Annotated in this window: 46 protein-coding genes (1 of these 46 running past the window's edge); 7 read left to right on the top strand and 39 right to left on the bottom strand. The window is 32.9% G+C overall.

The genetic code is table 11. The features are described from left to right. Positions 1-146: 146 nt before the first annotated feature. From C8E03_RS07495 to C8E03_RS07585, 19 genes are all read right to left on the bottom strand, one after another. Complete coding sequence (locus C8E03_RS07495) at positions 147-467, bottom strand: hypothetical protein (protein ID WP_110290686.1); 321 nt, start codon at positions 465-467, stop codon at positions 147-149. Between the two features lie 13 nt (positions 468-480). Continuing rightward, positions 481-1,440 (bottom strand): DUF6625 family protein, encoded by a 960-nt coding sequence (locus C8E03_RS07500; protein ID WP_110290687.1) that lies wholly within the window; start codon positions 1,438-1,440, stop codon positions 481-483. After that, positions 1,437-2,468, bottom strand: a complete 1,032-nt coding sequence (locus C8E03_RS07505) for a glycosyltransferase family 2 protein (protein ID WP_110290688.1) — start codon at positions 2,466-2,468, stop codon at positions 1,437-1,439. Before C8E03_RS07505 ends, C8E03_RS07500 begins: the two co-directional genes overlap by 4 nt. Before the next feature lie 28 nt (positions 2,469-2,496). Further along, positions 2,497-3,378 carry a glycosyltransferase gene (locus C8E03_RS07510; RefSeq protein WP_110290689.1) on the bottom strand — a complete coding sequence of 294 codons (882 nt, stop codon included), beginning with the start codon at positions 3,376-3,378 and terminating at the stop codon, positions 2,497-2,499. Between the two features lie 21 nt (positions 3,379-3,399). Further along, on the bottom strand, positions 3,400-4,482 hold the full coding sequence (locus C8E03_RS07515) for a glycosyltransferase family 4 protein (protein WP_110290690.1): 1,083 nt from the start codon (positions 4,480-4,482) through the stop codon (positions 3,400-3,402). 2 nt (positions 4,483-4,484) lie between these two features. Further along, complete coding sequence (locus tag C8E03_RS07520) at positions 4,485-5,369, bottom strand: NAD-dependent epimerase/dehydratase family protein (RefSeq protein WP_110290691.1); 885 nt, start codon at positions 5,367-5,369, stop codon at positions 4,485-4,487. Between the two features lies 1 nt (position 5,370). Then, positions 5,371-5,997, bottom strand: coding sequence for a sugar transferase (locus C8E03_RS07525; protein ID WP_110290692.1), 627 nt, complete (start codon positions 5,995-5,997; stop codon positions 5,371-5,373). A gap of 82 nt (positions 5,998-6,079) precedes the next feature. Beyond that, positions 6,080-7,939 carry a polysaccharide biosynthesis protein gene (locus C8E03_RS07530; protein WP_110290693.1) on the bottom strand — a complete coding sequence of 620 codons (1,860 nt, stop codon included), beginning with the start codon at positions 7,937-7,939 and terminating at the stop codon, positions 6,080-6,082. A gap of 267 nt (positions 7,940-8,206) precedes the next feature. Then, positions 8,207-8,848, bottom strand: a complete 642-nt coding sequence (locus C8E03_RS07535) for a D-sedoheptulose-7-phosphate isomerase (RefSeq protein WP_110290694.1) — start codon at positions 8,846-8,848, stop codon at positions 8,207-8,209. Then, entirely contained in the window at positions 8,845-10,119 is a 1,275-nt protein-coding gene (locus C8E03_RS07540) for an HAD-IIIA family hydrolase (RefSeq protein WP_110290695.1), read from the bottom strand. Before C8E03_RS07540 ends, C8E03_RS07535 begins: the two co-directional genes overlap by 4 nt. A gap of 11 nt (positions 10,120-10,130) precedes the next feature. Further along, on the bottom strand, positions 10,131-11,222 hold the full coding sequence (locus C8E03_RS07545; protein WP_110290696.1) for a GHMP family kinase ATP-binding protein: 1,092 nt from the start codon (positions 11,220-11,222) through the stop codon (positions 10,131-10,133). Then, positions 11,222-14,416 carry a glycosyltransferase gene (locus tag C8E03_RS07550; RefSeq protein WP_170122931.1) on the bottom strand — a complete coding sequence of 1,065 codons (3,195 nt, stop codon included), beginning with the start codon at positions 14,414-14,416 and terminating at the stop codon, positions 11,222-11,224. The genes C8E03_RS07545 and C8E03_RS07550 overlap by 1 nt, the downstream gene beginning before the upstream one ends. A gap of 61 nt (positions 14,417-14,477) precedes the next feature. After that, a complete protein-coding gene (locus tag C8E03_RS07555) occupies positions 14,478-15,791 on the bottom strand; it encodes an ABC transporter ATP-binding protein (protein ID WP_110290698.1) in 1,314 nt (437 codons plus the stop codon). 163 nt (positions 15,792-15,954) lie between these two features. Continuing rightward, positions 15,955-16,746, bottom strand: a complete 792-nt coding sequence (locus tag C8E03_RS07560) for an ABC transporter permease (protein WP_110290699.1) — start codon at positions 16,744-16,746, stop codon at positions 15,955-15,957. A gap of 102 nt (positions 16,747-16,848) precedes the next feature. After that, the gene (locus tag C8E03_RS07565) at positions 16,849-17,964 is read right to left on the bottom strand and encodes a glycosyltransferase family 2 protein (protein WP_110290700.1); all 1,116 of its coding nucleotides are present in this window, start codon (positions 17,962-17,964) and stop codon (positions 16,849-16,851) included. A 24-nt stretch (positions 17,965-17,988) separates the two neighbouring features. Further along, the gene (locus C8E03_RS07570) at positions 17,989-18,960 is read right to left on the bottom strand and encodes a glycosyltransferase family 2 protein (RefSeq protein WP_110290701.1); all 972 of its coding nucleotides are present in this window, start codon (positions 18,958-18,960) and stop codon (positions 17,989-17,991) included. A 16-nt stretch (positions 18,961-18,976) separates the two neighbouring features. Beyond that, complete coding sequence (locus tag C8E03_RS07575; RefSeq protein ID WP_110290702.1) at positions 18,977-20,125, bottom strand: glycosyltransferase; 1,149 nt, start codon at positions 20,123-20,125, stop codon at positions 18,977-18,979. A 16-nt stretch (positions 20,126-20,141) separates the two neighbouring features. Then, positions 20,142-21,146: a glycosyltransferase family 2 protein gene (locus C8E03_RS07580; protein WP_094377435.1), complete on the bottom strand. Its 1,005-nt coding sequence runs from the start codon at positions 21,144-21,146 to the stop codon at positions 20,142-20,144. Between the two features lie 217 nt (positions 21,147-21,363). After that, positions 21,364-22,293 carry a nucleotidyltransferase family protein gene (locus tag C8E03_RS07585; RefSeq protein ID WP_110290703.1) on the bottom strand — a complete coding sequence of 310 codons (930 nt, stop codon included), beginning with the start codon at positions 22,291-22,293 and terminating at the stop codon, positions 21,364-21,366. Positions 22,294-22,502: 209 nt separating this feature from the next. Here C8E03_RS07585 and C8E03_RS07590 point away from each other — a divergent pair, with 209 nt between their 5' ends. Both C8E03_RS07590 and C8E03_RS07595 read left to right on the top strand, forming a co-directional pair. Next, positions 22,503-24,053 carry a glycosyltransferase family protein gene (locus C8E03_RS07590; RefSeq protein ID WP_110290704.1) on the top strand — a complete coding sequence of 517 codons (1,551 nt, stop codon included), beginning with the start codon at positions 22,503-22,505 and terminating at the stop codon, positions 24,051-24,053. Then, complete coding sequence (locus tag C8E03_RS07595) at positions 24,043-25,854, top strand: hypothetical protein (protein ID WP_110290705.1); 1,812 nt, start codon at positions 24,043-24,045, stop codon at positions 25,852-25,854. Before C8E03_RS07590 ends, C8E03_RS07595 begins: the two co-directional genes overlap by 11 nt. A 96-nt stretch (positions 25,855-25,950) precedes the next feature. Here the strand turns inward: C8E03_RS07595 and C8E03_RS07600 are convergent, their stop codons facing one another. The 15 genes from C8E03_RS07600 to rfbD all read right to left on the bottom strand — a co-directional run bounded on the left by C8E03_RS07600 (position 25,951) and on the right by rfbD (position 46,760). Then, positions 25,951-28,641, bottom strand: coding sequence for a YfhO family protein (locus tag C8E03_RS07600; RefSeq protein WP_170122932.1), 2,691 nt, complete (start codon positions 28,639-28,641; stop codon positions 25,951-25,953). Positions 28,642-28,761: 120 nt separating this feature from the next. Beyond that, a complete protein-coding gene (locus C8E03_RS07605) occupies positions 28,762-30,810 on the bottom strand; it encodes a sulfatase-like hydrolase/transferase (protein WP_110290707.1) in 2,049 nt (682 codons plus the stop codon). Positions 30,811-30,888: 78 nt separating this feature from the next. Further along, positions 30,889-33,006 (bottom strand): glycosyltransferase family A protein, encoded by a 2,118-nt coding sequence (locus C8E03_RS07610; RefSeq protein ID WP_110290708.1) that lies wholly within the window; start codon positions 33,004-33,006, stop codon positions 30,889-30,891. Between the two features lie 27 nt (positions 33,007-33,033). Next, positions 33,034-34,035 carry a stealth family protein gene (locus tag C8E03_RS07615; protein WP_094377043.1) on the bottom strand — a complete coding sequence of 334 codons (1,002 nt, stop codon included), beginning with the start codon at positions 34,033-34,035 and terminating at the stop codon, positions 33,034-33,036. A 14-nt stretch (positions 34,036-34,049) separates the two neighbouring features. Continuing rightward, positions 34,050-35,312 (bottom strand): CDP-glycerol glycerophosphotransferase family protein, encoded by a 1,263-nt coding sequence (locus C8E03_RS07620; protein WP_242993443.1) that lies wholly within the window; start codon positions 35,310-35,312, stop codon positions 34,050-34,052. After that, positions 35,293-36,027 (bottom strand): ABC transporter ATP-binding protein, encoded by a 735-nt coding sequence (locus C8E03_RS07625; RefSeq protein WP_094377044.1) that lies wholly within the window; start codon positions 36,025-36,027, stop codon positions 35,293-35,295. The genes C8E03_RS07620 and C8E03_RS07625 overlap by 20 nt, the downstream gene beginning before the upstream one ends. Beyond that, entirely contained in the window at positions 36,027-36,809 is a 783-nt protein-coding gene (locus C8E03_RS07630) for an ABC transporter permease (RefSeq protein ID WP_094377045.1), read from the bottom strand. The genes C8E03_RS07625 and C8E03_RS07630 overlap by 1 nt, the downstream gene beginning before the upstream one ends. Before the next feature lie 215 nt (positions 36,810-37,024). Beyond that, positions 37,025-39,220: a hypothetical protein gene (locus C8E03_RS07635; RefSeq protein WP_110290709.1), complete on the bottom strand. Its 2,196-nt coding sequence runs from the start codon at positions 39,218-39,220 to the stop codon at positions 37,025-37,027. Between the two features lie 138 nt (positions 39,221-39,358). Then, positions 39,359-40,711, bottom strand: coding sequence for a right-handed parallel beta-helix repeat-containing protein (locus tag C8E03_RS07640; RefSeq protein ID WP_110290710.1), 1,353 nt, complete (start codon positions 40,709-40,711; stop codon positions 39,359-39,361). A gap of 149 nt (positions 40,712-40,860) precedes the next feature. Continuing rightward, on the bottom strand, positions 40,861-41,625 hold the full coding sequence (locus C8E03_RS07645; protein ID WP_110290711.1) for a hypothetical protein: 765 nt from the start codon (positions 41,623-41,625) through the stop codon (positions 40,861-40,863). Between the two features lie 17 nt (positions 41,626-41,642). Continuing rightward, the gene (locus tag C8E03_RS07650; protein ID WP_110290712.1) at positions 41,643-42,683 is read right to left on the bottom strand and encodes a DUF6077 domain-containing protein; all 1,041 of its coding nucleotides are present in this window, start codon (positions 42,681-42,683) and stop codon (positions 41,643-41,645) included. After that, positions 42,683-43,456 (bottom strand): hypothetical protein, encoded by a 774-nt coding sequence (locus tag C8E03_RS07655; RefSeq protein WP_110290713.1) that lies wholly within the window; start codon positions 43,454-43,456, stop codon positions 42,683-42,685. Before C8E03_RS07655 ends, C8E03_RS07650 begins: the two co-directional genes overlap by 1 nt. Further along, positions 43,437-44,435, bottom strand: coding sequence for a DUF6077 domain-containing protein (locus C8E03_RS07660; RefSeq protein WP_094377051.1), 999 nt, complete (start codon positions 44,433-44,435; stop codon positions 43,437-43,439). Before C8E03_RS07660 ends, C8E03_RS07655 begins: the two co-directional genes overlap by 20 nt. A gap of 66 nt (positions 44,436-44,501) precedes the next feature. Beyond that, on the bottom strand, positions 44,502-45,914 hold the full coding sequence (locus C8E03_RS07665) for a glycosyltransferase family 39 protein (protein WP_110290714.1): 1,413 nt from the start codon (positions 45,912-45,914) through the stop codon (positions 44,502-44,504). A gap of 6 nt (positions 45,915-45,920) precedes the next feature. Then, entirely contained in the window at positions 45,921-46,760 is an 840-nt protein-coding gene (rfbD, locus tag C8E03_RS07670) for a dTDP-4-dehydrorhamnose reductase (RefSeq protein ID WP_110290715.1), read from the bottom strand. A gap of 198 nt (positions 46,761-46,958) precedes the next feature. On the opposite strand from rfbD, the gene C8E03_RS07675 reads away from it, so the two are divergent. The 3 genes from C8E03_RS07675 (at position 46,959) to C8E03_RS07685 (ending at position 51,675) form a co-directional block, all read left to right on the top strand. After that, positions 46,959-47,870 carry a beta-1,6-N-acetylglucosaminyltransferase gene (locus C8E03_RS07675; RefSeq protein ID WP_170122933.1) on the top strand — a complete coding sequence of 304 codons (912 nt, stop codon included), beginning with the start codon at positions 46,959-46,961 and terminating at the stop codon, positions 47,868-47,870. 27 nt (positions 47,871-47,897) lie between these two features. Next, a complete protein-coding gene (locus C8E03_RS07680; RefSeq protein WP_110290717.1) occupies positions 47,898-49,409 on the top strand; it encodes an ArnT family glycosyltransferase in 1,512 nt (503 codons plus the stop codon). 61 nt (positions 49,410-49,470) lie between these two features. Next, entirely contained in the window at positions 49,471-51,675 is a 2,205-nt protein-coding gene (locus tag C8E03_RS07685; protein WP_110290718.1) for a glycosyltransferase family protein, read from the top strand. A gap of 22 nt (positions 51,676-51,697) precedes the next feature. Here the strand turns inward: C8E03_RS07685 and C8E03_RS07690 are convergent, their stop codons facing one another. The 5 genes from C8E03_RS07690 to C8E03_RS07710 form a co-directional block, all read right to left on the bottom strand. Next, entirely contained in the window at positions 51,698-52,180 is a 483-nt protein-coding gene (locus C8E03_RS07690; protein WP_110290719.1) for a GtrA family protein, read from the bottom strand. A gap of 184 nt (positions 52,181-52,364) precedes the next feature. Continuing rightward, positions 52,365-53,312 carry a glycosyltransferase family 2 protein gene (locus C8E03_RS07695; protein ID WP_094377058.1) on the bottom strand — a complete coding sequence of 316 codons (948 nt, stop codon included), beginning with the start codon at positions 53,310-53,312 and terminating at the stop codon, positions 52,365-52,367. After that, on the bottom strand, positions 53,305-53,724 hold the full coding sequence (locus C8E03_RS07700; RefSeq protein WP_094377059.1) for a sugar 3,4-ketoisomerase: 420 nt from the start codon (positions 53,722-53,724) through the stop codon (positions 53,305-53,307). Before C8E03_RS07700 ends, C8E03_RS07695 begins: the two co-directional genes overlap by 8 nt. 19 nt (positions 53,725-53,743) lie before the next feature. Next, the gene (locus C8E03_RS07705; protein ID WP_110290720.1) at positions 53,744-54,835 is read right to left on the bottom strand and encodes a DegT/DnrJ/EryC1/StrS family aminotransferase; all 1,092 of its coding nucleotides are present in this window, start codon (positions 54,833-54,835) and stop codon (positions 53,744-53,746) included. A 157-nt stretch (positions 54,836-54,992) separates the two neighbouring features. Next, on the bottom strand, positions 54,993-55,994 hold the full coding sequence (locus tag C8E03_RS07710) for an acyltransferase family protein (RefSeq protein ID WP_110290721.1): 1,002 nt from the start codon (positions 55,992-55,994) through the stop codon (positions 54,993-54,995). Between the two features lie 180 nt (positions 55,995-56,174). On the opposite strand from C8E03_RS07710, the gene C8E03_RS07715 reads away from it, so the two are divergent. Both C8E03_RS07715 and C8E03_RS07720 read left to right on the top strand, forming a co-directional pair. Then, the gene (locus tag C8E03_RS07715; protein WP_094377062.1) at positions 56,175-57,344 is read left to right on the top strand and encodes a CDP-glycerol glycerophosphotransferase family protein; all 1,170 of its coding nucleotides are present in this window, start codon (positions 56,175-56,177) and stop codon (positions 57,342-57,344) included. Positions 57,345-57,402: 58 nt separating this feature from the next. Further along, positions 57,403-57,671: the beginning of a GNAT family N-acetyltransferase gene (locus C8E03_RS07720; RefSeq protein ID WP_170122934.1), read on the top strand. 523 nt of this gene lie beyond the right edge of the window; the window shows 269 of its 792 coding nt (coding positions 1-269); its start codon is at positions 57,403-57,405; its stop codon lies off the right edge, out of view.

Genomic DNA, 57,671 nt, shown 5'->3' on the forward strand with positions numbered 1-57,671 from the left:
TCACGAAATCTTTAAATCTAGTTAGATTCTGAAAGGTTTCATTGACATGCAAAAAAATCCTTGTATAATGCAAGTAAGGGCAGAACCATTGTAATCGACTCTGCCCTTAAATAACTATCAACATATCTTATGTCAGTTTTTTGTGTTTACACAAAACTTGAAACAGTCTCTTTTACAATTCCTTTATCTAAAATAAATAAAAATAGTAAACCCCAAAACATCACCATCTGTTGATATGATAAGCCTAAATTATTAAAAATCATACATGTAAAATTATAAAAGCATTCTAAAGTTATATTCATGCTTTTAACATTATAAAATACAGATTGGTATCCTGGTGTATCTATATTGAAATAACAGCCACCAATTAATACCCATAACCATAACAATTGAATATATTTAATTCCTTTTTTTTCTTCCAATATTATCGGAAACACAATCAAAATAATAGTAATTATATACTGCATTATATCCTCTCCGCTAATCCATCATACCTAATCTAAACTTTATTTTATATTTTAGATTTTTGCTCCTTAATACAAAATAATGTAAATTAAAATATTTCTTTTTTATTTTATTAAAATTTTTCAATGAAACATCATCCGTCTGGGCTTCAAAAACATTTGGTACAATTTTAATGGATTCAGTTTTTAAAGCAATTTCTTTTACTTTCATCTTCCTTTTTTGTAAATGTATATAAGTATATTCTTCTTCTATCAGTTTACCTTTTTCAATATACATATATAACAATATACCTTTATTCCACCAAAATAAACCTTTTTTATTTTTATCAACAACTTTTTCTGTGTTATTGTACCATGTTACTAATTTGAAATTAGATGACTTTGTATAGATATCTGCACATTTAGAATCTTTGTATATCGGAACATTATAAGTTTCAAATAAATTATTTATACTTCCTTTATATCCTTCATCAAAAACCCATTCATTATGTTTTAAAAAAGCCTTTTTATATAATTTTTCTCCATGATAATCATTCATAAATCTTCTATTATTTTCAATTGTATTTTTAAATAAAGTTAAATGGCCTAATGTATAAATTTTCTCATAATTATTCAAAATATCATCTGTAATAAACTTACTTAAATCTCCCCAAATTACATCTAAATCACAAAATCCCCAAAAATCATATTCCTGAATGTCTTCTTCAAAAATATAACCATATGCTGGTTTAAAATCACATAACTTGTGAACGTTTCTAATTTCAATAGGAAAATCAAATTTTTTATTTATCTTATCTGTCATGTTACGGAATGATAATTTTTTTAATAATACATTTTCTGGATATAAATATTCTTCTTCATTGTCAGTATAGATAAGCCATGTATACTGCTTGTTATATTTACATGATTTTAAGAATAAACTAAAATAAGATGGGAATTTTCCAAAATAAGAAATGATTAGTACAATCTTTTTCAACGCATTTTACCTCCTATTGAAGCTAACAACAATATTGCGGAATAAATCTTACATTGTATACAACATTTCATTAGTCGATAATATAAAACGGCAAACTTATTTGTAAAATAAACATATTGAAAATTACCTTTCATTTTTGTTTGAACTGCTTTATCCTCAATTACAGTTTTAGCCATATTTTTTCTATTTTTCCAACTACACTCTAACTTATTTGAGTAAATATCAGATATATACGAAATAACTTCTCGAATTACCAATGCGTCTTTATATTGTTTTAAATCATGCTTGATGTTCATTTCTTTAGCAAATATGTCAACTGCATTGTCTAATTTCCATATATTTTCTAAATAGTCCTTATGAAAAACAGCTGTAATACTATTTCTTCGTTTTCTATAGTATACCGTACTTGTGTTAATAAAGGCAATTTTATTAATAACTTTCATACACTCTAGATTAAACAAGAAGTCCTCTCCCCCAACCACATCTTCACCAAATATAATATTATTTTCAACAACAGCAACTCTTTTAATTAATAAGGAATGTGTTCTCCACCCCCTACCTGCTCCTATCATGACTTTCATTGCAAAATCTATTGGTTCTTCAATACACAATTCTTTATTAAAATGAAATTTTATTCCCACTAAATTATCATCTTCGTCTATACAAAAATACCTGTCTGGCATAACCATGTGTGCTTGTGACTCTATCGCCCTCAGTACCAAACTTTCTACCGCATTTTCTACTAAAACATCATCACTGTCTAAAAACACTATATATTCTCCTGTTGCCATCAATATTCCTTGATTTCGTGCTTTTCCTGCACCAGAATTATTAATATGTTTTATTAAAATATTGGAATATTTTTGTGAATACATATCGCACACATTTTCCGAACCATCCGTTGACCCATCATCAATTAAAATTATTTCTATATTGGCATATGTTTGGCTTAATGCGGAACATATGGACTTTTCCAAGTATTGTATTGTATTGTAAACTGGAATAATAATTGATACTTTTCTTTCCATATTATCATACCTTTCCACTTATATTTTTTTACTTTTCTATTGAACTATTTATTGGTAAATCCCCCATAACGCCTTGTTTATAGTGTAAATATCCCAAATAACTAGCTTTAATTTTCTTTATTTTATTCTTTTCGCCTAATAATATATTAACATATATTCTAATAAGCCTCTTAAATGCATATAACTTATACTTTTTATATTTACTTTTAAAGTAAAAATTATTTCTTGTCATAAAATAATATCTCTTCTCATTATGATGTAAAACATGAAAAATCATATTTAATTTATTGGCGTTAACCATATTACCTACTTGCTGCTGAAATACTGAATTTCCCACACGTTTTAGTTTATAGCCATTTTCTAAAAACCACATACTCAAATCTACATCAACATAAGATACAAAATAATTGTCTAATGGCAACGCTCTTTGTACAGCATTTATATTTACAAAACTTCCAGATGTCATACAAAACTTAACATCTTTAACCTCGTCCCATTTCAATGATAAATTACTACACATCATCATATCTTTCTTGACATTATAATAAATTTTTTTATAATTAGCCGAATATATCCCAACATTTTCCTCATAGTATGTTTCAATATAATGTAACAATTTTTCTATTTCTTCATTTGGATATTCACTATCTTGATCCATTGTTAACAAAAAATCTATTTCTTCCTTATATGCCCATTTAAATGCATAATTCAATGCTTTTGAAATACCTTTATTTTCATTCATTGTATGATATTTAATACTTGGCAATTCCTTATTTAAATTTTCACTATAATCCTCTTGTGAATTATCGACAACTAAAAAACTTCCGAAAATTTGGCTATATTTTTTTAACCTCATTATTACTTCATTTATTTCCGGATTATATAGTAGTACAAATATACCAAATTTCATTTTTCTTTCCTTTCATGCTATTTAAATTTCTCTTATATATGCATCAACTACTATCTGTCTGTCAAATTCACTTTCCATTTTCTTTCTCGCCCTCAAGCCCATTTGTTTCTTTTCTTCGTAACTTAATGTTATAAATTTTTCAACCTTATCTATTAAATCTTTAGTATCTCTTTGTTTAGCTATATACCCTGTCACTCCATCTTCAACCGTTTCCCTACATCCGCTTCTATCTGTTGTTATAACAGGTCTTCCACATGCAGCACTCTCTAAACACACATTTGACATTCCCTCAGGATAATATGATGGATGAATTGTACAATGAGAATTTGCAATAAAATCTTTTATATTTCGTACCATACCATGGTATACAATAATCTCTTTTTTTTGTAGTTTTTTTAACTTTTCTTCATAGCTTTCTTCGCAGAAACCACAAATATGAAATCGCGTATTTGTATATTTATTATGAATGTATTCAGCCATATCTAAATATTGCTCTATGCCTTTTTCTTTCATTATTCGTGAGATAAATATAAAATTCATTATTTCATCACTAGGATATTCAACTACAAAAAACTTTTTTAAGTTAACTCCCGACCCTGGTAATAATTCGGTTCTATATTTTGCCGATATTTTACTCTCAAAAAAATTCTTATTTTCAATATTTTGAAAATAGATACATTGTATTTTTCTAAATGCAATTTTATACAAAGTAGTAGTAATATATTGCAGTATTCCATCATGCTCAAGTGCTGTACCTAATCCGGTAATATTTCCTACATATCTAATATTGCAAATACTTGACGCTATTCCTCCATATATATTAGGTTTGATAGTATACATAAAAACTACATCTGGTTTTTCAGCTTTCATTATTTTACAATAATTTAATAGTAATTTTATATCTTTAACAGGGTTTGTCCCATGTCTATCAATTTTAGTCTCAATAAATCTAGCACCTATATAACACAAATCATCAATTCTTTCACCATAAGGTGAAGATACAATAACTTCATGTCCTTCTTGTATAAGTTTTTCTACTAATTCCAATCTAAAATTATAAATTACAACATCATGATTTACTAAAAATAATATTTTTTTTCTCATCTCTATTTTTCCGTTTTGTAAATAGACTTTTCAAAATCATTTACAATATAACTTTCTTTTTCATATTTACTCATTTTCATATCATATGTTAAATTTCCAAATGCTTTATTGGTTAATTTTCCTATCTTCCCAGGTAATTTACTAGCTATAACTATGGCAATACTCATAGATTTTGTAAAATATATTTTTTTACCATCCACTTTTGCAATTTGTTTAACCATTTCTGTCGTAGATACAAATTCACGATTTTGTGGAAAAAATATTCCCTCATCCTGATTAATTATAATTAACCTGATAAATTCACACAGGTTATCTATATGCAACATACTTCTTTTATTAAATACTACTGGAAAAACAGGCATTATATGTGCCAGTTTAGAGAGCATCTGATAATTTCCTTTACTACCTTTACCATATATCATTGGTGGTCTGATAACCGCTATTTTAAAGGTAGAATCCTGCAACTCCATCAACCCTTTTTCAGCTTGAAGTTTACTATCTCCATAGAAGTTTGCCGGTAATGGCTTCGTTGTTGAATCTATTATTTTGTCCTTACCATATGGAGCACTGTCACCATAGATAATAATACTACTCATAAAAATAAATTGCTTTACCTCTTCTGCTTTTGCTTTTTTTGCAACATCAATTGCAAGATCACAATTTATCTCATAATATTTCTTTTTTATCTCTTCTGAAACATTACCAACATCTGCATGAGCTATTCCTGCAACATGAAATATGGTATCATATCCTTGAAAACATTGCTCTTTCCATTTTCCATTTATGGTATCTATCGTATCAACATGAATATCCTTATAATTAGAAAGCCAATTATCTACCGACATTCCTATATAGCTATTAGCACCTGTAATTAATACTTTTTTCATCTTATTCCTTATCCTCGTTTATTTCTCCTGTTCCACCTTCTGTAACTCCATCCGATTTCAGAACAGAAAATATTGTTCCAATAAAGCATCTTATATCAAATGCCAAACTAATCTTTTCTAAATATTCACCGTCTAATTTTGCTTTAACGGATATGTCAAGTTCATCTCTTCCATTAATTTGTGCCCATCCAGTCAGTCCAGGTCTTATATCATTTGCACCATATTTATCACGTTCTTCTATCAAATCATATTGATTCCATAAAGCAGGTCTTGGTCCAATTATGCTCATATTGCCTCTTAATATATTAAATATCTGTGGCAATTCATCCAAACTTGTTTTCCTTAAAAATTTTCCGACTTTTGTTATATATTGTTTTGGGTCTGACAATAAGTGTGTTGGCATATCTTTTGGTGTATCTATATACATAGTTCTAAACTTAAGTATTTGAAAATATGTTTTATTAATCCCTACCCTCTTTTGTTTGAATAATATGGGCCCCGAACTATCAATTTTTATTATAATTGCAATAATCAATAAAATAGGCAATAGCACTATACAGCCTATAAAACTTAACAAAATATCTCCGATTCGCTTAATCATATAATAAACTTTTTTTCTATTTTTCATTTTTATACACTCTCATATCTCTTTCTACTTCAATATATACACATAGCCTTGAAAATAGTCCCCCTATCTCCAAGGCCTTAATTTACTTATTTTGGATTGAATAGGTAGGTACAATTCTCTGCACCCACTCCCTGATATCATCAGGTTCCTCAGCTACGTAATTGTTCAATTCTTCTAATTGTTTCAAAAAATTTTCTTCATTCATATCAATAGGTTTTCCTATATGAATTAACTGATTATCTGTTTCTTGTAAACCTTCTTCTTTCATTAAAAGCTCTTCATACATTTTTTCACCCATACGTAATCCAGTAAATTCTATCTTGATATCTTCATCTGGTTTATGTCCTGATAATAGAATCAAATTTTTAGCCAAATCAAGAATTTTTACAGGTTCACCCATATCCAGAACAAATATTTCACCGCCTTTGGCATATGCTCCTGCCTGTAATACTAACGATACCGCTTCTGGTATTGTCATAAAATATCTTACTATATCAGGATGTGTAACAGTCACTGGCCCACCCCTCGTAATTTGCTTTTTAAACAATGGGATTACACTTCCATTGCTACCCAACACATTTCCAAATCTTACTGCAACAAATTCTGTTTGTGAACGGCTATTGTATGTCTGTATAATCATTTCGCAGATACGTTTTGTAGCTCCCATTATATTGGTAGGATTAACCGCTTTATCCGTACTTATCATTACAAAGCGTTTTATTTTATATTTATCGGCGGCCTGCACTACTTTCCATGTTCCAAATACATTGTTTTTAACCGCTTCATTTGGACTATCTTCCATAAGCGGAACATGCTTATGTGCTGCTGCATGGTATACCATATCAGGTCTAAATTCATCAAAAATTTTGTCAATTCTTTTAGTATTTCTAACAGAAGCTATAAACACATACAATTCTAACCCTGGAAATAATTGTTTTAATTCATTTTGAATATCATATGTTGTATTCTCGTAAATATCTACAATTATTAATTTCTTAGGCTTATATGCTGCAATTTGTCTGCACAATTCACTTCCTATAGAACCACCACCGCCTGTAACCATAATTACTTTATCTGACACATATTCAAGGATTGTTGACAAATCTACCTTTATAGCCTCTCTCCCCAGTAAATCATTAACATCTACTTCTTTTAACTTTGCAACTGATACTTCTCCATTAGCTAGCTGATAAATTCCTGGAAGTCTTTGAAGTTCACAGCCTGTTTTCTTACATATATTCAATATTTCTTTCAGATTTCCTTCTGACAATGTAGGGATTGCTATCAATATTTTATCAACTTCAAGTTTTTCTGTGAGTTTTGAAATATCATTTCTGTTTCCCATGACTTTTATTCCATGAAGAAATGAACCTCTTTTAGACGGATCATCATCCACTAGCCCCACCACAACCATCTCTACATGTGAGCTTGTGTTGATCTCCTTAATCAGTGCATTGGCAGCTGCACCTGCTCCGACAATAAGAACTCTTTTTTGAGCTTTCTCATTTACTCTCATTCTAATTAACGCTCTAACCAATCGATAAATGTATCTAATGCCACATACCAATATAAATAAAAATATTGGATACAAGATATATGTTGAACGAGGCATTGGCACTTTTTCACGTATTACTACCATTACAGTTATAGGATATAAGATACCGGCTATTCCGCAAGCACATGCAATATAAAACATTTCCCTTGCACCTGCATATTTCCAAATACTGCTGTACATTTTAAATATATAAAATATTAATATTGTTAATATTGTAAGCGTAGGTAATACTTTCCATGTTCTTTCAAAATAAACACTATTACTATTATCTATCTCGAATTCAAATCTAATCAATAAACATAACATACATGCCATTATAATCGCGCACATATCATACAATATAAAAAAAACTTTTTTTATGTATAATTCCAAATTGTAATTTCTCATTTTGTAGATACTCCTATATAATATTTCTTTTTTGTAAATATTATTGCAATTTCTATTATACCTTTTTTTTCCCCTTCTTACAACATTATTCGGCATATAGGTTAACCAATCAAAGAATATTGCAGCTTTTCAAGCGACTAATTTTATACAGCCATTAAACAAATAACAATAAGCCTTTCTATTATAGCCAAACAATTCGGCATATTGGTATAAAATTCAATTTAAAAATCATTCAATCAGTTTCTGGAATAAAAGAATTGATGATAACTAAAAGAATGTTTCTTCCAACATTAGACACAGGCAATGATACACTGGCAAATGCAATTCTTGTATTTTAAACGTCTCATTTTCATCAACGATTATGGAGACATCTGCATAATCTTTTAACTTTCCGCCATCTTTCCCTGATAATGCAACAATTTTCATACCTTTAGCTTTTGCAACCACCGCTGCATATAAAATATTTTTTGAGCTTCCGGAAGTAGAAATAGCCAAAAATACATCATCTGTTACTCCAAAACCATTTACCTGCTGTGCAAAACCCATAAGAGGTTCTACATCATTTAAATATGCTGTTGAAAGAGCAACATGATCAACTAAAGCAATTGCTGGTAAAGCTCCTTGTAAATTATTTGCAAGTTCCTTTCCCATCTGCTCATCAGCGCTCATAAGAGATTTGCAAAAGTCTTGTTTTAATTTCCTAGGTTTTACAAATCCTTTCATTAATTCACCGACAATATGCTCTGCATCTGCGGCACTGCCACCATTACCTGCAATCAGTAACTTTCCTCCCCGTCGAAAGCTTTCTGTAATCATTTCATATGCTTTAGAAATATTTTCTTTTTCTGGTTCTAACACTTTATATCTTTGTATTAATTCATTTAAATAATTTTGAATGGTATCTTTCATAATATTTCTTTATCCTCCAAAATATGAATAACTACTTCTTTTAAATTTTGGTATCCTTTATTTTTATTATTCTCACTTTTTACAAGATAACTTTTACATCCGGCAGCTTCTCCGGCCATTAAATCATTTATGCCATCTCCGATCATATATGATTCTTTCACATCAATATTGTATTTTGTGGCAGCCTCAAAAAGCATTCCTGGTTTTGGTTTTCTGCAATCACATATAATCTTTAATTCTGGACGCTCCCCTTGAAATCCTTTATCTGGATGATGGGGACAATAAAAAATATCATCTAAGTATGCTCCTTGCTCTCCTAGCAGAGTTTCGATTTTTTGATGCATTCGTTCCACTTCTTCAAAGGTAGCTTCACCTCTTGCAACTACTGGTTGATTTGTAACAACTATAGCAAGATATCCACTGGCATTTATTTTAGCGATTGCTTCTGCAACACCATCAATCAATTCAATCTCTTCAACACTACGAATAAATCCTTTATATGCATTTATTGTCCCATCTCTATCCAAAAAAAACGCTTTCTGTCTGTTCTTCAAATTCTTTGCTTCTACCAATCCGCTTTGCAAATCTTTAATTACCATTTCATATCTATCTGGCGTTCCCATATCTTTTACATATTCTGGCGAATCATATGCCACCAATAGACAATTTTGTATCAATTTCTTTAAAATATCCCGGTCTAAATCCATTTTCTTCAAATCACTAAAATATTGAAATACCTTAGGAGATAAAATATGAATTCCTGCATTTACTCTGTTTTTATAATAGGTTCTATTGTCTTCTTTATTCAGCCAACGACTTACTTTTCCTTCTTTGTCTGTTATAATAAGACCACTGTCATAAGGGTGACTATTTGGATGCGTCAAGATTGTTGCATATCCATTATGTTTTTTATGATAATCTAAAAATCGCCTAAAATCTACATCAAAGATAATATCTCCATTCAAAAGTAAAAAATCATCTTTTATACTTTCTTTCAAATAGAATAAAGCTCCTGCAGTTCCTAATGGAGTTTCTTCTACTATATAATCTATATTTACTTCAAGCTGATGTCCATCTTTAAAATAGTCTACAATAACTTTTCCTAAATATCCAACAATCAATGTAATATTACATAAATTTTGCTTTTTTAAGCATTCTATTTGATGCTCTAAAATCGGTTTCCCGCAAACTTGCATCATAGGTTTTGGTACGTCATTTGATAAAGAGGCAATTCTGGTTCCTTTTCCACCTGCCATGATAACAACATGCATATTTTTATCTCCTAAAAATTAAATTTGTAGTTTCCATCTGGAATATCAACTTGAATTTGATTATATGGCCAGCGATCGTTATTATGGCTCCAGGTCTGTACGCCGCGTAATTCAAAATTCCAATCTGATAATTGTCCACCTACCTGCTCCATTCGTTCAGCAACTTTATGCTTGACATTATATGGACAATACATTAGTAAATAACCACCTCCTCCGGCACCAAGCAACTTTCCTCCTAAAGCACCCGCTTTTAAAGCTTCATCATACAATTCATCAATCTGAGGATTTGATATTTTATTACTCATTCTTTTCTTGCTCTGCCATCCATAGTCTAGCAACTTACCAAAGCTATGAAGATTGCCCTTTAATAATTCATCTTTCATTCCATAAGCAAGTGCTTTCACCTCACTCATAGCAGTAATCGCATCTACATTATTATTGGTGTAATTGCTTACTTGATCTTTGATGACATTTGCAGATACATGAATTTTCCCTGTATAACAAAGAAGCAGATTATATTGCAATTCATTAATTACGTCTTTTTTGATTCTAAGTGGATTAACCACTACATTATTTCTTCCGTGAAACTCTATAAAATTAAATCCGCCAAATGTCGCTGCGTATTGATCCTGATAACCACCCGATATTCCAAGTTCTTCCCTTTCCACCTGATAAGCAAGATCAGCAAGTTCATAGAAGTCTAATGAAACTCCTTTCCATTTAGCCATTGCACTTAAAAGAGCTACCATAACAGTAGAGGAGGTTCCTAGTCCAGAGCCAGCAGGTGCATCACATTGTAAATAAACATCGCATCCTTTATTAATGCTAAATGCGTTTAAGGCCGCTTTTACAAGATCTAAATTACCATCATATTGGTGAGTATCCTTTGCATTGTATTTAACAGTCATATCAAAATCCAAAGAATGAACCGTAATCTCATCTGTATTTTTGGGAATAATAGAACAATATGCATATTTATTTATCGTACTACCAATAATTGCCCCACCTCGATCATCACAAAAAGGAGCCACATCCGTTCCACCCCCTCCAAAGCTAATTCGCAAAGGCGCTTTTCCACGAATAACTTGATTCTTATCATCCATTATATAAAATCCTCCTCGATAATTTTCCATACCGCATCAATACTAAAATATTCTTTTATAAACTCTTGCATATGATGTGCTATGTTTGTAAGTTCTTTATTATCTTGATATAATTTAATAACACATTTTGCAAAATCTTCTTCTGAATTTCGAATCTCCAGGACATCTTGTGAATTTTTAATACCTTCCGCTCCAACAGATGTTGTTACGACTGGAATTCCATGATAAATGGCTTCAATAACTTTTCCTTTTACGCCTGCTCCATATCGTAAAGGAACTATAGAAATCTTACATTTTTGATATAGTTGTGTTAACTCTTCTTCTGTAACATAACCTTTTACTATAATACCATTTATACCATTTAAGTTTGTAATGGCTAATGGAGCATTTGAACCAACGATATAAAATGGTATCTGTAAAACTTCATAAATTTTCGGCCATATTTTTTCTACAAACCAATTAACTGCATCCTGATTTGGGTCATGTGTAAAGCCTCCAATAAATACAATACCGTCTCGTTTGGAAAAATCATCTTGAATAATTCTCTTAAATTCATCAAATACATATGCTGTTATTGCTTTTACTTTTATATCACTGTCAATTTCATGAATTTTCTCTTCCTCTATACAAGATGGGTAGTAAGACATCTGCGCATGATTCATTAAATACAATTCTTTTTTCTTCCACTCTTCTGCTTCTTTTTTCTTTTTCAAATCACCAGTCAATTCGTATTCACGCATATTTCTAAGAAAATGCAAATCATGTCCATAATATATAACTTTCAAGTGTGTTTCATTATGCAGGAAGTCTATATACTTCATTGCTATATGAGGTCTATTCAGAAATACAAAATCAATCTGTTGTTGATTTTCTTTTATCCATTTAAACACATTCTTAGCATAATAATTACCATATAAGACTTCTATGCCCATTTGTTGTAAAATTGTGGTATATGGTTCAGCCTGATAGAAATTATCTCCAATAAACTTAACAGAATATCCCTTTTTTAAAAACATTTTCAAATACTGATATATCGTTTTAGAACCAGCATCTTTGTCAAATGTAGGTACATAATGGTCTATGAAAAGTATAACTTTTTTATCAAAGTTTCTTTCGCGTGCGCAAAAGACATTCTCAGCATTCTCGTACTGATTTTTTATTTCATTTTCCCATTTTAAAAATAATTTATTCGTATTTTTAATTTGATATTTTTTTATTCCAGAAGAAACATCTACTCCATTTGATATGCCTTCAAAGTGTACCACAACAGATCTAGGTTGGTAAACTACACGAAAACCTTTTTTTCTCACAGTAAAAGCCAAATCTGAATCTTCGCAATAAGCAGGTGCAAAAAGCTCATCAAATCCTTCAATTTCATTCCACAATTTAGTTCGAATCATGATTGATGCTCCCGAAATATAATCAACATCTTTTACATAATTATACTCTGATGCATCCGGATTTTGGTAATTTCCATAATTCCAGGCTGATCCATCTTTCCATACAATACCCCCAGCCTCCTGAAGTCTTCCATCAGCATATATTAACTTGGAGCCTGTCAAACCAATGTTTTCATCTCGCTCCATTAGTTCAATAAGTGGTCGCAGCCAATCGCTCTGAACTTGTGTATCATTATTCAGAAATAAAATATATTTACCTTTTGCATATTTTGCTGCATGATTACAATTCATAAGAAATCTTAAATTTTCTTTGTTTGTAATAACATTGATACCTGATACTACTTCCTCAATCTGCGTAGTAAAATCTGTCGAGCAATCATTTCCGATAATAATTTCATAAGCAACATCTCCACTATTCTCCTTGATTGACTTTAAGCAATTATGTGTATATTCAAATTGATTATAAACAGGAATAATAATTGATACTTCTGGAGAATCAAAATGATAAAAATCAATTTTTTCATATTCTTGAATCGAATTTTTAGGTTTAATCTTATTTGTATCAATATTTATATTTTTCTCAGGACTAGCATAACTTTTTTCTATCTCAAATGCTTCTTCATATCTTTTTGATACTCCATCTAATCCTTCCTTTTTTATATATTTAAAGTAATTTTTAATTCGCTTAAATGATAACATTTTAATAATCATTTTGGGATCTTTTACTAAATTAAATGACACTCTGGCAAAAAATCTTCTTTTACTCTGAGGTGGTAATAAAAAGTCTCCTATTCTTTGGATTTTATACATCAATTTCCAAGATATAGTTGTTTTTTTATGCTCATATTCCAATCTGATTTGCTCTAATTCCTCTACCTGTTTTTTTGATTTCTCTAACTGCCTGTCTAAATTAAGTATATGATTTCCACGTTTTTCTATCTCTTCTTGCAATTCATAAATAGTAGTACTTTGACTGTCAATCAATTCATCTAACTTCATCAAATGCGAATTACGTTTCTCTACATCTTCCTGCAGTTCAATAATTCGATGAATGGATTCTTCGTGCTCTTTCTTTGCATTCATAAATACCGATGAAATAGATTGTTGAGGAAGCTGTGCGTTACTGGCAATAGCTATAAAATATTTTCCTTCATGATCATATTGTTTTCTATCCTTATAATATTGAACTTCTCCCTCTTCACTTAAATTGGAATCAATAATCGACGTTACTTCAAAATATTGATTATAAAGTTTAACATTTGAAAATTTATCTTGAAGAAAATCAATAAATTCCTGCTTATAGAATTCTTTGATATGAAATTCATTATGGTAATCATATAAATCAGAATATATTTCTTTATTAGGCGTAGACATAATAAGAATACCGTCTTTTGTCAAAACACGGGCTATTTCTTCTCGAAACTGCATCTGCACTTCTTCCGGAACATGCTCTATTGTCTCAAAAGACACTACTACTTCTATACTTTGATCCTCAATTCCCTCTAAATCAGCAATACTTCTTTCCATGTACTTAAGATTAGCTTGATTCTTGTATTTAACAGAGGCTCTCTTCACTGCACCACTATCGATGTCCACACCAACCACGCTCTGAGCAGCCAAAGCAAGGATATTACTTCCATATCCTTCTCCACACGCAGCATCTAATACCTTTTTACCTCTGACTAACTCCTTTATACTTTGGTATCTCTGAAAATGCTCTATCTCCAATTTTTTATCTTCAACGCCAGGTACAAATCTTTCCCCTGTAAATAATTCATCTGCATTATCTAACATAATCTCCTCCAAAATGTACATCAAACTACATATGCATTAATTGCAAAACTAATATCATCTTCTAATACAAAACTATATCATCCTTTTTATATTTTACAAAGGCCGCTTTTGTATCCAAGTCAATAATTGACAGGTTATACCCGTCATTGTCAATCGTTATTTTCAAATAATTATGAATCCTTTCAAGCACAACATGACTGTCCTGACTTCCTGCTGCAAGAGATGGGCTGACTAAATACTCTCCGGTACATATTCTTGGCAGTCTTAGTTCAAAGCTGACCTCATACAATTCTCCAACTTTTACATTTTGTAATACTTCATTTGTCAAAAAATTGTTAACAGAAAAAAGTTTTACTCCTCTGACATTTTCCATTTCAAACCCGAATAACACATTATCGATATTTTCATTAAATTTTACTAACATGCCAAAGGTATAACTTTGCTCAGTAGGCAAGACCATAACCTCTTGCCCTTTTTCATTTTTAATATAAAACGACAATATCTCTCCTTGTTTTGTTCCACTTACTTCAATGGACTGATGTAATTGTATTCTTTTAAATGATTTTTGATTACCATTAATAATTTTCTCAACTGTATTGTCCAATGACATACCATCAACCAACTTAGCCATTTCTCGGTTCTGTTCTTCAATCTGCATACTGAGATATTTTTCACATACCTCTTTTGCCTCTCCGATTTCCCTCATATTACCTCTATCAAGCCATATTGCTCTTTTACATAGCTTTTTAACCGACACAATATCGTGGGAAACAAAAAGAATGGTGGTTCCGGCATTTTTAATTTCTTCTAATTTATGAAAACACTTTGCTTGAAAAAAAGCATCTCCTACTGCCAATGCCTCATCTATAATTAATATTTCCGGTTCTACATTAATTGCAAGTGCAAATGCAAGACGTACCATCATTCCGCTTGAATATGTTTTAACCGGTTGATTGACAAAATCTCCTATATCCGCGAATTCCAAAATTTCTTCTTTTTTTCGATCCATCTCTTCCGGTGAAAAACCAAGAATTGCACCATTCATATATATGTTTTCAATTCCAGTATAATCAAGGTCAAAACCCGCTCCAAGCTCTAATAATGCTGAAACCGTACCATCTATACTGACTTCTCCCTTTGTTTGCTGAAGTACCCCCGTTATTATCTTTAGAATTGTAGATTTCCCTGAACCATTTGTCCCAATGATGCCAACGGTTTCTCCTTTTTCTATCTCAAAAGAAATATCATTCAAGGCATAAAACGGCTCATTGTATTGTTTATGAAAAGGATGAACAACTTCTTTTAATCGATCAATTGATTTATTATATAATTTATAGATTTTTGTTACATTTTTTATACTGATTACACTACTCATAATTCGATACCAAGTCTCAAACGAACATACTTACTGGTTCATCTGAAACATAAACACAGAAGATGAAAGTTATGTGTTTGCATTTATCCTTTCATTAAAATTCTTTCATCTTTTAACCATATGCGCTTTATTACACATATCGTTAAGCCTATTTATTTTTATTTTATAATACATCTGCAAAATGCGGTTTCAAACGTTTAAACATAATCGTACCGATACAAAAAATAGTAATCGAAACAATCCAAAAATATATCGTTAGTAGCGGTTTTTCCCAAAAACCTACCTTAAACACAAATGAGTCACGAAAACCTTGAACAATATAGTAGAAAGGATTTAATTTAAAAAATTTATGCAGCCTAGAAGGAAGCATGGAAAAATCCCACATAATTGGCGCTAACCAGAATCCAAACTGAAGAAATATATTTACAAGCTGTCCCATATCTTTAAATACAACATTAACAGATGCAGTAAAATATACCAATCCCAGCAGTAAAAAAGTTGTACAACCAGAATAATAAAGCATCTGCAGCCACCATAAAGATGGAGTTTGCCCAGACATTAAAAATACAATCAGCATAATCCATATAAATATACAATGCACAAACATAGAAGATAAAATCTTTACACTAGGAAGTATACTTACATTAAATACCATTTTTTTTACTAAGTGTTGATAATCATATAAACTGTTTGTACCTGCCATTAACGCCTCATTAAAATAAAACCAAGGTACAATTCCCGGAATCAACCAGATGACATATGGACTGTCTGTAGCCGGTCTTGCTTTCATTGCCACCTGAAAAACAAAGTAATAGATTAAAACAGTTACTATAGGCTGTATAAACATCCATATAATACCAAAGTACGAACCTATAAATTTTTTACGAAAATCTGATTTGGCTAAAGTCATAACTAATTTTCTTTTTTCGAAAATTTCTTTTATATCATTTATCATTTTATTTTTAACTCCTATAACTTATAAATTTGTAATCTACCTATCTTAAAGAGTATAAAACACGATATATCAAAAGTAAAGCATTAATCAGCATCCTATCTGCTATACCCCTTTCATTTTTCTTTCCAATCGAACAAGCCATCCGGCTTTTAATACACACATATTTATAAATATCAATACTTTATCCACAATAAACACACATCGAATAAACTGAAACCGAATAAGTTTTAATAAAACCCAGGATCGTACATGCCCTTTTGACATGAATTCTAAATTCTTCATATTGTTATAGCTATTTGTGTTATCTATATACTTCACTAATATAGACTTTTTCTGTACTAATCTCTTATTTGTATTATTTTCATTCTCAATAATTTGCAGATAATTATTTAATTGTTTAATTTCCTTATACTGCTCAATTATTTTATTATCAATTCCCCTTTTATACAAAATTGATATGATATATTGATCTAAACTTTCTATTTTGTCCTCCAATGCCTTAATATATTTTCCTGTACTTGATTCCGACTCCTGATTAATTCTCCAGAAATAAAGTTTTTCTGACAAAGTAGAAACGCGATGAGAGAATGTCAAAAGCTCAATGGACATAATGAGATCGTCTTCATAATTGATAAATCTTTTAAATTTCAGCTTGTTTTTTATAATTAATTCTCTACTAATCATATACTTCCATATCGTTCCGTATATTTTAACTTTTTTATTTTTATATGCTACATCAAACCCATTAAACAAAATTGGATATAACACATTTTGCAATATCTCGTCGCCTTTATATGTAGCATCTTCCAGCTTTTCATAAGGAAGCTCTTCCTTTCCTAATAGTCTGCCTGTAGAGCTGATACATATTTCACTGTTGTCCTTTAGAATACGTTTCATCATTAAATCATACATATGTTTGCTTACTATATCGTCCTGATCGCAAAAGCACAGATAATCTCCGGTAGCTTTTAACATACCAAAATTTCTGGCTTCTACAATTCCACCATTTATTTTAGAAAAAACTTTTACCCTATTATCTTTGCTTGCATAGTAATCACATATCTGTTTGCTTTTATCCTTAGAGCCATCATCAACCAGTACAATTTCAATATTTCTATAAATAGATGCCAGTATGGAAGAGAGTGTTTTCTCTAGATACTTCTCTCCATTATATACGGGCACTATGATACTTACTTTATTTTTCTCTAACTGATTCATCCCATTCACCTATCACAAATAATATTATCTCTTTACCAGCTTTAAAATACTGACTGCAAAATCAGGACTGATAAAAGCTAAAGAAGCCGCAAATCGATTTCGCATACGTGCCTTTTTATCCCAAATTACCACTCCTTTGTATCTGTCAACTTCTTGTATCAGCTCTTTGTAAGCTTCATAAAACTGCTTTTTATCCTTTGGAATTTGTATGATAATTTGAAAGCAAGCACTAAAATGTCTGGATACGGCTGCACGGTACAAGGTTTTCTTTTCACTCTCGACAAATTGAAGAATTTGCTTGGTAAACTCTATATAATCCATTTTATTTAATTTAAATTCGCTGTTTATAATACTTTTTTCTCTTTGAACATAGCCATATTTTTTCTTAGAGCCAAATACTGTTTTTTTAGAATTACTTAGGAATTGATACACTGTTCCTACATCTTCATGCACCTTGCCTACCGGAAATTCTATAGAATTAATCATTTCTCTTTTATATAGCTTTGCCCAGGCTGACATTGTATAATACTTTTGATAAAGCAAATTTTCCAGGCCCTCATCCCCTAACAAAATAATTACTTTTTCTCTTTCCTGATCTATAATATTCTGATTTTCTAAAACTTTTTGATAATTACATACAGCAATATCCGCAGCATACTTACTAAGTAAGGAAAATAAGTATTCTACGTAATCTAAAGCAATATAATCATCTCCATCAATAAATGTCATATAAATGCCTGTTGCATGCCGCATTCCTACATTTCTAGCCTCCGATAAACCGCCATTTATCTTATGAATACATTGAATCCTTTCATCTTTTTTCTTATACTCTTCGCATATGTTTGCTGACTGGTCGGTTGAGCCATCATCTATTAATATAATTTCCAGATTTTTATAGGTTTGTCTCAATATACTGTCTAAACATCTATGAATATATTTCTCCACATTATATATCGGCACTATAACTGATATAAGAGGAGTTATATTACGTTCCATAATATCTCTCCTCCCTCTATAATTCTTTGTATAATTCTGTTATTAACTCTGTCATTCTTTCCCATGAATACCGATAGGCTTCCTCTTTTACCCCTTGAATAAACTCTAATTCTTTATCTTCGTTATAAAACTTTATAATAGCCTTGGCCAAATCATCCGCGCTTTTTGGGGTAACAATGTAGCCTGTTTTATTCTCTATTACTACTTCTGGCAATCCTCCTACCTCCGTGGCAATTACTGGTTTTTCAAATCCATAAGCCATTTGCACAATCCCACTTTGTGTTGCTGATTCATAAGGTAAAACCACCAAATCAGATGCCACAAAATATTGTTGAATCTCTGTATCTGGAACATATTGATCGAATATTTTAATACAATCAGCAACCTGTTTTTCACTAATCAAACGAATATAATCCGTTTTATCACCGCCAAACTCACCTACAATCAAAAGCTTAATATCCTGATATGCTCTTTTCACATCTGGCATGGCACTGATTAAATACTTAAGTCCTTTATAACCGCGAACAAAACCAAAAAACAGAATTATCTTTTCATTCTTCTGCAAGCCTAAACCGGCTCTGGCAGTCTGCTTGTCCATATCCTGAAATTTAAATACATTGTAAGTTGGATGGACAACTTTTTTAAATTTAGGCCTTTTTATTATGCTTTTTAAATCTTTTTCATCCATACTTGATTGGACAATAAAGCCATTGCCCTTTCTTAGCACATTTTGAGTTAAAAAGCGGTCGAGTGGAAAGCTTTCATGTGGAAATACATTGTGGCATACCAGTATCTTTTTGAATCTGGAAAGTAACTGAAGCATTCCCCAATAGCATGGTGAAAAATAGGGGTGCCACCATTGTACCACCACTAAATCCGGATTTACTTTTTTAATATATCTAGCAGCCTTAAACCAACTAAGCGGATTGACTGTGTTAATTAAAAACTTTGTGTTATCAATCATAAATGTTTTATTTTGGTAATCCCTTTGTTCCTTTTTAAATAGAAATTTAGGATATTGAAGCTTAAAGGATATCATTTCTACACTATATTCTTGATCTAATGCATGATACATTGCTCCTGTATAATGTGAAATTCCGCCTTTATAAGGATATACTGGTCCAATAAGCACAATTTGATTTAATTTAACTCTATCCTTTTCCATATTTCAACTTTTTCCTCTACTTATTATCAGCTTTGTTCACGTCATCCTTTACTACATCCGTATGTCCATCCGATTTCTCTGTCATCTCGTAATCTAATCGTTTTACCCGATATTGAATATCCTCTAATAGTTTTCGATTAGCCGCAATAATATCTCCTTGCAAGCCTACTACAATAGTCTGCACTCCCACTACAATCATCATACTTGCCAAGATAAGAGATTGAATATGGCCATTGCCAGTTCCCCTTAGCCAAAAATAAGTAAATCTTACTCCGATTCCCGCTCCAATAAAAATAGAGACGGCACCTGCCATAGTGAAAAATTTAAGTGGCCGATACATAATAAATGCGCGCACAATAGTAAGCATTGATTTTTTGACATATCCAAACATGCTATTAAACAGCCTTGATTTTCTAAGCTCTGGATTAGTATTAATCGGCACAGAGGTAATTGCCATTTTATTTCTGCCGGCTTGAACAATTGTCTCCAATGTATACGTATATTCATTGACTACGTTCATTCTCATAGCAGCTTCTCTGCTAAATGCCCTGAAACCACTTGGTGCATCTGGTATATTTGTTTTCGAAGCCCTTCGTACCACCCAGCTACCAAAATGCTGAAGTTTCTTCTTAAGTGGCGAGAAGTGTTCTGTTTGATCAATGGGTCTTTCACCTATTACAATATCTGATTTGCCTTCTATAATAGGCCTAACAAGCTTTTCAATATCTTCACCTGAATACTGGTTATCTGCATCCGTATTAACGATAATATCTGCACCATTTCGAACAGCGGCATCAAGCCCTGCTAAGAAACCTTTTGCCAAACCTTTGTTGTTCTTAAAATTAACAACATAATGAACGCCCCATCTCTTAGCTACTTCAACCGTATTATCCCGGCTTCCGTCATTTATAATAAGATACTCAATTGTATCGATTCCGTCTATCTGCTTTGGCAAATCATTAAGAGCGATCTCTAATGTATTGGCTTCATTATAGCATGGAATTTGAATGATTAATTTCATTGTAATCTCCTTATGTGGTACATTATTCTCTATTTATAATTATTTCCCATTTTATTTTGATTAATTGCGATATTATTCTAACATACATATGAGCATTACTCAATAAAAACCCTGCTATTTATGCTAAAAAGTGTAGAACATAGTGATATTTTATAACATTAAAAGCACCGTTTATTATTTTATAAAACGATGCTTTAACATTTCAAACTCTATATACTCAAAAATACAAATCAAACAACTTAGCCGGATATACTCCATCGGTAATCAGTTTCTTAAAGGAATCCACTACAACCTCTTTATCCTCTTTATATGTAACACCAAACCACTTGTCCTTACTTTCCAATAATTTAACCTCTGCCTTACCTGTTTTGATTAAGTGATCCACTATGGTTGGAAGTAAGTATTCTTTTTTCTCTGGATGATCTCCTAAATCAGATAAAAACTCTACAAAGCCTGTTTCAAGCTCTGTTAAAATGCTTGTTGTAAAGCCCCACATATTCATGGATACATAGCTGTTTTTGTCTATTTCCTTTGTTTTTCCATCGGCTGTCGGCGCAACTACTTTGTCGCCTGCTTTTTCTATACCGCTGGTTTCTTCTACGTCTACTAATAAACGATTGCTGTCAGTCTTGCAAACACCTCTGGTTACAGCACCATTATCGCTTAATGTATTCCCTAAAATAAACCCTGCCATACAATAGTCATGCTTGCCAGGCTTGTCCTTGGCCTGAATTAAATAATCATGAATTTTAACAAATGCTTCTTTTCCATAATAATCATCTGCATTAATTACCATAAATGGTTCATTTACAATTCCTTTACAGCAAAGAATCGCCTGACCTGTTCCCCACGGTTTTTTTCTGCCTTGTGGAACTTCAAAATTCTCGGGAAGATCATCTATTTCCTGAAATGCATATTCCACATCAATGACCTTTTCCATTCTGTTTCCGATTACTTCCTTAAAATCCTTTTCCAGATCCTTACGAATAATAAAAACCACCTTATTAAAGCCTGCTTCTATTGCATCATAGATGGAGTAATCCATGATAATTTCCCCATTAGAACCAACAGGCTCCAGCTGCTTAATTCCACCGCCAAAACGGCTTCCAATACCAGCTGCCATTATTACCAACGTTGTTTTTTGCATTTTTCTTTCTCCTATTGCCATATTTTTAACTGCATAAATTATACCATATGTTGGTTTTTGCGTCTACTTTTTTAAATATTCTGTATTATTACATATTTTGTGTTTTGTATATAAATTTATTTATTTAGTTACTAAAATGGGTTATAATAGGCAAAGTATATGGTCGTACAATTATTGTTTATTGCCTATGCATTGGAGGTTCTATTTAAATGAAGAAAAATTATATTATATTGCTTTTAATTATTTGTACGATTGAAGTTAGTCTTGGATTTCTATTCGGTATGGAAAAAGTTAATCTTCATGTTGATGAGATTTATTCTTTTGGTTTGTCAAATAATACTACCGGTACTATGATGTCCATACCTGAGGGAGAATTAATTGACCGAAGCGTTTTTGATCAGTATGTTACTGTTGATTTGGCTCATCGGTTTGACTTTACCAATGTCTGGGCAAATCAAAAGGCAGATGTTCACCCCCCTTTTTACTACTTGCTCATACATACTATCTGCTCCTTTTTTCCCGGAAAATTTTTAATGATGGGGGGAATCGGACTTAATATTTTATTTTCCGTTATCATAACTTTATTGATTTACTTTACCGTAAAGGAATTATCGCAAAATGAAATGTTGTCTCTGCTTATTAGTGCAGTTTGGTCTGTTTCTCTTGGTAACATGACCTTTATTGTATTTATTCGTATGTACATGATGTTAACGGCCTTTATGTTAGCAATTACCCTGCTTCATATAAAATATGTTTCCAAAAAACTTACATTAAAATTTTATTTGGGTGTGGTTTTGTTGGCTATATCGGGTACATTAACTCAATACTATTTTCTTATTTATTTGTTTTTTTTATGTTTTTTATTTGTTCTTCACCTACTGTTAAATAAAGATATCAAATCAGCTTTATTATATCTATTATCTCTAAGCTGTGCAGGAATCGGAGCTGTCTTCATTTTTCCCGGAATGTTGTATCATATATTCAAAGGTTACAGGGGAAAAGAATCGTTTCAAAATATTGAGAATTTCTCTAATCTTTCTGAGCGTTTTATCGGTTATTACAACATATTAAACAAGGAACTATTTAATCAGGTTTTAACGTTTTTGATCCTAATAATACTTTTGCTTCTTATTGTATCGATTAGAAAACGTACAAGTAAAATAAACTGGCGCGCTGTAGTTTTTTCAGGCTACAACTTATTGCTGTTTCCCAGTCTTCTATACTTTATAATCGTATCAAAAATCGCTATATATGTAACTGACCGCTATATTATGCCCATATTTCCGATGCTTTTAATCGCAGTGATATTAGGAGTCACTTATTTGTCCTTTCACGTAGTTGGCAAAAGATATCTTATACTATTTGAAGCTTGCTGTTTTATTATTCTATCAGCTATTGGATTGATACAAAATAAAAATATTGACAACCTTCATAAGGAAAGCGAGCCTGCGATTCAATTTGCAGAGGATAATAAGAAAGCCGATGTACTGGTCGTTTATACTGGGGCATGGAGACTGAATTCTGTTTATGTGGAATTGACTCAATACAATCAGGTAAGAGTTATAACAAAGAAAAATCTTGCAAATTTTATAGATACCATAGATAATTATAATGATGCAATTGTTTACATCATTGGTAACGATTATGAAGACACATTAGTAACCCTAATGAGTATGAATCCTTCTTGGACTTCCTATACCTCAGTAAACAGCACTCAATATTCTCATGTTTATCAATTAAGGAGTAGTTATGAAAATTAATTTAGCAAAACAAAAATATTTATATATAACCTTAATTTTTGCCATTTTACCTAGAATTATATTGTGCTTTTTTATTAATACCTTAGTATATTATCCTTCCGATGAAGTTGCAACTGTATCAGGAGCTGCTCTATTAGCAGGGTACAATTGGAGTCAGGTTGTTTCTACCGCCGGTTATTACGGGCAAGGCTTTTATTCCTTGTTTGCCCCTTTGTACAAGCTTACAGACAACCCTTTTGTTATTTTTAAAATCTCAATTATAGTGTGTTCTATTATTCAGGGAATGACTGCATTGATGTCTTACCATTGCCTGACCAGATATTTAAAGCTTAAGAACCCATTTCTTATTTGTGCTATATCTGTGGCTGCTTCTTATCTTTTGGATACCCGTTCCACTAATCTATTAAATGAAACGCCACTGATGCTTATGTGCTGGATTATACTTGCTATTTTGTTTCATTTAAATGAGGCTGCAATGCTTTCAAAATCGACCCGTAAATACACGATATATCTGATTTTGGCACTTGCCTACTCTATTACTTTGCATACAAGGGCTGTTATCTTATGTGTTGCATTGTTAATCACTGTATTATTCTATTATTGGACTTATAGAAAATGGCTGGTGTCGCCTTCTATTATGATCGGATTAGGTACGCTTGGCGCAGTACTTGGTTCTATCGGAATCGCTTTGATGCAAAGCAGGCTTTGGGGAGCGTCAGGCGGAACCATACGAAATGCTTCTATTAATATTAATTTAGACATGCTGCTGAATTTGCTGAAACCGTACAGTTGGCAGGCTGCTGCGAATATTGTACTTGGATTAATTAATACTTCTGTTTTATTATCCTTTGGTTTCATGATGATAGCGATCGTGGTTTTTATTAAATTAATAGGAGACTGCCTGGCTCGCAAGCACTCAGTCACTGCTGATTTCGATTGCCATGCTTCCTATTACGTAACCGGCTCGATTTTTTTCATGACATGCACAGCCATAATGATTATTGGACTTGCTATCAAATGGTTACCCGGTGCTTCACAGGGAATTCAAGATGGGCTTGGAAGCAATAATTATGGATTTCGCTCTTTTGTATATTATCGGTATTTTGCAGTTTTTTTAAGTCCGCTTCTGATGCTTGTTCTTTCTTACATGCATCAATATAATATAAAACACTATTTTAAAGCTGCCACCATTACTCTAATACTAAGTCAAACTTATTGGATGGTATGCATTGTTCCTTACCTTTATACCTTTCATGATTTTGAAGTTAAAAAATTTTTTACCTTATCACTTTTTTGTTTTAATAAGGTGAATATATGGATTTTTATGATAGCTAGTATGGTACTATTTGTTAGTTGGTTTGTTTTTTGGTATCTGTACTCCAAAAATAAATATTTATTGTCCATTTGTATTCTTTCTTTACTGCTAATCATAAATTATGCTGTTTTTGTCATTCAAAATGATTATCAAAAGCAAGACACAAATTACAACTTAGTAAATGCGGGCTATGATTTTGTAAAAACTTATGAAGATACAGTTAATTTTCCAAGTACAATATATGTACCTGAAGACAACAAGCTTCCCTATTTGTACCAATATTTTCTGATACGGTATACCATAATTCCTTCCTATCCATCAGTTGACTGCGATCAGGCAATTGTCTTATGGCATACTCAAGAAGATCCCACCCTCCTCTCTATGGGATATGTATGGCTTCAGTTGGACAAAAATGAATATTTATATGTAAAAGGTAATGAACTAATCTCTGCTCTTGATGCAAAAGGCTTTCACTTTCAAGAATAGAATTAATATATTCTCTGTTTTGAACTTTTTCAGAGTTCTACCTCGCTTGGCAAACTCAAAAAGGCTTAAACCACTTTCAATGGCTTAAGCCTTTTTTCACTTTCTTTTCTTCTTTCGTAAATGACCTATAATTACTATGATAGCTAGTCCTAGCACTGTAATCAGACTTATAATCACACCTGTTTTCAATCCGGGCGTTTGATAGATAAGTTCTATCGTATGAGCTCCTTTTGTAATATCTGTCGCCATATACATTGTATTGGCTTTATAAAGAGTTGCCTCCTGCCCATCAATCTTTACTTTCCAACCTGTGCTATATAGCAGACTAAAACAAAGCGACTTGTCATTGCTAACCTCAACGTTTCCTGTTATCTTATTATTAGTAAGTTGAATATTTGTCAATACTTCCTCAGAAAGCTTTTTCACCTGCTCCTCATAATCAGTCATAGAAAGTGAATAGACTTCTATATCCTTTAACTCATACTCACCTGGACTAGCAAAAGAAATTGTGCATAGAGTTTCTCCTTCATTATTATGTCCAAGATTAACCAGATAGTTTTCTCTTTGTAAATCCCAACTGTATTTGGAATTGGTAAGATTTAATTTAGAATTAGCCTGACTCGTTGTAATTTTTGCAGTAAAATGTGCCTTTCTTGAGTTTTCAATATCAAGCCCCACAAATCTTAAATATGTTTCACTGTTTTTCTTGGCATTAAATGTTACTGTAATAGTAGATGTGTCATTATCTATCTTAATGGTATTTAATTCTTTGTTCCATGTAATACCATTTTCTTCCTCAATTTGATAATTAAGCTTCTCTTCAGAATACTTCATAGCATCCTGAGAATCATTATCAGGCTTATCCACAACAACAGCCTGCATCATTGCCTGCTGCTTTTCAATACTGCTTAGGGTATCATAATAAGCAGTGCTGATTTTCTTATCATAGGTATAGCCAAGTGGAAGCGTATATTGATTCTTATACACCACATCAGTTACATCAGAATTCTTACGAAGTTTTCTGTTTATTTCCTGATATCCATAGGGCATTGCCTTTTCCTGTATACTACCCGCTTCAAACGCATAATATTTCACACTTGCTAATGTATCTAAATAAGTTCTGAAATCCAGACCATAAAAGCGATGTGGCTGCCTTATCGTAGTGATTTCATTGTCTAACATGTATTTTAATATGTTGGCGTCTAACAGACTATAATAACTTGCAGTACCATTAAATCCCATTGTTAATGATTGATTTTCTACCCAATTTCCATAGCTTCCAATTCGATAAAACCCCTTATCTTCCTCGTAATCAACAGACGACTGTGGACAATCTTCTATCATACTAATCGCCTTACCATTTTCTCTAAATTCGTTTGAATAATTCTTTCCATATGGAGAATTTTGATAAAATCCAAAGGTAATGACTGCCATCAAGGTTACCAATAATACGACTCCATATTTGATATATGTTGTTCGAAATCTAGTAATTGCAATCAATGCAGCTATCATAATATTGAGAAATACGACTCCCAGACCAAACGATATCATTTTATCACTTTCTACTACTACCAAACCACCCATAAGAATAAGGCTTAATCCTGCAAGTGGTATTAATCTTTTTATGGTTACCTTAAGAAAATCATCAAGCAAACATACGACTGCAAAGGCAGTAAAAAAGCTATAACCGAACACCCATCGATTACTGGTATAGCTCATTCCATTCATGATATATCCGCCAATTGGAGTTAGCAGCATAATAGTGGCTAATGCATAACCACTTTTTAATGCCATATACTTTTTGAAATTTTCTTTATAAAGATACAAAAATACAACTATAAAAAAGCAAATCGGTGCATAGGCCAGAAAGGTATAGTTTCCGTTAATGTCAGATGGCACACTAAAAAAAGAAAAGAACAAGTTATAATAATACCTCATATAATATATTAAGCCTCCATTATATGCTCCTTTTGTGCCTCTTGCATTGTTCATAAATGCATATATAGTTGGTACAAATGCAAAACAAGAAAGCAGAATGCCAAGCAAATATTGAACGACACCTCTTATAAGAATATTTAAAATATTGGCTTTCCATTCCCTTCGATATCGATCAATAAACCGAATCAAAGCATACAAAAATACCATAATTGTAAGCATATAGAAAAAGTAGTAATTACTTACTACAGAAATCAATATCATTATAGTAAATAAATAAGATTTCTTCTTTTTCAATATCGTTTCAACACCAATTAATAAGAATGGCAGATAAATCATTGCATTCAAAAAATAGGGATGCTTTACTCCGGCTACAACTGCAAATCCCGAAAACACATAAATAATTGCACCGATAAGCGATTGTTTATTCCCCTTATCCATCTTCCCACAATAAAGTATAAAACCAATTCCACATAAATATAGACGAATAATAACTAAGATATTATAAAAAATATATATATTTTCTTTATTAAAAAAAACAGAGAAAAATAGCAGTGGATCGCCTAGTCCATAATAATTTAAAGTAGTAAAAACATCATAACCCAATCCAATATTGAAATTAATCATCTCTGGATAAAAGTTACCATGTAAAAAACCGCTTATTATGCTCTTATAATAGTCACTGATAAAAACCATTGATGAGAAAGTCTGAAATAAACCGTCTGTTTTCCACATAAAGCTTTTATTAGCCTGTATAAATGGTATAAATATGCCTAAACAAGCAACTGCAAATAGCAAAGTATATGCAGCCCAATATTTAAATCGTCGCCTAACCTTTTTGCTGTCTTTCATTTCTTTTCTCCTAAGCCTTAAACTAAGAGTTGCCCATCCCATCACAGGAACGATATTTATGAAAGTATTGACTTTGTCAAAACCTTCATAAATTCCAAATTATAGATTCTCTTTTTTCGATCAGTTCATATAAAACATTGAATCCACTCGTTTCCCTTTGTCATGCATGTTATTATACTGAACGCATCTATATTGATTTATAATCTCATAATACGGAGATGTTGTGTCGCTGTAATCATAAAAGCCGCCATCTACACCCCAATAACCAATTGAATTCATCACTGGAACCTGCTCATGTACATCTAACAAAAATTGCTGGTATTTTGTCAGATTAATTCCCAGCTTATTCATAATATAAGCCGATAAATAATTCATACTAATCTTATCCACTGTCTCTTCCTGGATATCATAATTAGCCCAGGCAAAAAATGGTACCTTATATTTTTCCATTAGCTCCTGAGTCGTTAAATCCTTTTCACTCTTTCCCAGTATTTTATCATACCAAGTCTGACTCAATCCCGGCTGATGATCACCAAAGAATATAACAACCGTAGGTTCTTCTACATTTTCAAAATATTTTATAAGCTTCTCCACCGCCTCATCGGTATACTTAATCAGGCTTAAATAATTCTGGGCACCTTCGTCATAATAATATTCATCCTCAATCTTTATCTTTTGAACGAAATTGGGATCTGTAGTAATAAACCCTCCATGATTTTGCATCGTTACATTAAATAAGAAAAATGGGTTATCACTTTGACTCTTGCTCTCTTCATACATTTCAATAATTTTGTTAAAATTTGCTTCGTCTGTCACTTTATCTCGTAGTTTGTCTGCATTCTGGAACTTTTCTATTGTAATAAATTGTTCAAAACCAAGCAAGGGGTAAACCGTCAGGCGGTTGAAGCCATTTGATTTAAATGGATGCATTCCTATATTACCGACATAATTTTGCTGCTTGAGACTATACACAATACTTGGAAACTGTTTTTTTATAAATAATTGATAAGGTACTGAATTGGCCGGTAATAGTCCCATAGAATTACCAGTTAGAAATTCAAATTCTGAATTTGCAGTGTTTCCGCCAAAAACAGAAACATACGCGTTCCCCTTTATTGTATTCTCCTGTAAGCTGTGAATGAATGGCATATAATCTTCACTAATCGGAAATTCACTTACTGTCTCAAGATCAGAAAACGCTTCGTCCATAATTACTATGATATTCGGCGTCTGTCCTGCACTCGAAGACAAACTATAGCTGTCTGCAATATCCTCTATCTGCTTTACACTATAACCCTCAGGCTTTTCCACAATAATATAGCCCATTGTCCTTACCGTCGATAAAAAAGTCCCATATTTACGATATCCCTCATGCGGTCTGTATAATTTAACATTAATGTTCCAATTACTTAACTGGTTAGAAAATACAAATACATAAAAAAACACGGATGTATAAATTATGTAGCAGATAATCGCGGGTATTCGAAGCTTCCATACAGGCAATGCCTTAAAACTTCTCAACTTACATGCCAGCGAAATAATAAATACTGTTATAATAAAAATATAATAAATATGAGTATCTATAAAAAGCTTATATCCTTCCACGACATTAGATGCCGTTTGGATAGAAAATACATCAGCAGCTACAAGAGCAACGCCCCTAAAGCTATATACATAGTAATTAATCACTCCAAATAAATTAATGATAAGAGTTAGCCCAATCACTGCAACCTTTGTACTATTCGTAATGATATAAATCGTGAGCAGTATCACCGATAATATAACAAAATTAAAAAATAAATAACGCTTACGTATACTCAGAACCGTTATTGTATAAATACTCTTTTGAAAATATTCAAATGCGTAATAACAAATTACCGGAGATACAAAGAATAATGCATAAGACACAAACATATTCATTCTGTCACTAAGATTATTTTTTATAAGCAACAAAACCACCGTTAAGACAGTAGCCCCTATTACCAGAACGGCATTCAATAATGTATCCTTATTCATCATACCATTCTCTGCAAAAGTAATATAGCATTTATGACCAAACACAAACAACATTAAATAAATAGCTACAATAACTAATGTTAAATACTTTGAAAATTTCTTTATGTTTTCCTTTGTTATGATTTCTTTTATTCTATTCGATATCTCTTTCATTTTACCTTTTATCCTTATTCATATTAACCAGTATCAATCTTATAATCTTTTTTATCATAACATTTATCACATATCATATCAACAAGTTACAACAATTTTTTTACAATCGAACAGTTCAACTTTATACCCCATCTTTTCAGCGCTTTGAAATAATTTATCCATATTAATAGCTACCTGTGGTATATTTTTGCACAAGCCAAGACTGAGTTCAAAAAGCACTTCACTTCTCTCCCCAATTGGAATTTCAATTTCATATTCGCAATTTGCAACTAGCATTTCTTTGTTATACCATATGGATTTTCTTGCGTTTACAGTAAGCTTACAATCATAGCTTTTTTTATGAACCCAACAGTTGAGTTTATATTGATTGACCGGAAACGGTGACATAATAAATCCCTTAATCATGATTTTCTGCCTGTCAAAGCTCATTTTGTCAATATTAACAACTGTTTCAGACAGCCTTGCCAAATACAGAAAATCTCCATTATACAAACAAGCCTGACTGTTGCTGACAGCTACGCCAAATTGATTTTCATCTCCATATTTATAATTGAGTAAATAAAATCTGTAACTGACAGGAATCTCGGCCAACATTCGCTTAAAAAGCTTATTCTTCTGATCGGATACTTCCCCTTTTGAAGAAACTATTTTATTAATCGCATAACCGGCCATAACCCTGCTCTTGATATAATGCTTCACTGCTTTCATTACTGATGAACTGTTTTGTTGGTTCGCTTCATCCGATGTTTTCGCAGTCTTTTCAACATTCTTTTTTAATGTCAGTACTTTTCCATCTCCTTCTACCGTATACTCACTCGTTACGGCGTTTTCACCCTCGATGGTATTTTGGTCAAACATTAATTTAATCTGTCCATTTGTTTTACCTAATTTAGCTCTTGCCTTTAACGTAATTTTCTGGGCATCCAGTGGTATCTCAATAAAAAATTCATATCCCTTTGCAATTGGTCTGTTCAGAGAATTGATCTGATAATTTTTGTTTTCTCTTAAAGTAATTGCCTCTGCCTTACCATTGTGTTCTATTGTAATTCTGTATTCATAAGAATCAAATATAAAATTACAATATCCGGTAAGTCTCAAAATATTTTCTTTTTGCTCAATATACTTTATATGAAGCTTCTGGCGATAAAGAAAATCTACGACATGATTCTCTTTGCATAATACAGCATCTTCTTTATTTGCTATGATGGTAAATTGTTCTTTATGAAAACCTCCATACTTAAGCTGTAGCATATAAAGATTATAATATCTTCTAAGCTCCGTTCTGCCAAGAATAATTTCATCGGAGATATGGTTCAATGCCTGCTTCACATAGCCTAAAAATTCATCAGTCTCAGAATAACTTAACGCAAACTCTTCAACATTAGGTACAACAATCTTTCCCCCTATATCATAGATCATGAGCCATTGCAGATATTCTGGAACCTTGCCATATCTCTCTAAAGAAAAGCGTACTAATTCCAAATGAAGATATTTTAAAGCAGGAATATAATTTGCTTTGCTGGCTCTGGCTCCCTGTATGGCTGAATTACCCAAACTTCTCTTTCTGTACAAATATCTGGTGTCTGATACAACCCCATATTTTCCTTTATATAAAATAATTTTATTTGCTACCTCAGCGTCCTCTCCAAGTGTAAGCATTTTATTAAAAGAATATTTTCTCATTTCATCCAGTTTAATAAATGAACTACTAATATGCATTTGAAAGCAGGTCGGCTCTTTAAAAATATCAATCACTCTCGTAGTAGTAAATTTATAATTTAATACATGATCTCCTTCCTTTCCTTCAAAAAAACAAAGCGGAATGGAAATTAAGTCAACTTCTTCTTTATTTTGCTCATAAAAGCAATATACCTTTTCTAAAGCATCACTCTCAAGCTTATCATCTGCATCAAGAAAATTAACCAGCTCTCCTTTTGCATACTCCAGTCCCCTATTTCTGGCATCACTTACCCCGCCATTTTCCTTATAGATATATGTTATATTATCAGGGTATTTCCCAATATATTCTTTACAAATACTTTCACTATTGTCAATACTGCCATCATTGACTAATAGGACTTGAAGATTATCTTCAAATCCTATCGTCTGATTTACTAAGCTATCAATGGCTTCTGCCAGATAGCTTTCCATATTATAAATGGCCATTACAATAGAGAATTTAAATTCTTTTTTCATCAATTTTCATCCCTCTTACGTAATGATTTATTTTTCAAAGCTTGATTTTTCGCTCAAAATTTTCTTGAAAGCTTCTTGTACCTCAACCTTCTGCTTTTCAAAATCAGAAGTATAAATAGTATCATTAACACATATTAACTTATATTGCCCTGTCTCAATCGCCTCAATAGTAGCCGGAAAAGTTTTATCCTTGATATTAAAGGAACGACCCACTTTTGGACTGCTTGGAATAAAATTACCGCTTGCCAATTGCCAGAATTTAAACAGCCATTGATTCACATTTGATTTCGTTCTAAACTTGTCCATACATGTAGCATCCAATGTCTCACCCTCAATGCCCCACACCTCTTCAAAGGTGCTCTTTAAGAAGTTACTGGGCAGATGATTGTAATAAAAACCTGGAAACCAAGGCCACTTAATCAGCAAAGTTGTACGAACCAACATCTTAAAACCATTTACTGGATTATACCACTTCCAAAAATCTCGCTTCATTACTTGCTTTTTCTTGAAATGAATGTTAATCAGTTCCATATCATTTCCGTTAAAAAAGCCCGCACTCTTTCTTCCAAAGTATATACAATTCAATGCAAAGATATCCTTTGGCTTTCCATCCTTGAAAAAGTCAGTTGGTTTTACTGGCTTTGTAATAAACATATCATCATTAAAATAAACAAACTGATCAGCCAAACCATCGATTCTGTGCAAATTAAGCTCTATGGTGTTTGCATTAAAGGTTGGAAGATATTCTTCGGGAATATAATCCTTATGATTTACTATATTAAGCTTAGGATTGCTGGTATCAAGCCATTCCGGCAAATGTCCCCACGTTACAAAATGAATTCTATTGACCCAAGGTGCAAATTTCTCCACGCCGCGAAACCAATACTGTAAATTATCCCAGCTTCGAAAACGTACCTCAGAGCTATCTCCCTTGTCATTTGATTTGTCATATAAATTTTTTTCTTTTTGCCATTCAGGGTCATTTCCATCTACCCATATCATAACAAAGTCAATTTTTTCATTATTCATTTTATTTATCCTTTCTAAATCGCTTTGATTGCTTCATAATTTCTCTTACAGTTCTGCCGATCCCATTTCGTAAAAAAGTCTTTGTGTCTGTTAGAATATTTTTCACTGTTTTCCAAGTCTCTCTTTACTGAATCCATGATTGCTTCAATTAATTCTTCCTTATTATAGCATACCGGCCCAAAGCCGTCATCTTCATAGGAAAAATACCCCTCTGACAGATGCCCTTCTCTAAACCGTTTATAATCAAACTGATAATAAGCAAGAGGCTTATTCATATAAGCAAAATCCATCGCAACACTGGAGTAATCTGTAACTAAAAATGCAGATTCTTTCAAAAGCTCTTGCACATCATAGTTTGGCCACGATGCAATCACAATGTTTTTATCCTTTATATCAAATGCATCTAAAAATTGCTGCATCTCTCTGTGCGGATAAAAAACTACTTTAATCTTTTCTTCTTCTAGCATTTTCAAGAATGTTTCATCCTTAAGAAAGCCATTCCAATATTTAAAATATTCCGTATTGGTAAAATCCTTTATATCCTCGTAACGGTAAGAGTCCGTGGTTTGATGGGCAATCCATTTACGCCATGTCGGCATAATAACGATTTGTCGTTTTACTTCGTGATCACCATGCAAACGATCCAAACGGCATAAGCCTAACTCTTTGACCCAGCCCTCAGGATAACCATAAGCCTTACTGACATAATCGCATTCTCTCTTGGTACTCGTTACAAACATTCTCATTTTTGTATTTTTATAATGCAGACATTCAATATCGTCCTTAATAATTCCGTGTTGTAAAAAGATTCTCTTATTTCTGAGAATCCCATATACCTCTAGTGCATAGCAAATTGCAGCATTAGGCTTTCCACTCTTATTAGAGCTGATATTTTTTGAAGCAGTCAGATAAAATACCCAATGTGCAAAGCTTCCGTATTGCACTACCTTACCCAAATTCTTCACTCTGTTATAATCGGGTGACTTTTTATTAATGGCATACATCACATCCTGGTCTGGCTGCTTCTTTACAATATATCGAAATAACCAATAACCATTGTCCCTTGCTTCATTTTCATTATCGCAAATCAGCCACAAATCTCTTCTAAACTGCTTATAAACCAATGCAATAGGCAAAGCAAGAATAAAATATATGATATGAAGAATGTCATGAAGCTTCACCCGCTGAAGCTTCACCCAAAAGCTTTGTTCCATTTTTTTCACTCCGTTTATGCTCTTTGATTCATTCTCGTGTATCCTAAGACATAAATTCTTCATAGACCGGTAATACCTCTTGAGGTGTTCCCAGCATTTTAACCTTGCCTTCATGCAGCCACAAAATACTGTTGCATAGCTCCTCTAAAGTCTCCGAGCTATGAGAAACAATAATAACGGTTCTATCTTTATTCATAATTAATTCTTTCATCTTATTATAGCTTTTTTTCTTGAATTTAGCATCTCCAACACTTAATACCTCGTCAATCAGAATAATATCAGTTTCTAATATTGCAGTAATCGAGAATGCAAGCTTAGAGTGCATTCCACTTGAATAGGTCTTTACAGGTCTATCAATAAAATCTCCGATTTCAGCAAATTCTATTATCTCATCTATCTTGTTGTTAATATGTTCTTCACTAAACCCTAAAAGCATACCGGATAAATAGATATTTTCACGTCCTGTCACCTGCTTTTGAAAGCCAACTCCAATGGACAAAAGTGAAACCGTATTGTCACCTACATCAATCGTTCCCACATCCGGTGAAAAAATGCCTGCAATAGCACGAAGCATTGTAGATTTGCCACTTCCGTTCTTTCCGACAATTCCCATAATTTCGCCTCTGGGCACATCAAAAGATACTCCCTTTACGGCCTCAAATACTTCCTTTTGCATTTTAAAAACATGCTTAATACTTCTCTTAATAGACATCTTTCTAAGGCATCGGTATCTAATTTTTAAATCCTTCACTTCAATTGCATTGTTTTTGTTTTCCATTAAATCACCTTCACATAACTGTTTTCATATTTGTATATTACTCTGATACTTAATATCGATAATAATACACTCACAACAAACCATACTAAAATAAGCATACTATGCGGTCCCTTTTGATAAATCATAACACGTCTTAAATCATCCATAATAAGTGCCACCGGATTGAGTTTAAGTAGAATTACACCCAATATTCCGTGTACCCGGTTTTCAATTGAGAAGAAAATTCCGGATAAATAAAATACAAAACGCAAAACAACGTTAATAACATTGGCTAAATCTTCTACAAATACTCCAAAATGCATCATTAATGTACTTAAGGAAAAAGTAATTAAGATCAATGTAATAAATAGGGGGATTATATAAAGTACATTAATTGAAACAGGGATTCGATAAAATATCATCATAATAATTACTAAAATAAATGAAATTACCATCTTAAATCCAAATATGCCCATTTTTACCAAAACCAAAATAAATTTAGGCAGATATACTTTTGAAACAATCTCTCTGTTTTGAGATACAATTTTTACACTGTTTTTAAGAGTCTTTTCAAAAAATGTCCAACTATTCAAACCAATAAATACAAATACTGGAAAATACGGCTCTGATTTATCAAAAACAATCACTGTAATAAAGCTATAGACAAACATAAATAGTAATGGATCCAGTATCCACCACATCCAACTTAAGTGTGAATTAGCAACTTCTGCTTTCAATTCTGACTTAGTAGAATACAGAGCATACTTATAGTATTTTTTCAAATCTTTTATAAAACGTCTCATTGGTTCCTCCATATAATGAACATAATTGAATCTTTAATTCTTCTTATTCTTCAATAAATATCGCTAATAATATTAACATAAATGACTTGATTTATCAAGCAACAACGAATTTGACTCTCTTCCATTCAATAAAATCCATTAAATTCAGAAAAAGAGTGCTGTTATTAATGGAAACTGCCCTCTTTTATCTGAGAATATTCATTTCAATTTTACTTTTATTCTATCAATTCATTTTTTCCTTTTTCTTTTATCTTATGTTGTTTTCTTGCTAAACTCACAACACAGCCTGCAATTGTCAATAAAGAAATCAAATCTGCAATCATCCACGTACTTTTCTCAGTGCTCTTTATTATGATACTTCCTTTTGCCTCTGAGGGAATAATAATTCTCAAAACATTATTTTCTCCTCTTTCATATTGCAAATTAGTCACATGATTCATCTTTACGCTGTAAAATGGATAATACATCAAAGGTACTTCAATATACTGTTCCTCTTGAGTCGAATTTACAAAATCAAGATATATTTTACCTTTTATACGTTGAAAATTGGATAAATCCACCTTTTCTGATGATGCTTCAACTGTTTCTCCTCTTTCAATCAATTCATTTGAAATCGTTCCGTTATAGAAATATTCACCTGATCCTGTTCCTGTGTTTGAAGAAATTTCTCCTTTATAACAATATATCTCATTACTTAAATAATTATTTTTCAAATAGAGGGAAGCGAATAAAACAAGCATAGCAAATGTTGTTATCATCATGACTCTTCGTACCTCTGCTGCTTTGACAAAATAATATAATCCATATGCTGCAACAATTGATAAAAAAACAGTAGCAAAAGCAAGCAGTCTCCAAGGAAATTGTATCATTCTTGTCCTATCCCCAATAATTGGGATATCAACTAAAATTTTCCATGGAAATAAATTAGTTGTGATGAAAGCACTTAGTATACCCAGTGCTAAAAGACTCACTACTAAGCTTTCCTGCTTTTTGTCTTCTATCTTTTTCATCACAAGGCAATATATAAATGCAGCTACGCCTATAAAAATAGGAAGACCAATTTCTAACATACCATTGCCTTGAAACAGCTGCATGACATTGATTGTCTTATCTTCGATTATCCTTGATAAGGTAGAGACTTTTGTATCCTCTTTCATCATGCTTACAAAAGGTACAAGATACCAAAGATTTAATAGTACAATAAGAACTGCAGCTTTCACAGCAGCCAACAATCGATTTTTCTCCAATACTTTTTTTATACCTAGCATTGCCACTAAGCCTACAAAGGCAGCAGATAACAGGGTCGTAAGCACATGGCTTTGCATGATACAACTTGTACCAATAACCACATATGGCCATTTTCTATCATCGCCCCAAAATAACTCATATACGCCATAAATCAACAAAGGCAGAAACGCCATTGCCAGTGCTTCTCCAAGAGCAAACCTGACATAAACATCACACAAATGATAGCTTGCCAGCGTATAAATCATACTGCTTACTATACCGACTGACCTTACTTTGGAAAGCTTATATACAGAAAAATACATCACCCACGCCGTTACAAAATGAATCATTATAATAAATATTTGAATCGAACCAGTAAGTGAAACTCCAAATATTCTTAATATCGCTGGAATAAAAAGAAATACCTCTGGATAAAAAATAGGTGCAGCATAGCCATAGTTAAATTGTGTACTGGGATGTACTCTAATTGGAAATTGCCCGTTTAATAAGGCATTTTTGATACCTTCTATTCGACTTAGGTGAAACGAAATATCATGCCCTCCTAAGAGATAGTTATTAAACAATGGGTAGCTAGCAAAAATAGTTATGGTTAACAAGCTTAAAAAAATAACTAGTTTCTTTTGACTCTCTTTACTTGGATTATAAAAAGCCAGCTTCCCTATATAAGTTAAAATACACGCTATTATAATAAGCCAGACAATCGTATCCGTATTCGTTATCTGAGTAGATTCAATAACTAATTTTTTTAAAACAAACTCTCCTTCTCCACAAAAATGAATATTTATATTCATCCAATAAGTGTCTTCATCCAAGTGCAAATAAAACTCTTTTTTCTTGCTCGAACTATCAAGCTCCTCAGAGATAGAAAGATCATTTTTAATTCCTTGCCCATCAATTCTAACGAAATTGGCATCTGTATCCGTTTTGTACTGAATCATGATTCGATATTCACCCTTAGGCAGATTAAAATGAGGTACACTAATTGCATCCCTTTCATTGGTACCATCGCCTTCGATTGTGATTCTTTTATTTGATACTTCAGTTGCATTATTACTATTAAGGGAAGGAAGTTGATAATTCATATAATATTTATCATTTTTTAAATTGGTTGAAATTAGTAACAAAGTAAAAATACAAAATAATAGATATCTCCTTTTATTCATACTCTCTCCTTTTTCATTTGTATCGTTTGACTAAATTATACTAATATTTTATTTTCTAAAAGTCAATAGTACAAAAATAAAAGATCTGCTGCAATACAACAGATCTTTTATTTTATCTACTAAACCTATTACACACTATTAATTAACAATTTTCTTTACTGTATTATCTTTACCGATAGTTACCTTAGAGCCTCCTGCATCAATATCCCCTTTTGAATTGGATTTTACCACATTACCACTAATCAGATTTATTTTAGAACTGTCTGATGTATAAATACCAAACGCCTTATTCTTAGTAATTGTATTATTAGTCAGCGTAGCCTTAGAACCTGCTGCCATAATACCATTGCTCTTATTTGCATAAAAAGTATTGCCGGTCAGTGTTGCAGTGGAACGAGTTAGATTTAAACCGCTTAATTTATTTTTGCTGAGAGAATTATTGGTAAGTGTTCCTGTGCTCTTGTCTCTTAGCATAATTCCATGCCATTTGTTACCGGTAATGGTGTTACCCTCTGCTGTAATGGAGCTTTTATTTGCAGCTCCGATACCATGTCTGCCATTATTCTTAATGCTGTTATTCGTAATAATTGCACTTCCCTTATTATCAAAGGAAATACCACATTGCTTGTTTTTTTCTATTTTATTATTACTCAGTTCTCCATATGCACCTGATATGCCAATTCCATGACCTCTGGAATCATTCTTCTTTCCATTTCCTGTAAAGGAATTATTACTTGCATATATTTTTCCTGACTTACCTGAAATCGCTGCACCGGTATAGTCATTGTTGTATATTTTATTATTACCATCCTCCATATGTATCGTGCTGCTGACAATACACAGACCATAAACTGAATTTTGATATATATTACTGTTTTTCATCGTAATGTTTGAACCTTGAATACCTGATACACCATACTTTTTATTTTTAAATGATTTGATAGAATATACCGATGCCTCTGACGCGATAGCATAAAAGCCTCTTTCAGACGATCTGGTTAGCGTACATTCACTAACTGTTATATTCGTCGCTTTATTTACCTTAATAATATATTTTGACTTATAATTTCCATCCCATTTTCCACCGAGAACCGATACATTATCCACATTATTTGCTTCAATTATATTTTTAATACTTTTCTTTGCTGTTACTACAGTGTCTTTCTCCGCAATCAAATGTACATTGTTGTAATAAAGTTTAATAATATCTTTAACTATATATTTGCCTGTTGGAAAATAAAGAACAATTGGTTCGCTTTCATCCGTACGTTCTTTTGCCAAACTTTTGACTAATTTGGTAATCTGAACCGCGCAATCTCTTTTACCACTGGTATCAATTCCATAGTCTGCTACATTAACAATGTTTGAATACTGGGTCATTGCTCTCGTATAATTGGTTGTTGCCGCTTCTGCCTTTCCTCCAAATTGAGGGAAACAAAATACTGCCATAATAACAGCGAAAAATATACTTATTGTTTTTTTACTTTTCATAACTTTCCTCCTTCATCCCTTCCAAATGCCGTATAGCATTCACCTATCATTTGCCGGTAAAAATCTTATTAACTATCTATAAATTTAAGATTCTCTTAATTATATTGTAATTTCCTTCCTTTTGAAAGTCAAATAAAGAATTTCTAAATTTAATCAATGCTTTTAAATACGGTATAATTTTTAGTATTTCCGTATAATTCAAACCCCTCGTTTGTCATTTGCTCAATTCCGTTCGATGTATTTTCAAATACGACATATTCACACTTTTTAGTTTTTGCATATTCTGCTATATAAGGAATGTCCGGATCCAAGCTGTTTAATTGCAGTAAAAGCGTATAATTTTTACCTCTTTTGGTATCTTTTCCTAAATTACGGCCGTACAGCATATTTATGTTAGCATTATACTGTCTGATATAGGATACAATTGTTTCAGGAACAATAATCTTCGTTGTCCCCCCATTTGGTGCCACCATTTCACATAGATCCAACGCTTCCTGCGGAAGCTTGTACAAATTTGTAGATTTTGTAAAATTTTCCGAATTATAAACACAGCGTCCACCCAGTACAACAACAATAATCATAGCTGCTGCCATTAGCCTTTGCCTGGATTTTTTCCCTATTTGTTCGATTAACTTAGTTCCTGCATATGCAATAACAATTACGCTTGGAATCAGCCAAAACACTCTCCAGTATACATCTTCTCCAATGAAATATATGGCTAATATAAATGCTGTCGGCGGAATAAAAATCAAGACTGTTAATGCAATAATATAATAAGCCAATTGTCTATTTTCACTTTTTTTGTCCTTAATTAAAATTACAATCAAAGAACTTATCAGTAATAGCTGAGCCACACCGGCCGCTGCATACTGCTCATAAGCTTGCTGTACTATTGATAAACCACTTAAAAGCATAAATTCCTCCGTTTATACTAACTAATTATTAAATAAATTACACCGCATACTACACAAGGCAAACAACAAAACAAATATGCGAGAGTTCTTTTCCATTTTCTTGTCCGTATCAATTCCACCGCCGCAAAGCAGCCAACCGAAACAGGTGCAAGAAATATACCCATAGAAGATACATGGCTTGCTGCCGAGGTACTTAAAAAAAGCACGCACCACAAAATCACCTGACTGTCTTCCTTATAAATACAATAGCATAAATATAATATAAATGGTATAATACCTGCCGCTAAAATAGCTTTTCCCTGCCAAATCCTCAGCAGCAAAAAGCTTTGAGTCGTAAATTCTGAATAATTGCCAAATAGATTGAGCATAGCAATCAAAAATAAAAAAATACTAAGTGAACGGCTGTTATCAAACAGAGCCTTTCCCCATAAATAGTAAACTGCATATACGAAAATCAACAAAATAATCGTTAAATACAAATGTGTAAAAATGGTGGCGTGTATTCCCGTCAGTCTTGCCATTACCGCATAAAATATAGAAAACGGAGACATGATATATCTGGTTGGAAGCTTGCCATACAAAACTCCTGAAAATGGACTGCGAATATACAAATTATCGTTCACAATCGTCGTCGTCGCTGTGGCTACGAAAAAAGAATCGTCATCATCAATATGCTCATACTCCACATATGCAAAAATTTGAAGGATAATTAATAGTAAGACCAGCGCAGTAAAAATATGAAAAGACTTAAAAATAGACAAAAGCTTTCTAAAGCAATTGATAAAACGCTTCCAATTAATCACCAAAGACACCAAACTTAATAAAAGCCAAAGAATTTTCATTATATTGGCAAGCAGTGTAAAGGATAATTTTAGATAAATCGAACTCAATGTGATTGGTTGAAATATACCAAGCACTGTAATCAGCCCTATTGCAAAATTTAAGACAATATTATCCTTGTCCTCTTTTTTCCAAAAATGGGTTACTAAAAATCCGATGAAAGTCGGTATGATAAGATTCCAAAAAATGACTGAACATATGTTACTAATAATACCCATCACTCTGCTCCTAAATTGTTCTCATAGACTACAAATTTCTCAAATGTTTCTATATATTGAAAGCCGTAATTAGCTGGATTGTCTTGTTTTGTTTGGTGCTCCAATAAAATCAAATAATCACAGCCAAGCTTGTCAGCAAGAAGCGTAAGCTCTTTCATATCAGGGACTTCCACCTCAAGCATAGCCCTCATAAGCCTTGTATTTTCATCCTCTGCCTCTGCCCAATTCTCCGTTATTGTTGGTGCTAGAATTAATCTTATATTCGGATTATACTGACGGATAAAAACGCCTTGTACTTCTGAAATAGCTACTGTTGGAGTCTGCTCCTTACCCGTTACACAATCGGCTAAATCAACGGCCAGATTATATACCTTGTCCGGATTATCTGCACGGTAAAAGCTGTCACTGGTATATACCAGCTTTCCACTTGCAGCAACTAATATAATACTTCCAATGATAGCTATCATTCTTTGATTTTTATCCGTTAATTTCTTATATAATACACTAATACAATACGCACTTAATATGGGGATTAGTAGTATCATACCCAATCGGTAAAAATGCTTTTCACCTAATAATTGTATTTCTCTGCTGATAAGAAACGGATTCAAAACGACCAGACTTCCTATCGCAGTGTAAATGACAATAACTCGAATCCTTTGAGTACTTTTTACAGCCAACAGACCCAGTATCCCAGTAAGAAGCAATATGATCTTGCCTATACTTTGATATGATTCATATGAAGTTTGTATATTAGATATGAATTCCTGCATCCATTCTCTTCCTTTTCGTTAATATCTTCTCTATCATAAAACTAAGTCCCAATACAAGAATAAGCAAACACGACACTAACACTCCCGCAACCGGAACTGTCATAGCTCCTATTACCAACATTGCAAAGCACATGATACAATCTGAGGCTTTTCTGTTTTTTCTTAAAAACTTAAACTCAAAATAAAAAATGCCAGGCAGTGCAATGTTATACAAAAAGCTTCCTCCCTGCCAGATACAAGTCGACAGCATTTCATAGGAGGAATCATAATTTTTTCCAATAAACATATTGCTGATGCAAATGAAAATCAAAAAAATATTTACAATCCGTTTATCGTTTTTAAACAGCAAAAGTCCTATCTCCCGATACAAAATATAGCCAATCGGAATAAATAAAACAGGCACCACACTATGACACATAAAAGCACCCGAGACACCAAATAAGCTTGCAAGTACTGCCCAAAAAGCAGGAAGTGCCGCAATCATATGATATTTATAATCACTCCATACAATTTCAGCTCCCGTATATGGCGAGAACCTCATCAAACGGTCGGAATTCAATGTAGTTGTAGTCATTCCCACATAATATGCATCATTTGCATGAATAAAAACATATTCCACGCAAACAAATATCTGAATAAAAATCAGTACAATCACGATTCCATCCAAGTAAGTAAGGTTTCTGCTTCTTTTGGGAATATTTTTTACATGATATGCTACATATCCCTTGGAGGATATTGCTGCTATAATGCTTATAGCAGCAATGATCACAGCCCATATCTGAGTTAATCTTGTCAGGGATTGTCCCAGCATTGTCAGTGGAATAGCCAAACCTTCAAACAACACAAGCATTAGAATGACTCCATAAAAAATCGAACTTAACAAGCCATTTTCCTTTTGTTTCGTAATCCGAATAGGTACACTGCCTACCAATAGGGCTATTAAAAAAAATATAAATACAAATTCCAGACATTTTAACATTTTAATTCTCCATATTGCAAAGATTCAGTTAATTCTTCCTAGCACGCCTTAACTGCCAACTGTCTCTCAATTCTTTTTGATCAAATAGATATGATAGATATGATCTTCAATTTCAATATCCTGTATCCATTCAGCTCTATCCTTGAATCCACCTTTTACCGTTTTTGCGTCTGCAGTAATGTAGTAGTACTTTCCCGCCATATTCAATATTTCCTCGCTGCTTGCAAATTGCATCTTCGGTTCAAATGCTGCCAACTGCTCCTGGTTATTTAGCGCATAAATCTTGTGGTCAAAATAATAACTGGCAATTCCCAATGAATGCGTATCCGATACAATGATAGACGCATCTTGATCCATATTATTACTTAATTCTTCCATTTGTCTAAAGCTATTCGAATTCTCATAAACACATTGTCCAGCACTCTCCAGCAAAAGCACACTAAGCAAAAGAATTAGTATTCTTTTTATAGATTGTTCAGAGGCTTTCTCTAAAAATATTGCCATCCCAAGCCAGACTAAACCAAATGTTACTGCCATATAACGTGCTACAAATACAGGTTTTACAAGAAAAGAAACTAATATTCCAACACCGATCACGAGGAATAGTACCATAAAAGTAATAATCCCAAATAGTGCTTCCTTACTTTTATAATTTCTTCTAATATTTTTTATAATTACCACAAGCAGTGGCAGCAATAAAATACCCGCAATCAAAGTTGGTATTAACTGCTCAACAATATGAAAAGGATATACAATGTACTTAGCTATTTCAAATAGAGTTGGTTTAGTGATCCAATAATCCTTAGACACCTTATTCATCTGACCAAGTAATTTGGTAAGCCAAGGTAAATAGCCGGCTAATACCATGACACCTGATAATAGCCAATTCAATACAAGCTTTCTCTGCCTTATCATGATAACAACAAATATAAGGCCATATAAAATAGCAACAGCAAGCAACGCATAATAATGTGTATATGCTGCAAGCAATGACATGAAAGCCAGCCCCAGCCATTTTGAAATACGGTTTGATTCTATCGCTTCATATGCATACAAGCCTGTCAACAGAACAAACAGCATTGCCCACATGTACATTCTTGCCTCTAGCTCAAGCCGAAGCATCGCAGGCAACGCACTACATAAAATCAAAAATAAATAAGAAACATCCTCTCCAAACATTTTTCGGATTTTCGTTATGCCTGCAAGCAATAACAGCAAAAATGGAATAAGTGACAGAATGCGTGCTGCATATAGCGAAAAACCCAATACCAGCATACAACTTCGAACAATAAAATAGTATAGTGGCGGATGTACATCATTTGCTGTAATTGACCAAATATCAACATATGAATGCCGCACCAATGCCATCGTATAAGTCTCGTCATACCAAATATTATGATTTAAAAAGCACAATCCAAACGATACTAAATTAATCATTACAAATATTATTGCAACTTTTCTTATATCAAACGCTTTCATTTTTTCTTATAATGTCTCCATATATTCCTTAAGCGCTTCTTCCCATGAAGCAAAGGTAAAGTCTGTGGTTAGTTTTAGCATATAATTTTCCAATACAGAGTATGCTGGTCTGACTGCCGCTGTTTTATACTCAGCCGTTGTAATTGCCTCCACCTGTGTTGACTTACCTGCCAATTTAAAAATTTCTTTGGCAAAATCTGCCCAGTTACATGCCCCCTCGCAAGTGCCATGAAATAAACCGTAATTTTCTGATGGTACTAAATATGCGATCATTTTAGCGAGTTCGGCTGCACTGGTTGGTGTCCCAAACTGATCTCTTACCACTCGAACTTTATCATTTGTTTCAGCCATTCGAAGCATTGTTTTTACGAAATTTTTACCATCTCCATAAAGCCATGCGGTTCTTATAATAAAATAATCTTTGGCAAAAGCTTGTACAAAATTCTCTCCGGCAAGTTTTGTTCTTCCATACATGCCCTGTGGATTCACTGCATCAAATTCAACATATGGCTTTGCAGCATTTCCTTTAAATACATAATCAGTTGAAATGTGAACCATTTTGGCACCAACTGCGGTTGCCGCTATGCTTAAATTTCTAGGTCCAATTGCATTGATTCGATATGCATTTTCCTGTTCTGTTTCACAGGCATCTACTCCTGTATGAGCTGCACAGTTAATAATTGCGTAAGGTTTTACCTCTTTCATCATTGTAACTACCGCATCTACATTTGTAATATCAAGCTCAGAAACGTCGGTATTCACCAGCACATATTCCGTATTTTCATATTGCTTATTAATCGCTTTTCCTAGCTGCCCATTGCAACCTGTTACCAATAACTTTTTCATCTTTAATATCTCCTATTATCTAAACTTAAGCTATCTATATATAATTAACTAGCTTCTTATCTTTTAAACTATAGTATCATTATTTCTGGTACACTGCAATAATAAATACAATTTGTCAGAAACGACGTTCTTTCTTTTCAACCTAGATGAAATATGTTATACTTTCTAGTACTATTAGTTTTTCAAAGAGGTGAAAAAATGAAACATGCATATTGCATTGTTGCTTTTAATAACTGGACATTATTAGAGAAGCTTATTATGCTTTTGGATGATGAACGAAATGATATTTATATTCATATAGACAAAAATATAAAAGTATATCACATAGACCATTTTAAAGGCTTTGCCAGATACTCCCGTGTCTTTTTCCTGAATCGTCTTAGTGGAAGCTGGGGCACACCGGGACTTGCAGATATTCAGCTTGAATTTTATAAGATGGCAACCAAAACGGAACGCTATCTATACTACCATCTTCTATCAGGGGTATGTTTACCCCTAAAGACACAAGATGAGATTCACTCTTTCTTTGACTTACATCAAGGGAAAGAGTTTGTACATTTTGTCTCAAGACCTCCGGTGGAAGAATATATTTATAAGCGCTACTCCCTCTATCACTTTTTTCTTAAATACGTTAGGGGCAAGGGCTTTTTTCGAAAGGCTCTCTTAGGTGTAATAGGAGAAAAGCTTAGCATAATGCTTCAGGAACTGTTTAAAATTGACCGTCAATCGGATATCAGGGATATTCTAAGCTATGGCTCTAATTGGAGCAGTGTTACACATGAATTGGCTGTTTATGCAGTGACACAAACGGATGAGATAGTCAAACGCACCCGCCATACCTTTGCACCCGATGAATGTGTTTTGCAGACGCTTGTATATCACTCTGATTTTAAGAATAATCTGTACTGTAAGGATTATAATGACAATTATATAGCTAATCAGCGTTACATCGACTGGAATCGCGGATATCCATATATTTGGACAGCAAATGATTATGATGAGTTAATGAATTCCGGTTTTTTGTTTGCCAGAAAATTCGATATGGATACAGATAGTGAAATAATAAACCGTATCTATAATGAAATTATACAAAAACAGCAAAGGGATTAATCCAATCATTTTAGAAGGGAAATCATTATGAAATTAGAAACTTATAAATCGATCACTTTACCCAACAAAACAAGAAAAATCTATCAGGCTGTTATAGATTTTACAGCAAGATTTTATATTCCTATTTTTATTTTATTATCAGGTATATTATTCTTTCTTTGTTTTTACCACTTAGATGCTAAATGGGTATCAGAATGGGATGAGGCCAGACATGGAATCAACGCCTATGAAATGTATCAAAATAATAATTTAATTGTTAATACCTTTAATTATTCCAATGACTACTGGAATCTAAAGCCACCTCTTAGCTATTGGTGCATTATGCTAAGCTTTAAGCTGTTTGGTTTTCATGTATTTTCTTTAAGATTCTACAGCGCGTTATGCTATTTTATTACCTGCGTGGCAGCAAGCTTATTTGTCAAACGTCAAAGTCATCTTGCATCACTTTTTACAATGGCGTTTTTTTGTGCCAGCGGTCTTGCATTTGTCGCTCATATGGCAAGGGCAGGAGATGCGGATGCTTTATATACCATGCTTTTTACTTTCGCAATGCTTGCCATGATGTCTATTCATGATAATAAGAAAATGCTATATGTCTTGGGACTGTGCTTTTCACTTGCATTTCTTACAAAAAGCTGGCATTCGGGAATGATTGTTGTGATTGGTGCTCTCTATTTGTTTCTAACTGGAGAGCTTAATAAAATAAAGAAAAAAGAATGGTTATTATTTCTTCTATCTTTTAGTTTGCCTTTGCTTCTTTGGGCAACTGCCAGATTTATGGCAGATGGAACCTCCTTTTTCAACGAAATGCTGCAAAAGGATTTGTTAAACAGAACTTCTGATGCAATTGAGGGGCATAATCATCCTTTTGCATTCTATTATGATACTATTTTTAAGGGGGACTATATTTACAAAGCTATTATGATAATATGCTTGATTGGTGCTGTCTTTTTTAATATTTTATTCCAAAAAGCATATTTCAAAAAATTTATTGGTTATTTGCTCTGGTTTTTTATACCGTTTTTGGCCTTTTCTGCTGTTAAAACCAAATTAGTATGGTATGTATACCCTGCTCTCATTCCACTGACAATGGTTGCAGGAATCTATACTGCAAAGCTGCTTCAAACAGAGCAAATATTATTCAAGGTAAAGTGGGTATTGCTTGTTATCGTTTCATGTGTCCTAATAAAGTATACCCATGCAAATATAACAGAAATAAGAAATATTTCTGCTGATCCATTTCAAAGCTTTATTGAAGCAAGCGTTACTCGTGATGATGAGTATGCAGGAGCAAATGCTTATGTCTTTACGTACGATGATAAGGCTCCTATTTCTGGCTGGACTCAGGATAATATATTTTTAGCTGAAATAAGTGGAAATTATCGCTGTAAAGATGGTGGAATGGATGCTTTTTTACAAGATCAAAACGAAAGTGTTTTATATATTTCAAAAGATTATTATGTTTTGTTTCAGGAAGATGAATTAAAGGACTGCCAAAGCCTGTTTGAAACAACGGATTTCATATTATTAAAGAAGTAGCTATAGTAAATAGGGATTTTCCCATTTAGTAGGTTTACAAAAGAAAATTGAGGAATGAAAAATGTATCAAAATATGTTAGAAAAATTAGGCATTAAATTCATTGCAGCTTTGCTGGGTGTTTTGATGCTTATCACATTAATATGTTCTATTTTAAAATTACCAGATATTGTAATACTTGATTACAAATTTATTTACTTGTTTATGATTGAATTAATTGGTGTATTTTTTTTCATAGCAATATTGCGTATTATATATAAATTAATACAAAGCTTAAAACCAAAGCATGAAATTATTTTGTCCGTTCTGTGTCTCTTCATTATTACATTGGGACAACTATTCGTTATAAAATTTCTGGAGATCAGACCAATTGAAGATTTGAACAAGGTTACTAATATGGCCATTGATTTGGTAAACAATAAAAGCTTTCTAAGCAATAACTCCTACTTTAGTATGTATACAAACAATATTCCATTTACAATATATCTATCCAAATATTTTAAGATATGCATTCAATTGGGAATCAGAAACTATACACTGGCCGGAAGCATACTTGGTATTTTTGCAATTAATACAAGCCTTATAATAACAAGCTTACTGTTGAAAGAACTGAAAAACCGCAAAAGTGCCGTTTTCTTTCTCGCTTTCAATGTTCTAAATCCAGTCATTTATATTTGGGGAACTTTTTTTTATACCACGATTATAGCAATACCATTTATGATGCTCGCTATCTATTTGATTGTTAAACTAGAAAAAGAAACAAGACTTTCCTGGTTTTGTATGGAAATTATATTATTTACCATTGTTCTTTATATTGGAACACAGATTAGAGCTACCACCTGCTTTGTATTAATAGCCGCTATTTTGCTGTTTATTCTCAGACTGCCGGGTTATATAAAAAACCATCAAGTCCACTTAAGCAGACAAACTGTGCAAAAGTGCTTATGTGCTATCATACTTTCATCCTTATGTGTTCTGCTTTTAAATACTGGCTACAGTAAATTGAAGCAAGAATGTATGCAGGCAGATTATACCGATACGCAATTTCCGGCTACTCACTGGATTATGATGGGGTTAGAGGGAAATGGTGGATTTAACTGGCATGATGAGCAACAAACCTTAACCCGCCCCACAAAGGAAGCAAAACTTGATTATACCGAGAAGCAGATTTCAAACCGTTTAAAGGAATTAGGCTTAAAAGGATTAGCCAAACTTATAATCAAGAAGTTAGACTATACTTGGTCAGACGGCTCCCATGACTATCCTGTCATTATGAGAGCCTGTCATAATTATACCAATATACATAAATATATTTTTGGAGATAAAAGAGATACTGTTATTATTCTTTTTCAGATTTTTCACATTATGACTCTCCTTCTCCTCCTTTTAAAAATAGTTTTGTTGCTCACCAACCATACGTCCTCTGACAGTCCTCTGATTTATATCCTCCTATTTGGGGGTGTGTTGTTTCATCTAATATGGGAAGCCAATCCCAAATACAGCCTGAATTTTATGATGCTGCTGTTTTTTATAGCCTGTGAAGGATTAGACGATTTTTTACAGTTAGAATTATTGGTTCATAAAATTGACCATATAATTTATCGTATGAGTACGCTATTCATCCTGTTTACTGTAATTGTATCATTTTTACTGTTTCCGCTTTATACCAAACAAACTTTTAATTATGCTGATATGGTACAAGGTCAGTTTGTTTCTAACAAAGATAGATTAAACGATATGTACGGTGATTCCTATTTTAGCCAGACCTTTTTTACAAACCGCGCCTTTAATCATATTACTATACGAACCTTTAATGGCTCTGCCTATCTGGATGCTTCTTATCAGATTAAGCTTCTAGACGAGAGTCAAAATGTTTTATATGAGACTGATTTTTCACCAAAAACACAAAACGAGGTAGAAAGCATTGAATTTGACTTTCCAAAAATCATCCCTGACAAAGCGTGTACCTACACCATTCAAATTACTTCTAACTTTGTTCTACCAGATCATGCAATTTCCTTTTGTATGAGCAACAAAGAAGGATATGATGTTTTTCCTTATGGAAATCTTTTTATTAATAACGAAGAGTTGAACGCAGACTTAGCCTTTACGGTTAAGGAGAAAGGAAATAAAACTTATACGAATACATTTCCTTATTTAATATTTGTTTGCTTTATCCTATTGTCAGAGCTTTTCATTTCGATTTACGGTCTAAAAAGACTACTACCAGACAAAAGCTTAGAACCTGAGAAAATTGCACAGAATTAGATCAATAAAGGGAATGTGGGCATTATATCTTAAATGCCCACTTCTTATTTAGCACAAAATTAAGCGGTATTGTGACTACCAAACTGATAGCCGGTCCGATAAACTTTGGAAAATGAAGAATACTTACCCATAAGGTTAATAGAAGTGTGGAAAATAGATAACCTCCTATGTAAGACATAGCACACTTTACAAAAGCTTGTAAAATAGACCTCTCCTGTTCTGACTTTTGCTTAAATACATATTTATTGTTCCAGTAAAATGCATTTACGATTCCGGCTAAATATCCCAAAAAATAGCTCACCTGATAATGTATTCCAATTGCTACTAAGAGTGTATACAAAACAATAGTTAGAATTGTATTAGAGGCACCCACCATTCCAAATTTAACAAATTGCATCAATGCCTGCCACTTTTCTTCTTCTATTTTCACCCCAATGAATCCTGCAAGCGAAAAAACTATTTTATGAGACAGACTTTCAATAAAATTCCAAATCTGATTTAACATACCTAACTCCTTTGTCTTATAATTAGTCAATAAGAAGCGGACTTGTCCGCTTTGCCCCGCCGAATGCAGTCACTCTGTGACATTTTCCACTTGCATTCGTACGCATTGTGTTTTTATTTCATAGGATCTACTTTTATACGTTACCACAACAAGGTCATTACTATGAAATAAATAAAACATGAGCCTAATTTGACTCATGTCTTTCTTTTTCATCACCCACGACTTCATCTACAATGAAAGGTGGTCTGTTTCTTGAAGAATCAAGCGCTCTCCATACATATTCACCCAGTATTCCAAGCATCAACATAATAAGACCTGATGAACACAATAGCATTACCATCAATGAGGTCCATCCCTCTACCTTTACATTTGTAAATAGCCTCTGGAATATTACAACAATTGCCCATATAATAGATGCACCAAAAAAAGTGACTCCGACTCCGGACATAAACCTAACCGGAAAATAAGAAAAACTCATCATAGAATCAAGCACCAGTTTTACTTTCTTAGATAATGTCCATTTTGACTCACCGATTTCTCTGGCTCCCCGGTGAAAATATATCATATCCCGCTTAAAGCCTACCCAAAGCACTTGTAATGTCAATGCTGAATTCTTTTCGTCAAGCAAGCGGAGTACCTCTATAACTTGTCTATCTATTAAATAACAGTCAAATCCACCCTTTGGCATAGTTGACATAATGAATTTTCGAACAATGGCATAGTACATATTTGCAAACAACTTTTCTATAAAGCTGTCATCTCTGTCTGCTCTTACTGCAAGAACGACCTTGTTTCCCTTTTTCCAACTTTCTTTCATCTCTAAAATAAGCTCTGCCGGCTCAACCAAATCAGCCTGTTTTACCACAGCACAATCACCGGTGCAATGCATAAGTCCAGCTAAAACTGCAGAATGTTCTCCATAATTCTTAGATAATTTCACTAATTTAACATTCGCGTCTCTCTCTCTGATTTGATTCATAACCTCCCAAGAATTATCTCCTGAGCCATCATCTACAAATATAATCTCATAGTCGCCTAATTTTGTTAATATTTTTGACTTTAAATCCTCATATAAAAGTATAATGGTATCCGCATTAAAATAAACCGGAACTATAATTGATAGCTTACTCATTTGAAACTCCTACTTCCTTAACAAACTGTTCATAATCACGAATATACTCCGATGCATCATAGTGCTCACTTGCTAATACAAGAAGTACAGAATCTTGTGAAAAATCATACATATCTTTCCAAACATTAATCGGAAGATATAAACCCATACGAGGTCTGTTTAATTCTATTATCGCTGTTTCCGTACCATTATCCACCTTTACCTTAGAGGTTCCGCTGACATTAATCAGTACAAATTCTGTCTTTCGATTGGCATGCTGACCTCTAACCACATCTAAATCCGAACCATATATATAAAAAACTCTTTTGACAGCAAAAGGAATATCCATTTCACCTTCTACCACAACGAGATTTCCTCTTTCATCACCCAGATCCTTAAATTCTAAAATCTTATATTGATCATGTATACTCATTAAAGTATTTCCTTTCATGCTAAAATTTATTAATTGCGTTAATCACAAAAGTTTGTTCTTCTTCTGTCATACCGTTATACATTGGAATTGACAATACGGTATCAGCATAATCTTCTGCAATAGGAAAATCACCTGTCGTATAACCAAGATATGCATAGGCCTCGGATAAATGAGGTGGAATCGGATAATGAATAATAGTACCGATTTCTTTTTCAGTTAAGTATTGAATAAGTGACTCTCTTTCACTACACTTTATCACGTACTGGTGATAAATAGAAGTTGCACCCTCTCTCACCGTTGGAAGCTTAATCTTTGAATTATGAAGCCCCTCATCATAGCGTTTTGCAATCGCTATTTTTTCCTCCGTAAGCTCTTTCATATGAGATAAACGAACTCGCAAAAGACCTGCCTGTATCTCATCAAGTCTTGAATTGGTACCTACCACTCTATTGTAATATCGCTTTTCACTGCCATAATTTCGATAAACCCTGAAATCCTCCGCTATCTTCTCATCATTGGTAACAATGGCACCAGCATCTCCAAATGCTCCTAAATTCTTAGATGGGTAAAAGGAGAAACAGCCAATATCTCCAAAGGTACCTGTCATCTGATTGTTGAATTTAGCTCCGTGTGACTGAGCACAATCCTCAACCAATCTTAAATGATACTTCTTCGTTAATGCCACTACTTCGTCCATCCTGCAGGATTGTCCATATAAATGAACTACTAAAATGGCTTTTGTTTTATCTGTAATTTTTTCTTCTATTTTAGATGCATCAATATTATAAAATTCATCCGGTTCTACAAATACAGGAGTCGCACCATTTATTGTAATTCCCATTACACTTGCAATATATGTATTGGATTGAACAATTACTTCATCCCCTTTACCAATACCAAGTATTCGAAAGGCAATCCATAAAGCATCTAATCCACTTGCAAGCCCTACACAGTGTTTTGCACCTGTATAATTGGCAAATTCTTCTTCAAAGCATTTCACTTCATTTCCTAAAACATACCACCCCGAACGAAGTACCTCGAGTGCTTTATCTTCAAATTCTTTCTGATATAAGTAAAAGCCTCTGTCAAGGCGATTTGGCATAATTTTCATCCTGTTAACCTCTTTTCAATACAATATGTGCATACCTACCGCATAATAAATCTTTTTTATTCTAACATGCCATATCAGTTTCGTCAACGTATTATCAATTACAAAACCTGTATGACTTTTCAAATTAATGATTTCTTAAGGAATGAAAAATATACTCTTATTTTGTAGCTTTTCCAAACATAAGCTGATTCATAACCGGTACTTGCTTAACCATATAGATAAGTGCAGCACTGATCAGACTCATTGCACAAAAAGTTGCGATTACAAAGAGAATTCCTTTCCACGAATAAAGACCGAAATCTATTCTTCCCTGATTAAATATAGTGGCAAAGTGAAAATGAACCGTATAAATTTCCAATGTATACTTGCCTAACCATGCCAACTTTTCCTTTATTACATTTTTCTTACTTTTTAAAAATAGATAAAAGATAACATAGCAGCCAAGCAGCCCCTTAGCAATTTCAATTAGCATAACATAAAGAAAATAAGTATCGCTTGAAATATGATACTTCCAGCACGCAGTAATAAAAAAAACGGCGCTGAAGATAAACAAAACAAATTGAAACCTGTTACTGATTAGCCGGATTAATTCTTCTTTATAAGCGCTGACAAAATAGCCAATAATAAATGGCGGTATATATCTTAGCGTCAGCTCAGGTGTTAAAAAGGTACTGTGAAACGCAAGCTGCAATACCAAAATAATTGATAATACACAAAAAATCATACAAAAGCCAAAAAAGGCATATAATTTTGATCTATTTCGAAAGCCTTTACTCAGCAACTGGGCTGTATACAGCATTCCATTCAAAATAAACAGCGTCATCAAAAACCACAGACCACGATCCAATCGAAATATCGTATTTACAAAGCCTTCTGCCAAGTTGTCCCATTGCTTTAAAAAAAGCCACATAAAAAATGGAACAACATATGACTTTCCTCTTTTACACATGATATTCTTCCACTGCAAGAAATTATCCACAGGTGCCCTAAATCCGCCAATATACCCACTTATCATTATAAAAGCAGGCATTTGAACCGCTTCAATTATTGTATAGATATATGGATCATTTAATTTATTTAAATTTATGATATGCCCTAACATAACAAGAAGGATGACAAAGCCTTTCATGGCATCCAAGGATATGTTTCTTTCTTTCATTAATAAAATAACTCCTTTTCAAATAGGTTCCTTGCTATTGTATCATATTCTGCTTCACCTTCCAACATTTAATGCACGTTGGATTGATATGTTATTGTCTTACTGCTTTCAATTATGAATAGATAAGTGACCTATTATGTGATAATATAAAATAATAATTGATAGGAATAGGAGCAGCTTATGAAGAAAATTCTTGTAAAAATATATTTACTTTTTCACAGCAGATACATTCATCTGTGTTGGAGCATCTTTACCCACTTTAAAATAGTACCCGATAAGATTGTATTCAGCAATTTTAATGGCGGAGGCTATGGTGATAATCCTAAATTTATCGCACAGGAAATCATTGATTCCAAGCTTTCATATAAGCTGATCTGGATCTCTGGAGAGGACACAAATACATTTCCGCTCGAAATAACGCCTGTAAAGCCTAATTCAACCGCTTTCGTATATCATATGGCAACAGCAGGTTTTTGGGTGGATAATACGAGAAAATTATATTATTTTAAAAAACGTAAAGAGCAATATTACATTCAGACATGGCATGGTGGTCCGGGACTAAAAAAGGTAGAAAAAGACTGTGAGTCAGTTTTAAGCGAAGCATATAAAGCATATGCCAAAATAGATTCCGGTCAAATTGACTTATTTTTATCCTGCTGCAAATGGTGTAGTGATCTGTATCACTCCTCCTTTTGGTACAATGGCCCTCTCTTAGAAAAAGGCATACCTAAAAACGACTTATACTTTAAGGATTCTGCTCCAATCAGAAAAAAAGTATTTGATTCCTACCATCTGGATTCTGATAAAAAGCTTATTATGTACGCACCTACCTATCGGGATAACCGTAAAACAAACATGTATAATCTGGATTGTGATCGAGTGCTTATGGCTTTAGAGAAGCGCTTTGGAGGCTCCTTTGCCATCTTGATCCGCCTTCATCCCAATGTAGCAGAGCAAGCTCATATCTTTACTTATACTGACCGCATTCTCAATGCAAGCAAGTATAAAAACATGCAGGAGCTTTTAGTTGCTTCTGATATGATTATAACAGACTATTCAGGCTGCGCCTTTGACTATCCTATTTTAAAAAAGCCAGGATTTTTATATGCAGAAGATTATGAGGAAATGAAACGGACAAAAGACTACTACTTTTCTCTTGAAGAGCTTCCGTTCTCGCTGAGCTTAGACAATGATGAATTAGTTCAACATATTGAGGATTTTGATTATAAAAAATATCTGGAAGAATGTGAGCGATACGTAGAAAACATTCAATATTTTGATGATGGAAATGCCTCAAAGGCTGTCGTTGACGTTATTACTTGTAAAATAAAGGATACTGTAATATACTAAACCTTAGGTGATTTAATTCTTTCACTGTTAATTAAGTATCGTGTGAATGGAGGTTTTTATGTACCAGCTTGCCAATCAAAGCAACATAAATGAGCTTTTATCTTATTTTGAACAGGACTTAACGAACTGTTTATATAGCTATATTGATTTAAAAAAATATGGAATTGCAAATAAAGCACTAAGCATCTATTATTATAAGGAAGAAAATGAAATTCGTGCTGTTGCTACAAAATATTACAATGGTCTTCAGCTTTTTTCCTATCACAGCGAGTTTCCGCTCCATGCCACGGTGGCTTTAATTATAAAACTTAAGCCTTCTATCATATC

Source organism: Lachnotalea glycerini, assembly GCF_003201285.1.
In the GTDB taxonomy this organism is placed as follows: Bacteria; Bacillota; Clostridia; order Lachnospirales; family Lachnospiraceae; genus Lachnotalea; species Lachnotalea glycerini.

What these genes read in the sequence shown, in the direction of transcription:
- C8E03_RS07505 (WP_110290688.1), bottom strand. Translation starts at nt 2,468, where the DNA reads ATGGAAAGAAAAGTATCAATTATTATTCCAGTTTACAATACAATACAA.
- C8E03_RS07610 (WP_110290708.1), bottom strand. Translation starts at nt 33,006, where the DNA reads ATGAAAAAAGAATTTAAATTCTCTATTGTAATGGCCATTTATAATATG.
- C8E03_RS07695 (WP_094377058.1), bottom strand. Translation starts at nt 53,312, where the DNA reads ATGAGTAAGCTATCAATTATAGTTCCGGTTTATTTTAATGCGGATACC.
- C8E03_RS07680 (WP_110290717.1), top strand. Translation starts at nt 47,898, where the DNA reads ATGAAATTAGAAACTTATAAATCGATCACTTTACCCAACAAAACAAGA.
- C8E03_RS07525 (WP_110290692.1), bottom strand. Translation starts at nt 5,997, where the DNA reads ATGAAAAATAGAAAAAAAGTTTATTATATGATTAAGCGAATCGGAGAT.
- C8E03_RS07590 (WP_110290704.1), top strand. Translation starts at nt 22,503, where the DNA reads ATGAAGAAAAATTATATTATATTGCTTTTAATTATTTGTACGATTGAA.
- C8E03_RS07560 (WP_110290699.1), bottom strand. Translation starts at nt 16,746, where the DNA reads ATGATAAATGATATAAAAGAAATTTTCGAAAAAAGAAAATTAGTTATG.
- C8E03_RS07660 (WP_094377051.1), bottom strand. Translation starts at nt 44,435, where the DNA reads ATGTTAAAATGTCTGGAATTTGTATTTATATTTTTTTTAATAGCCCTA.
- C8E03_RS07705 (WP_110290720.1), bottom strand. Translation starts at nt 54,835, where the DNA reads ATGAAAATTATGCCAAATCGCCTTGACAGAGGCTTTTACTTATATCAG.
- C8E03_RS07580 (WP_094377435.1), bottom strand. Translation starts at nt 21,146, where the DNA reads ATGAAATTAATCATTCAAATTCCATGCTATAATGAAGCCAATACATTA.
- C8E03_RS07535 (WP_110290694.1), bottom strand. Translation starts at nt 8,848, where the DNA reads ATGAAAGATACCATTCAAAATTATTTAAATGAATTAATACAAAGATAT.
- C8E03_RS07555 (WP_110290698.1), bottom strand. Translation starts at nt 15,791, where the DNA reads ATGAGTAGTGTAATCAGTATAAAAAATGTAACAAAAATCTATAAATTA.
- C8E03_RS07530 (WP_110290693.1), bottom strand. Translation starts at nt 7,939, where the DNA reads ATGAGAAATTACAATTTGGAATTATACATAAAAAAAGTTTTTTTTATA.
- C8E03_RS07625 (WP_094377044.1), bottom strand. Translation starts at nt 36,027, where the DNA reads ATGGAAAACAAAAACAATGCAATTGAAGTGAAGGATTTAAAAATTAGA.
- C8E03_RS07715 (WP_094377062.1), top strand. Translation starts at nt 56,175, where the DNA reads ATGAAGAAAATTCTTGTAAAAATATATTTACTTTTTCACAGCAGATAC.
- C8E03_RS07515 (WP_110290690.1), bottom strand. Translation starts at nt 4,482, where the DNA reads ATGAGAAAAAAAATATTATTTTTAGTAAATCATGATGTTGTAATTTAT.
- C8E03_RS07620 (WP_242993443.1), bottom strand. Translation starts at nt 35,312, where the DNA reads ATGAAGAATTTATGTCTTAGGATACACGAGAATGAATCAAAGAGCATA.
- C8E03_RS07665 (WP_110290714.1), bottom strand. Translation starts at nt 45,914, where the DNA reads ATGAAAGCGTTTGATATAAGAAAAGTTGCAATAATATTTGTAATGATT.
- C8E03_RS07640 (WP_110290710.1), bottom strand. Translation starts at nt 40,711, where the DNA reads ATGAAAAGTAAAAAAACAATAAGTATATTTTTCGCTGTTATTATGGCA.
- C8E03_RS07600 (WP_170122932.1), bottom strand. Translation starts at nt 28,641, where the DNA reads ATGAAAGACAGCAAAAAGGTTAGGCGACGATTTAAATATTGGGCTGCA.
- C8E03_RS07585 (WP_110290703.1), bottom strand. Translation starts at nt 22,293, where the DNA reads ATGCAAAAAACAACGTTGGTAATAATGGCAGCTGGTATTGGAAGCCGT.
- C8E03_RS07650 (WP_110290712.1), bottom strand. Translation starts at nt 42,683, where the DNA reads ATGGGTATTATTAGTAACATATGTTCAGTCATTTTTTGGAATCTTATC.
- rfbD (WP_110290715.1), bottom strand. Translation starts at nt 46,760, where the DNA reads ATGAAAAAGTTATTGGTAACAGGTTGCAATGGGCAGCTAGGAAAAGCG.
- C8E03_RS07685 (WP_110290718.1), top strand. Translation starts at nt 49,471, where the DNA reads ATGTATCAAAATATGTTAGAAAAATTAGGCATTAAATTCATTGCAGCT.
- C8E03_RS07630 (WP_094377045.1), bottom strand. Translation starts at nt 36,809, where the DNA reads ATGAGACGTTTTATAAAAGATTTGAAAAAATACTATAAGTATGCTCTG.
- C8E03_RS07615 (WP_094377043.1), bottom strand. Translation starts at nt 34,035, where the DNA reads ATGAATAATGAAAAAATTGACTTTGTTATGATATGGGTAGATGGAAAT.
- C8E03_RS07595 (WP_110290705.1), top strand. Translation starts at nt 24,043, where the DNA reads ATGAAAATTAATTTAGCAAAACAAAAATATTTATATATAACCTTAATT.
- C8E03_RS07520 (WP_110290691.1), bottom strand. Translation starts at nt 5,369, where the DNA reads ATGAAAAAAGTATTAATTACAGGTGCTAATAGCTATATAGGAATGTCG.
- C8E03_RS07635 (WP_110290709.1), bottom strand. Translation starts at nt 39,220, where the DNA reads ATGAATAAAAGGAGATATCTATTATTTTGTATTTTTACTTTGTTACTA.
- C8E03_RS07545 (WP_110290696.1), bottom strand. Translation starts at nt 11,222, where the DNA reads ATGGATGATAAGAATCAAGTTATTCGTGGAAAAGCGCCTTTGCGAATT.
- C8E03_RS07540 (WP_110290695.1), bottom strand. Translation starts at nt 10,119, where the DNA reads ATGCATGTTGTTATCATGGCAGGTGGAAAAGGAACCAGAATTGCCTCT.
- C8E03_RS07645 (WP_110290711.1), bottom strand. Translation starts at nt 41,625, where the DNA reads ATGCTTTTAAGTGGTTTATCAATAGTACAGCAAGCTTATGAGCAGTAT.
- C8E03_RS07565 (WP_110290700.1), bottom strand. Translation starts at nt 17,964, where the DNA reads ATGAATCAGTTAGAGAAAAATAAAGTAAGTATCATAGTGCCCGTATAT.
- C8E03_RS07550 (WP_170122931.1), bottom strand. Translation starts at nt 14,416, where the DNA reads ATGTTAGATAATGCAGATGAATTATTTACAGGGGAAAGATTTGTACCT.
- C8E03_RS07700 (WP_094377059.1), bottom strand. Translation starts at nt 53,724, where the DNA reads ATGAGTATACATGATCAATATAAGATTTTAGAATTTAAGGATCTGGGT.
- C8E03_RS07575 (WP_110290702.1), bottom strand. Translation starts at nt 20,125, where the DNA reads ATGGAAAAGGATAGAGTTAAATTAAATCAAATTGTGCTTATTGGACCA.
- C8E03_RS07510 (WP_110290689.1), bottom strand. Translation starts at nt 3,378, where the DNA reads ATGAAATTTGGTATATTTGTACTACTATATAATCCGGAAATAAATGAA.
- C8E03_RS07675 (WP_170122933.1), top strand. Translation starts at nt 46,959, where the DNA reads ATGAAACATGCATATTGCATTGTTGCTTTTAATAACTGGACATTATTA.
- C8E03_RS07710 (WP_110290721.1), bottom strand. Translation starts at nt 55,994, where the DNA reads ATGAAAGAAAGAAACATATCCTTGGATGCCATGAAAGGCTTTGTCATC.
- C8E03_RS07690 (WP_110290719.1), bottom strand. Translation starts at nt 52,180, where the DNA reads ATGTTAAATCAGATTTGGAATTTTATTGAAAGTCTGTCTCATAAAATA.
- C8E03_RS07495 (WP_110290686.1), bottom strand. Translation starts at nt 467, where the DNA reads ATGCAGTATATAATTACTATTATTTTGATTGTGTTTCCGATAATATTG.
- C8E03_RS07655 (WP_110290713.1), bottom strand. Translation starts at nt 43,456, where the DNA reads ATGCAGGAATTCATATCTAATATACAAACTTCATATGAATCATATCAA.
- C8E03_RS07570 (WP_110290701.1), bottom strand. Translation starts at nt 18,960, where the DNA reads ATGGAACGTAATATAACTCCTCTTATATCAGTTATAGTGCCGATATAT.
- C8E03_RS07605 (WP_110290707.1), bottom strand. Translation starts at nt 30,810, where the DNA reads ATGAAAGAGATATCGAATAGAATAAAAGAAATCATAACAAAGGAAAAC.